Origin of the sequence: Luteimonas deserti (assembly GCF_013425765.1) — a bacterium.
Taxonomy (GTDB): domain Bacteria; phylum Pseudomonadota; class Gammaproteobacteria; order Xanthomonadales; family Xanthomonadaceae; genus Luteimonas; species Luteimonas deserti.
Map to the genome: position 1 here is coordinate 57672 of NZ_JACCJZ010000001.1, position 56020 is coordinate 113691.

A 56020-nucleotide genomic window follows, 5' to 3' on the forward strand; every position below is an offset into this window, starting at 1 on the left:
CGATGCCGCTGGCGTACTTCTGCTGCGGGCTGATGTTCACGCCGACACCGGCCGAGGAGAACGAACGTCCGCCGCCCCGACCGACGCCGCCGCCCACGCTCACCCCGCCGCCGCTGCGTTCCGCATCCGCGGTGCCCTGGAACAGCACTCCGTTCGCGCCGAGGCTCGCAGCCTCGCGACGCAATTTGTCCAGCACGGAATTGACCTTGTTCTGCTCGCCATAGGTCAGCGCGCCACTGCTGGTGTTGAGGATGGCGATCTCCTCGTACTGACCCGGTGGCGGGCCGTGATAGATCCGCACCTGTGCGGGATCGATCGGTGCACGCGGGGTGCCGGTCAACACGTGGGAGCTGGCACAACCGGCCGTCATCACGACGGCCAGCAGGATCGGAAGAAGACGGTAGGCGCGCATGGCGATGTCCTCGAAAGACGGATGCCCGGACGGGCATGCGGCCGATCATCGCGCCGGGGACCTGAAGCCGGTGTGGACGACGCATCGCCCCCCGGCCGATCCTGCATGGCTGCCAGGCCGGTGGGGACTCGGCCGTGCCGCCCGATCCCGCCTCGCCCACCTGAGGACGCCGCTACCGGCCGATGTGCCCGACGTTCGAGATCAAACGGGACAGCCGCTGGCCCGGTCGCCGCCCTGCCCTGCTGGACGCCGTTGAAGACCGAGGACCGCACCAGGTCCTCCGGACAGGGCGCCGCGCATGCCCAGGGCCCGGGCGGGCCCCGGTGCACCGGTGACGCTCCGGACCGTATCGACGATCCCGACCTTCAGTACGCGAGCGTGCTTGTCGGGCAGCGACACCGGCCTTGGCGGCCCTCGCAGCTCCCGCGGCGGGTCCGTGCTGGCGCGGCCGCGATGTCGCAATGCGCGGACAGCCGGATGTCGATGCCTTGCGGTCGAGCATCGGCACACGCGACTACACCGCAGGCGCGGCGGCTCGCAGCGCAGATCGGCGCCTGCACGACGCGGCGCCCGCGGGCACCGCGTGGGGGGCGTCAGCCCATCCCGCCGTTGATGCCGATGACCTGGCCATTGATGTAGCCGGCAGCGTCGGAGCACAGGAAACCCACCAGCGCCGCGACCTCGTCCGGCGTGCCGGCACGCTGGGCGGGCACGATCTGCCGGATCACCTCCTCCGGAAACGCCGCGTCCGCCATGCTGCCGGCGATGACCCCGGGCGCGACCACGTTCACGGCGATTCCGCGGCTCGCCATCTCGCGTGCGAGCGATTTCGATGCGCCATGCAGGCCCGCCTTCGCGGCCGCGTAGTTCGTCTGACCACGATTGCCGGTGACCGCGGCCACCGAAGACACGCTGACGATGCGGCCCCAGCGCTTGCGCGCCATCGGCAGCAACAGCGGCTGCGTGACGTGGAAGAAGCCGTGCAACGAGACATCGACCACCCGCTTCCACTGCGCGTCGGTCATGCCCGCCATCGGCGCGTCGTCGTGGATGCCGGCGTTGTTGACGATCACCTGGATGGGCCCGTCGCCCAGCAGACCCTCCAGCGCATGACGCGTGGTCTCGCCGTCGGCGACATCAAAGGCCACCGCCTCGGCGCTGCCGCCGGCGGCAACGATCTCGGACACCACCGATTGGGCGCGCGCGAGATTGCCGTTGGCATGGACGATCACGTGCAGGCCGTCTGCGGCCAGGCGGCGGCAGATCGCGCCACCGATGTCTCCACTGCCACCGGTCACGAGGGCGCGCCGCATCGTGGTATTCGTCGCTGATGTCGTCATGCGCCGATTGTAACGGCCGGCCCCAGCGCAGCGGCGTCGGCCGGGCCGCGCGGGCGCAGCACGCGCCGCTGAGCAGCGCGCGACGAACGGCTAGTCCGGTTCGCGCGCAGGCCCCAGCATCACCGCCGCGCGACCTTCGGCGAGCAGCACGCCGGCGCACGCGATGCGGAACGCGTACTGCTGGCTGTCGCCGGCTTCGACCAGAACCTCGGCCGTGCATTCGAGATCCGCCGCGAGATCATCGATGCGCGCGACATGGAGCTGGACGCCGCGCAACGCGACCAGCATGCCCGGACGCACCGCTGCGCCGCTGCCGCGTGCGCGCAGCCCGCCGTGCACCGCCATGGCCTGGGCACCGTATTCGCACAGATGCAGTGCGCGCAGATGCCCGTCGCTGCGCAGCGGATTGTGCGGATCGCGGTGGCTGGCGCTGCGCAGGCCGATCCGGGCCTCGTCCCATGCCGTGACCGCGTCCCACAGGCACATCGCGCCCTGGTGCGGGATCATCGCCAGGATCGCGTCACGGTCGACCACGCTCATGCCAGCGGCTCCGCTTCGGCGCGCGCCGCTTCGATCGCCGCCCGATGGCGGGCGACCAGCAGCGACAGCACGAAGTTGCACACCACGCCCAGGGCCACCGTGCTGCCGATCGCACGCAGCACCGGGATCGACGACAGCGCGAGCAGGCTGAACACCAGCAGCGTCATCAGGCTGCACACCAGGACCGCGTGCAGCGTCCGGATCTGGTCGGCGCGATCGTCCCCGGCGTGTTCGAAGAACAGCGCGTAGTCGAGCCCGAGGCCCGCCGCGAGGATCAGTGCGACCAGATGGAACAGCGTGAGCTCGACCCCGGCCAGGCGCAGCACGGCGACGATCACCAGCAAGGTCAGCAGGGTCGGCAGCAGCACGCGCCAGACACGACGCGGCTTGCGCAGCGCGATCCACACCGTGGCCACCAGCAGCAGCAGCGCGACCGACATCGCGGCCAGCACCCGGCCGCGGTATTCGATGACCAGCGATTCGGATGCATCCTTCATGTCGAGCAGGCGCAGCGAGACGTCCGCGCCCGACGCCGCGGACGCGACCGTCGCCAGATCAGCCGGATTATCGAGCCCGCTGAGCGAGACCAGGGCCGTCGCGCGCTCCGGATGCACCAGCAGCAGCCCCGACACCGCGCTCGCCAGCGGCGAGCCCTGCAGGTCGCGCACGGTCAGCAGCGGAGCCGTGCGCGCGCGCTCGACGTCGGCCACGAAGGGGTCGAAGGCGTCGGCGCGGAACGGCGAGTCGGCGAGCACCGACGCGAGCATCGCGCGCAAGGCCGGTGCATCGGGCAGCGCCGACTGGCGCGCACGTTGCACGTCGGCGGACGGCAGATAGCGCGCCGCCATGTCGTAGCCGTCGAGACGACCGTCGGCCACGCGCGCGTCGAGGGCGGGGCGCAGCGCCGCCGTGGCGGCGAGCACCGCATCGGCGTCGATGCCCTGCGCGGCGAGGACATAGCGCACGTCGGGCGCACCCAGTTCCGCGCGCAATTCGGTGTCGAGGGCCATCGCCTCGGGGTCGACCGGCGTGAGCTTGGACAGATCGTTCTGCCAGGTCGGTCCCGGCGCGAAGACGATCGAAGCGAGGCTCGCCAACGCGAGCACCGCCAGCGACCACTTCGGCCGCGGCAGCGCCTCGATCCGGTGCCACAGACGCTGCAGGCGCGGCGAATCGGCGATGTCCGGCGGCGCCGGATCGACCAGACCGGGCAGCAGATACCGGGTGACCAGCGCGGCCACCGCGAGCGCGGCGACGGTGAAAACCGCCAGTTGGCGCAGGCCGTCGACACCGGAGAACAGGAACGTCGCGTAGGCGATGCAGGTGGCGATCACGCCGGTCGACAGCGCCGGCCACAGCCCGCGCACGTTCTTCCACGGCGACAGGCCGGCACGCTGGTGACTGAAGAAGTGGATCGGGTAGTCCTGCACGACGCCGATCAGGGTGAAGCCGAACGCGATGGTGATGCCGTGCACACCCGCGGGAAACAGCAGCGCGACCGCGCCCAGGCCGGCGATGCCGGCGCTGGCCAGCGGCAGTGCGCCGAGCAGCGGCATCTTCCAGCTGCGGTAGGCCAGCAGCAGGAGAAGCACCAGACCGATCGTGTCCGCCATGCCGATGCGCTGGGCCTCGCGCTGGGTGCGGCCACCGATGTCGACCGAGAACGCGCCCGGTCCGGTCATCTGCAGCGCCGCCGGGCTGTCGCCGCGGACCGTGTCGAAGCGGGCGCGGATGGTCTCCACCGCGTCGAGCTGGCCGGTCGGATCGAAGCCGGCCGCGTGCGTCTCCACCAGCAGCAGCGCGCGCGCACCGGCGCGGTCGAACCACACATCGAAGATCGGCTCGGGCGCGGCGGCCGGTGCCCAGGCCTCGGCCAGCACGAGGGTCTCGAGCGTCGGGTCGGAGGGCAACAGGGGCTCGACCAGGCCCGCGGCCGGAGAGCCGAGATCCTGCAGTCGCGCATCGAAGGCATCACGCAGGGCGTCGGCGTCGAGCGGCGTGTCGTCGAAGCTCGTCGTCAAGAGATAGCGGTAGGGCAGCAGGTCGGCGGGAAACGCCGACAGGTCACCGGCGGCGCCGTTGGCGACGAGGCTGAAGCGCGGATCCGGCGCCAGCGCCGCCTGCAACGCCTGCGACTGGGCGGCCAGCACCTCGGGCGCGTCACCCGACAGTGCCAGCAGCAGCAGACGCGAGCCCGGACCTTCGCCCAGTTCGTCGATCAGCAGGCGTTGTTCGGGCGTGCGCGCATCGGGCAGGAAACGGCGCAGGTCGCCACTGAACTCCAGCCGCGCCGCGACCAGCCAACCTGCCAGCAGCAGCACGGCCAGCCACGCGAGCGCCAGTGCCAGGCGCAGGTCCGGGCGGCGCAGCAGGAGGTCGCGGATCAACGCGCCGCGTCGCGACACTGCTGCAGCGCCTGGTCCAGCGACGCCAGCTCGCCCGCACCGGCGGCCGCGCTGCCGAGCAAGGTGGGCTGCGGCTCGCCCTGCGCCGGACGCGTCTCGATGCAGCGCAGCTCGTCGTCCCGACCGCGCAGCACCACCGCGGCGATCCGTCCTGCGGTGCGTACGTCACGCGGGGTCAGGGTCAGGGTCCAGTCCGCCGGCACGCCGTCGGCCTCGATCGCGTAGTGCGTCTCGAGCAGGGTTCGGTCGCCGGCGAGCAGCGCGCCGAAGCTGGCCTGCAGCGCCGCCAGCTCCGGCACCCGCGACAGCGACGCGGTCCGCGGCGTCCGGCCTGCGCGCGCGACCACCGCGTCCCCGCCGCGGATCGTGGTCGTCTCCGCATACGGCACCCGCACCTCGCGCACCAGGGTCGCGGCGTCGGGACGGCGGTACTCCCCGGCCACCACCAGCGGACGGCGCAGGGTGGCCGACAGGCGCAGCTCGACGAACGGCGTCGCCTGCGGCGGCGGCCGGGTCATGCGCTGCAGGATCCAGTCGGCATCCACCTGGCGACCGCGACTGGCCACCGGCGGCACCCGGTCGCGCGACTGGTCCGCGCGCACCGGCGCCGGGCGCGCCTGGGATTCACTGGCCTGCGGTGCGGCCGAGGCCGGCCACGTCAGCAGCATCGCCAGCAGCAGGTAGACGCGCGGCGTCGGGCGGCAGGGCATCGTCGCGTTTCCAGAAGTCATAGAAGTTGAACCAGTTGTAGGGGGCATTGCGCACGTGATGTTCGAGGCGCTCCGCATAACGCCGGATAAGTGCGCTGACACCGGCCTCGCGCTCGCGCCGGGCCAGATTGACGCCTTCGCTGAACGGCTCGAACACCAGGTCGTAGCGACGGCCCCCACGGTACAGGCCGAACGCCAGCATCACCGGCACCTTGAGCACGGCGGCGAGCAGCCAGGGGGCGACCGGGAACTCCGCCGGCGCGCCCAGGAAGGGCACGGCTTGGGTCGGCCCGCCTTCCTGGGCCCTGTCCACCAGCAGCGCGACCATCGCGCCCTCGTCCAGGGCCGCACCGATCGCCAGGGCCACCGACGGGCCGTCCTGGCTCGCGTCGATCACGGTGGAGGCGATGTCCGCGTTCAACGTGTCCAGCAGCTCGGTCATCGCCTTGCCGTGGGCGCGGTCGAGCACCACCCGGATCTTGAACTCCGGCCGCTGCCGCGACAGCACGCGCAGCACCTCGAAGCTGCCCAGGTGCGATCCGAACAGCAGCACACCGCGTCCCGCATCGAGATGCCGGTGCAGGGTGTCGAGCCCGCTGGTATGGACGTCGAAGCGACGGGTGTTCTCGCTGAGCAGGAACAACCGGTCGAGGATGGTCGCCGCGAAGGTGTGGATGTGCCGTGCGACTTCGCCCAGCGTGGCCGGGCGGCCGAACACGCGGGACAGATACCCCCGCGAGTCGCGCCGCTCGGCGCCGCGCCGGAGCAGGAAGTAGCCGGTCACCGGCAGCAGCAGCAGGCGTGCCGGCGCGCGGCCGCAGCGCGCGGCGAATCCGCGGAACGCGGCCAGCGCTAGACGTCCGCCGCCTTCGCGACGCGCTTTCCAGTGCGCGCTCATCGCGGCGCGTCGGCGGCGACGAGTTCGCCGCTCGCCAGCAGGATGCCGGCACGCTCGACGCGGAAGCGCCAGCGCCGGCCTTCGGTCGCTGTGGCCGGCTCGAATGCGATCTCGGCCTCCTCGTCCGGCAGCAGCGGCTGCACGAACTTCGTCTGCGGCAGGCGCAGCGCTCCCAGGGGCCCGTGCTCGGCCTCGATCGCCGCGACGACCCGGTCGAGGATCACCACCCCGGGCACCAGCGGGTGGCCGGGGAAATGCCCGGGCAGGCAGGGATGGGTACCCGGCACCCGCAGTGCGGCGCGGCTCATGGACGCGGGTGACGGCCCAGCATCGCGGCCACGGCGTCGTGGGCCTCGCGCGCCAGGGCCTGCCGGCCGGCAGCGCCGGAGCGCCCGGCGGACGCGATGGGCGCGCCGATCGTGGCGCGCATCGGACCGCGGCGCACGCGGAAGAACCCCTGCACCGGCAGGACCGCACCGGTGCCGTGCAGGGCCACCGGCAAGACGTCGACGCCGGCGTCGATCGCGGCCTGGAACGACCCCGACTTGAACTCGCCCAGCCGCCCGTCGCGCGAACGCGTTCCTTCGGGAAACAGGCACAGGGCCTTGCCGTCGCCGAGCACCTCGGCGACCTGGCGCCGCAACTGCGGTCCCGCGCGCCGATCGTCGCGGCTGATGAACAGCATGCCGGTGGCGCAGGCGTACCCGGCGACAAAGGGCACCCGACGCATCTCCTGCTTGAGCAGGAACCGCAGCGGTACCGGCACGGCCATGAACAGCACGCAGATGTCGAGCAGCGACTCGTGATTGGCGACGACCAGATAGGGGCGCGACCAGTCGACCGCCTCTCCCCCCTCGACCGTCAGACCGCCGGCGGGCCCGACCAGCCCGGGCGCCCAGCGCGTACGGGCCATGTCCAGCGCCAGATCCCGGCGCCCGCCCAGTGCCTGGAGCAGCAGCGACACGCTGATCCAGCCCGCGGTCCACAGCAGGGTGAAGGCGAACTCGAATGCGTTGAGGACGCGCCGCGACAGCTCGGTGAGCGCGGGTGCGAGCGCCGGGGCGCGGGTCTGTCGGTATTCCATGAGGCGCATAGGATACTGTGTGCCGCACGTGACGAACCGCGCCACGCACGCGGTCAGCGCAGCAGGTCGCGCCAGAAGACCGGGCCGAGTCCGGCCAGTTTGCGCACGAAGCCTGCGAAGCTCGCATAGCGCCCCGGGAAGCGGCGCTTGCGGACCGCGAACTCGACCAGGAAAAACCCGCCGATCACGCCGTAATTGAGCAGGTTGGCGCACCAGGACCACTGCTCCCAGGTGATGGGCCAGGGCGAGGCCAGCCCCACGCTTTCCAGCAGGCCCGCCGGGCTGGCCAGCATGGCCAGCAGCAGGTTCGCAGCCGCCATGCCCAGCAGGGCGAGCGCCCAGGCCAGGGTCAGCGTGCGTGTGTAGCGCAGCAGTTCGGGCGCGACCGTCTCCACCGAGCCGCCTTCGATGCCGACCATGATCCGGGTGATCAGTGGCTGGCTGCCCGGTCGCAGCGTCCGTGCGAACACCCAGGCGATGGCCAGCACGAAGACCACCGGCACCAGCAGCAGCGGCAGCGCCGCATGCCCCGCGCGGTACAGGGCCCAGGCGCCGGCGGCGGCCAGCGGCAGTGCGACCCAGGCCCAGGCCCGGCGGGCGAGCAGCGGCTCGACCAGCACCATGGCGATCAACACACCGAGCGCCGCCAACGCGCAGGCGTCGCTCTGCCACAGGCTCGCCAGATGGGCCAGGGCCGCGTAGGCCAGGGCCAGCAGCAGCTGCAGCAGCAGGATCAAGTGGTCTTGTGCTCCTCGACATGGGCCGACAGCGCCCGCAGCGAGGCGAAGATCCGGCGGTTGTCGTCGTTGTCGGAGCGCAGCTGGAAGCCGTAACGCTTGCTGATCGCCAGGGCGAGCTCGAGGGCGTCGATCGAATCGAGGCCCAGACCGGCGTTGAACAGCGGCGCCTCGGGATCGATGTCGCCCGGCTGGACGTCTTCCAGGTTCAGGCTTTCGACCAGCAGTTCGGCGAGCGCGCGCTCGGCATCGGTTTGGGCGGACATTGCGGACTTCCGTGGACGTGACAGGGGTGCAACCTTCCGGCATCGGCTCCGCCCGCGCAAGCGCGCCACGCGCGGTGGGCCGCCCGGGGCTTCCGCTATGATGCGCGCCTGCACGCCACCGCCCCCTCCGGATGACCCCCGCTCCGACCGCTCCCGACCCCGCCACCGCGCCCTGCGAGACGTCCATCCGCGATGTGGACGTGGTGGTCATCGGCGGCGGACCGGCGGGGAGCACCGCGGCCACCCTGCTGGCCCGTGCCGGTCGGTCGGTGGTGCTGCTGGAGAAGGACGCGCACCCCCGGTTCCACATCGGTGAATCGCTGCTGCCGATGAACATGCCGATCCTCGACGAGCTGGGCGTGCTCGACCAGGTGCGTGCGATCGGTGTGCACAAGGCCGGCGCGGATTTCCCGGTGCCCGGCGTCGCGGGCGGCAGCCATGTGTTCCGCTTCACCCGCCAGCTCGACCCGCGCCACGATTTCGCCGTGCACGTGCGCCGCGACCAGTTCGACGCGCTGCTGTTCGACCATGCGGCCGCGTCCGGGGTGCAGACGCACACCCGCACGCGGGTGACCGGCGTGCACTTCGCGGCCGACGGGCGGCCGGCGCGCGTCGACGCCGTCGCGGCCGACGGCACGTCGCTGGCACTGCGTCCGCGCTACGTGGTCGATGCGAGCGGGCGCGATACGTTTCTCTCCAGCCGGCTCAAGCTCAAGCGGCGCAATCCGGCGCACCAGTCCGCGGCGCTGTTCAGCCACTTCCGCGGCGTCGCGCGCCACCCCGGCGAAGATGCCGGCAACATCACCATCGCCCGCTTCGACCAGGGCTGGTTCTGGCTGATTCCGTTGCCGGACGACGTGATGAGCGTCGGCGCGGTGTGTTCTCCCGACTACCTCAAGCAGCGCAGCGCCGGAGGCGGCCGCATCGACAACGAAGCGCTGCTGATGCGTACCCTGCAGGCGAATCCGGCGGTGTGGGCGCGCATGCAGGGGGCCGAGCGCGTCGCGCCGGTGCATGCCACAGGCAACTACGCTTACGGCTCGCGGCGCATGGCCGGCCCCGGCTGGGTGCTGGTGGGCGATGCCTACGCGTTCGTCGATCCCATCTTCTCCTCGGGCGTGTACCTGGCGATGGACGGCGCCCGCGAGGCCGCGGCGCTGGTGCATGCCGCCCTGGACGCGCCGGCCCGGGAGACCGCGCTGCAGCGCGCGATGCAGGCGCGGCTCGAACGCGGCCTGCGCCACTTCACCTGGTTCATCTACCGCTTCAACACGCCGGTGATGCGGCGCCTGTTCGCGGCGCCGCGCAACGACCTGCAGATCGAACAGGCGGTGATCTCGATGCTGGCGGGCGACGTGTTCGACAATGCCGCCGTGCGCTGGCGGCTGTACATGTTCAGGCTGATCTATGCGATCAACGCGATCGCGATCGCGCCACAGGCGCTCCGCGGCTGGCGCGCCAGGCGTCGGCAGGCGCGCGCGGGCTTTCGCGGCGACACCCTGCACGAGGGCAATCCGTGAGCCGCCCCGCGCCGCTCCCGCCGGAGTCGCCGCCGCGGCTGCGTGTCGAGTACGTCCTCGACCGGACGCCGCAGTCCGTGCTCGCACGGCCCGACGTGCTGGCCGTGTTCGGCTTCGGCCGGGATGCGCCGCAGGTCGACGATCCGCGCTTCCTGCGCGTGCCGCTGCAGCCCCATGGCGCGGCACCGCTCGAGGTCTGGCATGCGCAGGCGCCGGTCGAGCACGGTCGCGACGGCGACGTCGCCTGGGCGCGCGACGGCCAGCTGCTGTTCGGCGCGATCGAAGTGGACGAACCAGCCGGCCATACCGGTGCCGGTGACCACAGCGGCATCCTGCTCGCCGCCGAGCATGCCTACCGCATGCTCACGCGCTTCATCGAAGCGGGCGATTACCCGCATCTGCTGCGGATCTGGAACTATCTCGACGCCATCACCCAGGGTGACGGCGATACCGAACGCTATCGCCAGTTCTGCGTCGGCCGTGCCCGTGGACTGGGCGCGTTCGACCCGACCAGCCTGCCTGCGGCGACGGCGATCGGCCGCTGCGACGACGCGCGCCGGATCCAGGTGTACTGGCTCGCGGCGCGCATGCCCGGCACTCCGGTGGAGAACCCGCGCCAGGTCAGCGCCTACCGCTATCCACGCCAGTACGGTCCCCAGGCGCCGAGCTTCGCCCGCGCGATGCTGCCGCCCGCGGGGGCGCCGATGCCGCTGATGCTTTCCGGCACCGCCAGCGTCGTCGGCCACGCCTCGATCCACGAGGGCGAACTGCTCGCCCAGCTCGACGAGACCTTCACCAACTTCGATGCCCTGATCGACTCCGCGCGGCAGTCCCGGCCGGCGCTGCCGGCGGTCTTCGGGCCGGGCTCGCGACTGAAGATCTATGTGCGCGATGCCGAGGACCTGCCGGTCGTCGCCGACGCGCTCGATGCGCGCTTCGGTGCCACCGTGCCGCGCGTGCTCCTGCACGCGGCGATCTGCCGGCGCGAACTGGCGCTGGAGATCGACGGCGTGCACGACGCCGCCTGAGCCGCGACAGCCGGGCGCGGTCGCCCGCGGCGCGCTTACAGGCATCGGGAGAGGGCCGGCGCATCCGTCGAGCCGCTTCGCTGCGCATGGACACCGCGCGGTCGGCGGGAGCGCCGCGCGCCCGGCACCGGGCACTGCCGTGTCCGCCGACCCGACGCGCCTGCCGGCCATGCCGGACGCGCTGCGCGCAGCGCGGGACCGCGTGGGTCGCAAGCATCGGCCACAACGTATCGTTCTCGCCGGCACGTGCCTTGCCGCGCGTGCCAGACCGACCGGATCACGGCGAGGACGGCGCGCGAGGGCGCGCGTCCGCATCGCATGTGCGCGCTGGCGCGGTCGACCGCGAGCCGGGCGATGCGCCGGCGTAGAATCCTGTCCATGACCCGACTCGACACCCGCATGCGGCGGATGCGCCGCGACGATTTCTCGCGCCGGCTGATGCGCGAATCCACGCTCGGCGTCGACGATCTGATCTATCCGGTCTTCGTCCACGACCGTGAGGGCCGCGCGGACGTGCCCTCGATGCCGGGCGTGGCGCGCCTGTCGATCGACGAGCTGCTGCGCGTCGCCGACATCGCCAGCGAACTGCGCATTCCCGCGCTCGCGCTGTTCCCGGTCACCGCGCCCGAGGCGAAATCGCTCGACGCCGCGGCCGCCTGGGACGACGACGGCCTGTGCCAGCGCGCGATCCGCGCGCTGAAAGCGCGCTTCCCGCAGCTCGGCGTCATCACCGACGTCGCGCTCGATCCCTACACCACGCACGGCCAGGACGGTCTCGTCGACGACGCCGGCTACGTGCTCAACGACGTCACCGTCGAGGCGCTGGTGCGCCAGGCGCTGAGCCACGCGCGCGCCGGGGCCGACATCGTCGCGCCGAGCGACATGATGGACGGCCGCATCGGCGCGGTGCGCGCGGCGCTGGAGGCGGACGGCCACGTGCACGTACGCATCCTCGCCTATGCCGCCAAGTACGCCAGCGCGTTCTACGGCCCGTTCCGCGATGCGGTCGGCTCGGCGACGGCGCTCGGCAAGGCCGACAAGGCCACCTACCAGATGGACCCCGGCAACTCCGACGAGGCGATGCGCGAGATCGCACAGGACCTCGACGAAGGCGCCGACATGGTCATGGTCAAGCCGGGCATGCCCTATCTCGACATCGTGCGCCGGGCCAAGGACGAGTTCGGCGTGCCGGTGTTCGCCTACCAGGTCAGCGGCGAATACGCGATGCTCAAGGCTGCCGCCGCGAACGGCTGGCTGGACGAGCGCGCGTGTGCGCTCGAAGCCCTGCTCGGATTCAAGCGTGCCGGCGCCGATGGCGTGCTGAGCTATTTCGCGCTCGATGCGGCGCGCTGGTTGCGCGCTGGCTGACCATCGCGCGGGGCGCCCGACGTCCTGCGCGCTGCCCACGCCGGAGACAAAAAAACGCCCGGGCGAGCCCGGGCGTTCTCGTGCGGCCTGATCCGACTCAGTTGACCGTCAGCACCACCGGCGCGGCGGCCTTCGGCATCACCGGGTCGTTGCTGGCCACGCACAGGTAGCCCACACGACGCCCGGGTGTCAGACCGGCCGCACTGAGGCGTACGCGGAAGTCCTGGCCGGCGCCCGGCTGCACCGTGCCCGCGGCCGGTGTCGCCGCCCCGATCCAGGGGGCCCCGCACGGCACCAGACCGCGCACGGTCATGCCCAGGCCCGGGAAGGCGGTGTTGGCGGTCCACGCGCCACTGCCGTTGGCGGCCACGGTCAGCGAAGCGAAGCCGCCGGTGCCGGCATTGGAGCCGTACCACGCCCAGCGGTTGGCGAACGTGCCTCGGGTCGACACCACCAGCCAGTAGCGGCCGGGCGGCAGCGTCACGGTCTGTCCGGCCGCCGGCAGGTTCAGCGAGATCACCGCATTGGCGACATCGACACCCGGGGCCGTCGGCGCGGTCGTGTAACTCCAGACCGCGGCCGCGGCGGCCGAAGTCGGGTTGCCCGCGGGCAGGCCGTTCGCGTCGGGGTAGATCGCGAAGGTCAGGGCCGTGGCAGCGGTCGGCAAGGCGGTCCCGCTGACCACGAACCCCGGCGCGGACAGCGCGGTGAGCTGCAGCGGCTGTTCGACGACGAAGTCGTCCGCCGAATACTGGGCCAATGCGCCCGCCGCGGCAGGGTCGCTGTAGTGGGTGCCGCGGAAACCGCTGGTGACGCCGTCGCTGGAGCGCGCAACCGCGGTCAGGCCGCCGTTGCCCGTGTTGTCCACCGAATACAGCAACGGCGAGCCGCCGTCGTTGCCGACCGCGCCCACCGCCGTGCCACTGCGGCCGACAGCCAGGGCCAGCGAGATCGCATCGGGCAGGCGCACCACGGGCGCCTGCACGGCGACCGCCACCGGAAGCGTGAGCGGTGCACGCTGCACGCCGAGCACCGGCCCGCTGGACTCGAGCACCATCTCGCCGAAGGTCCAGCGGCCGTCGGCCGCGACGCCGCGGGTGTTGACGGTGATCCGAACGGACGCGGTGCCGCCGGCGGGCACCTTCAGCGTGGACGGCACCGCCGTCGCGTTGACCCCCGTGAAACGGATGCGCCAGCTCGATGCACTGCCGTGCGGGTTGCGGAAGGTGCGCACGAAACTGCAGCTGCTGTAGCAGTTGCGGTTGGCCAGGCTCGGCTGGTTCAGCGTGGCCGCGTCGCCGCCGGTTGCCGGGTTGGCCGCCTGGTAGTTCGCGGTGGTCTCGTGCATCACCAGACCGGCGTTGATCGCACGATCCACCTGGACCCGGCCGCTGCCCTTGTCGAAGGGCGTGCCCGGGGTCACCGAATCCTCCTTGAACACCTCGGTCTTGGCGGTCAGCGCCAGGGCCGACTTGATCTCCGGCACCGACCAGCCGGGACGCGCCTGGCGGATCAGGCCCGCGGCGCCCGCCTGGTGCGGCGATGCCATCGAGGTGCCGTTGTAGAGATCGATCGCGTTCTCGAAACCGGTGATCGTGGTCCCGGCGACGACGGCGAGAATGCTCACGCCGGGCGCGGTGATGTCGGGCTTGACCAGATTGAACGTGCCCGCCGGTCCGCGCGAGCTGAAAGCGCCCAGCGCATCGGCCGTGTTGGGCAGCACCAGCGGCGGGAACTGCACCCCGGCCGTGGCGGTGGCCGGATGCGCGCGACCGAAGTCACGCAGGGCCTCGCCTTCCGCCTGGGTGACGCCGAACGCCGGAATCGTGGTGCCGGGCACCGAGGGAATCAGGCCGGCCGGCGCATTGTTGGCGATCACCACGGCCACGGCACCCGCGTTGCGCGCGTTGTCGGTCTTGATGGTGAACGAACACGTGCCACGCCGGACCACCGCGATCGCACCTGCGAAGGTGTCCGCCGGATACGCCGCGCACCCGTCCTCGGCGCCGTCGAACCCGGCGCTGATGCGCAGCGGCGTGCTGCCGGGGATCGTCGCGTTGAACGCCACGCCTCCGGTGCCCTCGTTGACCAGCACTGGCGCGAGCGGCTCGGGCACGGGCGCCGGACCGGTCACGTTGAGCGCGAGCGCGAACGCACCGCGGCCATGCTGCGCGGCGGCGGTCGACGAGACCCACGGCTCAAGATGACCCATGGTGTTCGGACCCGGACCGCTGTTGCCGGCCGAGGCGGCGATGAAGATGCCGGCCTCGGTCGCGCCGAGGAAGGCCTGCGACACGGCTTCGGTCCACGGCTGCGCGCCGCCGCCGATGGAATAGTTGATGACGTCGACGATGCCGTCGGCCACGGCCTGGTTGACCGCCGCGACCGCCGAGACGTTCGGGCACAGGCCCTGTCCGGTGGCGATGTTGGTGTAGCAGATGTCGAAGGCGACGATGTTGCCGCGCGGCGCGACACCGGAGATCCGGCGCGGGTTGCCGCGGAACACCACGTCGCGGCGGTTGCCGGCCACGGTGGACGCGACATGGCTGCCGTGGCCGTTGGTGTCGCCGAAGCCCGGCTCCTCGCGGAAGCCCGGGTTGGCGCAGGTGTTGCCCGGCGCCTCGCAGACGAAGTCGTAGCCGCCGATCAGCTTGTCGTTGCAGCGCCCCGCATCGACGCCGCCGGGCGCGCACGAGCCGAGATAGGTGCCGCTGCCCAGCGGGTTGACGTGCTGGTAGCCGTCGACCGGATCGACCGCGGCGAAGGACGGTGCGCCGAAGTTGATACCCGAGTCGAGAATGCCGAACACCACGCCCTCACCCTGGAAGCGGCCCGTGGCACCCGGCCACTCCGCGTTCCACACCGCCTCGGCGCCGATCAGGCGCGGACCGGTATCGGTATCGAGCGCGTACTCGCGATAGGGCTCGACGAAGCGGACGTCGGCCATCTGCTCGACGCCTGCGGCTTCGGCCGGCGTGAGTTCCATCACCACGGCGTTGATCGCGTGCTGCATGCGCCGCTCCACCGCCAGCGGCCGGCCCACCCGCAGCGCGATCGCGCCTTCGAGATCGGCCTGGCGACGTTGCAGGTAGCCGACATAACCGCGTGCGCTGGCGCTCTTGACGTCGAGGCGGGGCTTGCCCCGCGCGTCGGTCCGGCGCGCCGGCGCCGCGAGTCCCGCGACATCGCCGCTGTAGGCGGTCAACGCAGGCTCTTCGAACACGACGATGACCCGCTCGGGCGCGTCGCGATCGACGGCGACGGCCGGAGTCGCGGCGCCGCCGCCCGTATTGACGGGCGCGGCGGCGGTCTGCGCCGGTGCGCCGCCCAGCGCCGCGGCGACGCCGGCACGGGCCGATTGCAGGACCGGCCCCACGACCGGCACGGAAGAAGGAAGCGTTGTCGCCGCCAGTGCGGCAACGGCGAGGCCGAGCAACGCGGACGCGGCGCCGACCCTACGAGTAGTGGACATGGAGAAACCCCGACGTGATGGATCGACCGGACTGCACATCGATTGGATCGGACATCCGATCCATCGACACCCTTGCTGCAGAGCGCCCGCCCCTTTTGGGCGCTATGTGACGTTTTTATACAAGGTTTTGCCCCTCCGGGCACGCCGCGCCGCCGGTTTTTTGGCGCGCCCGCATTCATCCGTCGCCGCCGCCGCTAGACTGCGGCCAGGGCGCACCGCACGCGCCGTCTGGAGCCGCCATGCCCCGTCCCGTCCGCTACGCCGTGTTCGGTCATCCCGTCGCCCATTCGCTGTCGCCGGACATCCATGCGGCGTTCGCCCGGCAGGCGGGACGCACCGTGGACTACACGGCCATCGACGCGACCCCCGAGGGCTTCACCGATGCGCTGGCGTTCTTCGCCGACACCGGCGGCGCGGGTGCCAACGTGACCCTGCCCCTGAAGGAGGCCGCGTACGCACTGGCCGCCACCTGCAGCGAGCGCGCGCAGCGGGCCGGCGCGGTCAACACGCTGGTGCGCAGCGGCGACGGCTGGCATGGCGAGAACACCGACGGCGAAGGCCTGGTGCGCGATCTCACCGGGCGCCACGGACTCGACCTGCGCGGGCGTCGCACGCTACTGATCGGTGCCGGTGGCGCGGCGCGCGGTGTCGCGCCCGCGTTGCTCGATGCGGGCATCGACAGCCTCACCGTGGTCAATCGCACGCCCGCACGCACCGACGCACTGGCCGACGCGCTCGGCGAGCCGGGCCGGGTGCATCCGCGGTATCTGCACCAGCTCGGCGAGTCGGGCGAGTTCGACCTGATCGTCAATGCCACGTCCGCAGGCCTTGCCGGGGCGGTGCCGGACCTTCCGAGGTCGCTGGTCGGCATGCGCACGGTGGCGGTGGACCTGAGTTACGGCGAAGCGGCGGTGCCGTTCCTGGCCTGGGCGCGTGCGCAGGGCGTGCGCCAGACCGTGGACGGTCTTGGCATGCTGGTCGAACAGGCGGCAGAGAGCTTCGCGCTGTGGCATGGCGTGCGCCCGGAAACCGATGCCGTGTTCGCGACGCTCCAGGCGCGTGCAGCCGTCCTCGTCACTGCCGACTGACCGGGGAGCGTTGCCATGCCCGACGCCGATCTGCTCACCCTGCTGCTGCGCCAGCTCCCGGGGCTGCTGCCCACCCTGGTCGGGCTCGGCATCGGCCTGGCGCTCGCAGCCCGGCACCGCGCCAGGCTGGGTGCGGCGGGCCGGATCGCCCTGCTCGGCTTCGGTCTCCTGACACTGACCACTCTGGCCTCGAGCCTGTTCTTCGTGGCCATGCAGATGCTGGCCATGCGCCAGGCGATCGATCTCCAGCTGCTGCGCTGGATCTATCCGGCAGCCAGTGCCGGCTTCGCGATCCTCACCGGTGCCGGCTTCGTGCTGCTCGGGCTGGCCCTGGCCCGCGGCGCGACTCCGCGCTGACCCGATGGAGTGCCGCGTCGCCTGCGCCGCCTGCTGCATCGCGCCGTCGATCAGCTCGCCGATCCCCGGCATGCCACACGGCAAGCCCGCGGGCGTGCCCTGCGTGCAGCTCGATGCGGACCTGCGCTGCCGGCTGTTCGGACGGCCGGAACGTCCGGCCGTGTGCGGCTCGCTGCGCCCGTCGGCGGACATGTGCGGCGTGTCGCGTGCCGCCGCGATGCGCACACTGGACCGCCTGGAAGCGCTGACCGCGCCCACCGCCTGACGGCGCGGGCCGGCGCGTGCTTGCCGACCCGCGCGCTCCGCTGCCCGTTCCACCCGACGCCCGCACCCCCGACGCCCGTGCAGGCGATCGATGCCCGCGGCGCGGAGGCGACGCGGCGGCGCCGGACGTTGACGCGTGCCCGCCTAGAATCGGCGCCTCCCGTTCCGGCTAGCGACGTCCGATGACCAATCCTCTTCTCGACCAGGCCGGCCTGCCGCGCTTCGATGCGATCACCCCTGCGCATGTCCAGCCTGCGATCGACGCGCTGATCGCGGAGGCGGAAGCCGCCGTCGCGGTCGCGGGCGGGACCCAGCCCGTGGGCTGGGAGCGCGTGATCGAACCGCTCGAGGATGCGACCGAACGGCTTGCCCGCGCCTGGAATCAGGTCACGCACCTCAATGCGTTGGTCAACACGCCCGAACTGCGCGCGGCCTACAACGCCGCGCTGCCTCGGGTGACCGCGTTCTTCAGCGCGCTCGGCCAGGATCCCGCCCTGTACGCCCAGTACCAGCGGCTCGCCGACGGCGCCGACGCGCTCGGACTGTCGCCGGTGCGCCGACGGGTCGTCGACCAGGCATTGCGCGACTTCCGCCTGGGCGGCGCCGCGCTCGATGACGCGGACAAGGCGCGGTTCGCCGCCGTCCGCCAGGAGCTGGCCGCGCTGGGCGCGACGTTCTCCGAACACGTGCTCGATGCCACCGACGCGTTCTCGCTGCACGTCGACGAACTCGAGCGCCTGGCCGGCCTGCCCCGGGACGTGATCGCCGATGCCCGCGCCGCCGCGGAGACGCGGGGGCGGAGCGGCTGGACCCTCACCCTGCAGATGCCGTGCTATCTGCCGGTGCAGACCTACGCCGAGGATCGCGCGCTGCGCGAGGCGCTGTACCGCGCCTACGGCCTGCGCGCCTCCGATGCCGGACCACCGGAACTCGACAACGGCCCCCTGGTCGCGCGCATCCTGGCGCTGCGCGCCGAGCAGGCTGCGCTGCTCGGTTACGGGAGCTACGCCGAACTCTCGCTCGCCACCAAGATGGCGACCTCGGCGAACGAGGTGCGCGGCTTCCTGCGCGATCTCGCCGCCCGGGCACGTCCCCAGGCCGAACGCGACCGCGCCGAACTGGAGGCGTTCGCGCGCGACACCCTGGGCCTGGACGCGTTGCAGCCCTGGGACGTCGCATTCGCCGCCGATCGCCTGCGCAAGGCGCGCTTCGACTACTCCGCGCAGGAGGTCAAGCCCTATTTCACCGAGGATCGTGTGCTGGCCGGACTGTTCGCCGTGATCGGCGATCTCTACGGCCTGCGCGTCGAAGCCGATACCGCGCCGCTGTGGCACGCGGACGCGCGCTTCTACCGGCTGCTTGACGGTGACGGTGCGCTGGTGGGCCAGTTCTATCTCGACCTCTACGCCCGGCCCGGCAAGCGCGGTGGCGCGTGGATGGACGACTGCCGCAACCGTCGCACGCGGGCCGAGGCGGTACAGACGCCGGTGGTCTACCTGGTCTGCAACTTCGGCCGAGGCCAGGACGGGCGCCCGGCGACCTTCAGCCATGACGAGGTCACGACCCTGTTCCACGAGATGGGTCACGGCCTGCACCAGCTGCTGACGCAGGTGGGCGAACTGCCGCTGGCCGGCATCAACGGTGTCGAATGGGACGCCGTCGAGCTGCCCAGCCAGTTCATGGAGAACTTCTGTTGGGAATGGGACCGCGTGCAGGCGATGACCGCGCACGTGGACACCGGTGAGCCGCTGCCGCGCGCGCTGTTCGACCGCATGCTCGCCGCGCGCAACTTCCACAGCGGCCTGCAGACACTGCGCCAGATCGAGTTCGCATTGTTCGACATACAGCTGCACGCCGGTTTCGACGCTGCCCGCGACGACGTGCTGGCGCTGCTCGAGCAGGTGCGCGACGAGGTCGCGGTGAACCGCACACCGGCGTGGCACCGGTTCCCGTACCAGTTCTCGCACATCTTCGCCGGGGGCTACGCGGCCGGGTACTACAGCTACAAGTGGGCCGAAGTGCTCAGCGCGGATGCCTATGCCGCATTCGAAGAGGCGGGCCCGGACGGTACGGCCGCAACCGGCGCGCGCTTCCGCGACGAGATCCTCGCCCGCGGCGGCAGCCGCGATGCGATCGAGAATTTCCGCGCGTTCCGCGGCCGCGACCCGGATATCGCCGCGCTGTTGCGGCATGCCGGAATAACCGCCTGAGGCACCGACGCACGGCCCGGGCCGCGCTCCTGCCCCGGGCCGGCCACCGCGATGCCGTGCGACGGTGTCCTCACGGGCGCGATGCCAGCATCCGCGCCAGCCCGCCGGAGATGTCCCATGCGCCTGCTCGTTCTGATGTGCGCGATCGCCATGCCGCTGGTGGGCTGGTTGTCGCAGACCGGCGCGTTCGGTCCCGACCAGGGCACGATCTCCAACCGCCACCCCACCCTGCTGGTGGCGGCGGGTTATGCGTTCTCGGTGTGGGGTCTGATCTTCCTGCTCGACGTGGCGTATGCGGCCTGGCAGGCCACGGGTCGCCGGCGGGCCGATCCCGTCCTCGGCCGCGTGGCGCCGGCTGCCGCGCTCGGCTTCGCGCTCAGCACGGTGTGGATGCCGCTGTTCTCGGCGCAGCTGTTCGGGCTCTGCGTGGTGGTGATCTTCGGCGCACTCGCGGCGCTCGCCTGGGCTGCGGTGATCCTGTCGGCAGCGCCCGGCCGGGGCCGCCTGCTGGCGTGGCTGGCGCTGTCGCTGCATGCGGGCTGGCTGTCGCTGGCCGCTTTCCTCAACCTGGCGCAGACGATCGTCGCCTACGAGCTGCTGTCGACGTCGCGGATGCTCGGCTGGAGCCTGGCGCTCTGGGCCGCGGGCGCCGCCGTGCTGCTCGCACTCAACTGGCGCATGCGCGGGAACGTCGCCTATGTGGCGGTGGCGGTGTGGGGTCTGTTCGCGGTGTGGATCAAGCAGACCGGCTGGCCGCTGGCCGGGGCGACGACGTCGGCCTGGGTGGCGCTGGCGATCGCCGCAGCCCTGGTCCTGCAGACCGTGGCGCTCCGGCTGCGCATGCGTCACCGCTGACGCTCCGCGTTCACGTCCGGTGCGGCGGACAGGCGGCATCGTACCGGCCCCACCCTCGCCGAACCGTAGCCGCCATGCGCCTGTTCCGTCGCCTGATCCTGTCCTCACTCCTGTGCGCCGGCGCCTGTGCCGCGACCGCGGCTGCGCAGGTCAGCACGAGTGCGCTGGCCGGCCAGGACGAACCGCCCGCGCTGTCCTCGCAGTCGGGCCGGCAGACGGGTGTCGCCACCTACGAGCACGACGGACGCCAGGTGATCATCCGCTCCTACGAGCCGCGCACGGTGAGCGACGGTCGTTACCGCGTGGATTTCGCCGCACTGGATGCCGACGGCGACGGCTATGTGAGCCGGGCCGAGGCGCGGGCCCATCCTGCGCTGGATGCCGAATTCAGGGCCATCGACGTCAACCGCGATAGCCGCTTGAGCCGCGAGGAACTCGCCGGCTGGTTGCGCTGAGCATGGTCGGGAAACGCCACTGGGGCAGAAGCCGATGACCGGCCTGCCGCCGCGCCGCCCGCGCGGACCGTTGCTGATCGGTGCGGTCTTCGTGCTGCTCGGCGGTATCTTCATCGGCGCCCTGGTCACCACCGTGATGCTGCGCACCACGATCGGCTCGGCCGGCGACCTGAAGGCGCGCGACGCGCTCCGGCTGCAGACGCTGCTCGATGCCGGCGATGGCCGCGGTGCATCCGACCGGGTGACCGAGCGCGTCACCGCGGAGTTCGCCTACCGGTTCATCATCGCGTCCGGCGCGCTCGATGCGGTGACCGAAGCGGACACCCGCGACGAGCTGGCCGCGACTGCGCGCTGGATACGCGAGACGGGCGCGCTTGCAGGCCGCGACGACGCGGTCTCGCGCTGGGCGGTCATCGCCGCCGCCTGCGTCGACGCGCACGCGGCCGAGCCGCGCACCGCGGCGACCTGCGTCCGCGACCGCATGCCGCACGACGTGCCGGCGCCAGAACGGCTCGATCGCTGACGGGCGCCCCGGGTGGCGCCATGAAAAACGCCCGGCATCGCCGGGCGTGTCTCGCGGGATGCCGCGCGCGGATCAGTCGCGCGACTGGCTGATGATGCGGCCGTCCTGCGGATCGAGCTTGAGGTCCATGCGCTGGCCCTGCGCGTCGTCGGCCTCCGCCTCCCACAGACCGTCGTCGAACTTGACGTCGTCGATGCGGGTGAAGCCCTCGGCCGTCAGACGGGCGCGGATGTCGGCCTCGCCGAGACTGGTCGCGCCGGCATTCTCCGGATAGATGCGGCCGGTGGCGGGATCGAAGCGCACGTCGATCTTGTTGCCGGTCGCGTCCTTGACGTCCGCCTTCCACAGGCCGTCCTTGAACTCGATGTCACGCACTTCGGTGTAGCCGCCGTCGGTGAGGGCGCTCCGCACCTGGGCGCTGGTCATCGCGTCCTGGGCCAGGGCCGCACCGGCCGCCAGGCTCACGGCGAGGACCAGCGCGCGCACGGTCAGGGTCTGGTTCATGGGCATTTCCTCGAATTGGGTGCGCGGAGTCTCGGCAGCAGGCCGCGAAGCAGCGGTGAACCCGCTGCGCGTGCGCATCGGCAGATTCACCGATGTGACGGCACCGTGCCCGCGTCCTCGGCCAGACGGCGCAGATCGTCGACGAAACCGCGATACGCGACGGCCTGCGCATCGGCATCGCCTTGGCGCAGGACCCACGAGGGATGCACGGTGGCGAAGGCGCGCACGCCATCCTCCCGGGTGCGCCAGATGCCGCGCTCCTCGCTCAGCCGCACGCCCGGACCGAATACCGCGCGGGCGGCACTGGCGCCGAGACAGACGATGCGTTCGGGTCGGACCTGCGCGATCTCGGCCCGCAGCCACCCGTTGCAGGCATTGATGTGGGCGACATCGGGCCGCCGGTGCAGGCGCCGCTTGCCCCGTGGCTCGAAGCGGAAGTGCTTGACGGCATTGGTCAGGTACAGCGTGCTGCGGTCGATTCCGAGCTCCTCGAGCGCGCGCGCGAACAGGCGGCCTGCCGGCCCCACGAACGGCCGGCCGGACAGGTCCTCCTCGTCGCCCGGCTGCTCGCCGACGATCAACGTGCGCGCATCGTCCGGCCCCTCGCCGAACACCGCCTGCGTGGCCGGCTGCCACAGCGGGCAGCGACGGCAGTCGCGGGCGGCGACGCGCAGCGCGGCGAGCGTATCGGCCTGCACCGGCTCGGCCGCGGGTGCGGCGGGGATACGGCGCCTGGGCGCCTGGTGTTCGCGCTCGGCCATCTCGCGCACGCGCACGCCGGCCTCGCGCACCAGGCCGGGCAACAGGGCCGCCTCGGGCAGATGCTTCCAGTACTTCTGCGGCATCTCCGAACGCATCATCGTGGTGTTGAGGCGGGCCGGATTGAAGATGTTGGCGTAGTAGGTGCGCCACAAATCCTCATGCGCATCCTCGGCCGGCGCATCGGCGCGCGTGCCGCCGCCGGCGAAGGCCAGTGCCTGCCCGTCCCACAGCGCACTGCGGTACGGGGTGACGATGGCCCAGCGCATGCCCGCGAAGCGGCGCGCGAAGAACGGTGCGACCCGGTCCACGATCCAGTGCTCGGGTTCGAACCAGGCGACGTATTCCTCGTCCGCACCGGGCACCGCGCGGAAACGCACGAAGGCCTTCATCTTGTGGCTGTCGCGGCGCACCGCCTGGGCCAGCGTGCGGGCGCGGTGCACGTCGGGATCCGCGGCACGCTGCAGTAGTGAGGGCTCGTCGCCCGCCATGCGCCAGAGCATTCGGTAGAGCAGGCCATGGCGGTCCGGGGCGCGATGGCACAGCGCCGCGTCGGCGACGGCCAGGAACTCGGACGGCACGCGCGGCGTGTCACGGATCGCCGGCAGCAGTGCGAGATCGGTGCCGCCGAGCAGAGATCCCTGCGCACCGCCACTCCAGTCGATGCGTTCGGGCGGCACCTGCGCGCGCAGGGCGGCGCGCGCCGCAGCGCGCCACGTGGCGGTGTCCCAGGGCGGCTCGATGCGCGCGATCACATGCGATGCGTGGCCCGCCCCGGACCCGCGCGTCATACCGGCGCCCCGGGACGCACGCGGGCACCGTGATGTGCGGCCCGTCGGGCGGAACCCGCGTCACGGGCCAGGCCGCACGGACCGGTGGGCGCCCGGGTCCACCCCGATTTCGCCTGCATCAGAACAGGCTCGCCTGCCGCGGTTGCGGTGCGAGTTCCGCGCGCAGCCGCGCCGTGTCGTCCAGCCGCTGGCGCGGATGATGGCCCGGGGCGATGACGAACGGCATGATCTTCTTCAGCGGCACGCGCAGCCGCGCCAGGTCGTCGAGTCGCAGCGCGCCGTGCGGTCTTGCCGCGATGATGCGCTCGACGTTGCGCGCGCCGAGTCCGGGCACGCGCAGCAGCAGTTCCCGCGGCGCGCGGTTGATGTCCACCGGAAACCGCGTCGGATTGCGCAGTGCCCAGGCGAGCTTGGGATCCACCTCGAGATCGAGCATGCCGGCGCCCGCGTCCTGCGCATCGCCGACGCCCGACACGGGCTCGGGCGCGATCTCGTCGACGTCGAACCCGTAGAAGCGCAGCAGCCAGTCGGCCTGGTACAGGCGGTGCTCGCGCAGCAGCGGCGGCGCCTGCAACGGCAGCGACTTCGAGGCGTCGGGAATCGGGCTGAAGGCCGAGTAGTAGACGCGGCGCATCCGGTAGGTGCCGTACATGCGGTTGCTGGACTCGAGGATGCGACGGTCGCTGGCGCCGTCGGCGCCGACGATCATCTGCGTGCTCTGCCCGGCGGGGGCGAACCGTGGCGCCTTGGCCCGGCGCACGCCGACGGCCTGACGCTTCACCCGCCGCGCGTCCTTGTCCTCGTCGATGCGCCACTTGAGCTCGCCCATGGCGCCGTGGATGCCGGCGTGGGTCTTCTCCGGAGCGAGCGCCGACATGCCGGCCTCGGTCGGCAGCTCGATGTTGATGCTCAGACGATCGGCATAACGCCCGGCCGCGGCCAGCAGCTCGGGGGCGGCATCGGGGATCGTCTTAAGATGGATGTAACCGGCGAAGCGATGATCCTCGCGCAGGCTGCGCGCGACCTCGACCAGCTGCTCCATCGTGTAGTCGCCGTTGCGGATGATGCCGCTGGAGAGGAACAGGCCCTCGATGTAGTTGCGCTTGTAGAAATCCAGGGTCAGATCGACGACTTCCTGCGGCGTGAACCGTGCCCGGCGCACGTTGCTCGACACGCGGTTGACGCAATACGCGCAGTCGAACACGCAGAAGTTGGTCAGGAGGATTTTCAGCAACGAAACACAACGCCCGTCCGGCGTGTACGAATGGCAGATGCCCATGCCCTCGGTGCTGCCGATGCCGCCGGTCTTCGACGAGTCGCGCTTGTTCGCGCCGCTCGACGCGCACGAGGCGTCATATTTGGCGGCGTCGGCGAGGATCGCGAGCTTGTCGGTGAGGTTCACGCGCGCACAATGCCCCATCGAGGTCTCAGACCGTGAGATTGCCCGAATGGCCACCGTGCACGGATGCCGGTTCGTCGCGACGCATTCACATTCCCTGGCCGTCACGGCCGGTAGCGTGCCTGCTGGCCCGTCGCCCGACGGGCCGTGGGCGCGACAGCTGGGGCGGCACGATCGACATCATTTCGACACGACACACCGGACGCGCCTGCGCCGTAGCCGCGGCCATCACGGCCGCCCTCGCCAGCGGCTGTGGCGGACCGCAATCCATGCTCGCGCCGGCGGGTCCGGCCGCGGCCGAGATCGCGCGTGGCACGTGGCTGATGACCGGAGTGTTCACCGTGGTCTGGCTGGGCGTGCTGCTGTTGCTGTGGCGGGCGCTGCGACGTCGCACGGCCGCCGAGACGCCGCATCGACCGGAACGCATGATCGTCTGGGGCGGCGTGGTCCTGCCGGTGGTGGTGGTCGCGGCGCTGCTGGTCTACGGCACGCTGAGCAGCGCGCGCGTGACCGGCGTGGGCGAAACCGCGGACGCGGTCGTCGAGGTGACCGCGCGCCAGTGGCAATGGCACTTCCGCTATCGCGACGCCGACGACCGGGTGATCGGCGAGAGCATCGACGAGCTGGTGATGCCGCGGGGCCGGATGGTCGAGTTCCGCATCACCAGCGAGGATGTGATCCACAGTTTCTGGGTGCCGCGGCTCGGCGGCAAGATCGATGCGATTCCCGGGCGCGTCAATACCTTGCGCCTGCGCGCTGACCGCGACACACCGATGCGCGGCCAGTGCGCCGAGTTCTGCGGGCTCGACCACGCCCGCATGGTGTTCCCAGTGCGCGTGGTCGAGCCGGCGGATCTGGCCGGATGGCTGGAGTCGCGTGCGCCCCGCCCCGCGGACGAGCCGCCGTCGGCCGATGCGCCCGCCGGGCGCGCACCGCCGCGCCACGGCGCCTCGGAGGATGTGCTGTGAGCCGCCTGACGCCAGACCACACCATTCCCACCCCCGGCGACCACCTGCGCCACGCCGAGCGCCTCGCCCGGCTCGAGCGCGTGTGGGCGAATGCGCCGGGCCTCGTCGGCCAGCTCACCGCGGTCAACCATTCGACGGTCGCGATGCGCTTCATCGTCACCGGCTTCGCCTTCCTGCTGGTCGGCGGTCTGCTGTCGATGTTCATGCGCCTGCAGCTCGCGTGGCCGGGGCTCGAAGTGCTCGACCCGCAGCGCTACGCGCAGTTCGTGACCATGCACGGCACGACGATGATGTTCCTGTTCGCGGTGCCGATCATGGGCGGTTTCGGCATGTACCTGGTGCCGAAGATGATCGGCGCACGCGACCTGCCGTTCCCCCGGCTGTCGGCGTTCGGCTACTGGTGCTACCTGTTCGGCGGGCTGTTCCTGTATTCGAGCTTCATCTTCGGCAGCGTGCCCGACACCGGCTGGTTCATGTACACGCCGCTGAGCGACTCGACCTATTCGCCGGGCAAGGGCGCGGACTTCTGGTTGATCGGCGTGACCTTCGCCGAGATCGCCGCGGTCGTCGCCTCGGTGGAGATGATCACCGCGGTGCTGATCCTGCGCGCGCCGGGCATGGACCTGCGGCGGATGCCGCTGTTCGTCTGGGCGATGCTGGTCACCGCCTTCATGATCGCGTTCGGCTTTCCGCCGCTGATCCTGGCCAGCATCCTGCTGGAGATCCAGCGCGCGTTCGATTTCGCATTCTTCGAAGTGGCGCGCGGCGGCGATCCGCTGCTGTGGCAACACCTGTTCTGGCTGTTCGGCCATCCCGAGGTCTACATCATCTTCCTGCCCGCGGCGGGCGTGGTGTCGATGGTCGTGCAGACCTTCGCGCGGCGGCCGATCGTGGGCTACACCTGGATCGTGCTGGCGCTGGTGGCGACGGGCTTCCTGAGCTTCGGCCTGTGGGTGCACCACATGTTCGCGGTCGGCATTCCGCTGCTCGCGCTCGCCTTCTTCAGCGCGGCCAGCATGATGGTGGCGATCCCGACCGGCATCCAGATCTTCGCGTGGCTGGCCACGCTGTGGGCCGGCAAGCCGTGGCTGCGCGTGCCGATGCTCTACATCATCGGCTTCTTCGTGGTGTTCGTCTGTGGCGGCCTGACCGGCGTGATGCTGGCCTTCGTGCCGTTCAACTGGCAGGTCCACGACACCCATTTCGTCGTCGCCCACCTGCACTACGTGCTGATCGGCGGACTGATGTTCCCGCTGTTCGCCGGCCTCTACTACTGGCTGCCGCTGGCGAGCGGCCGCATGCCCAGCGAATCGCTGAGCCGCAGCGGCTTCTGGCTTGTGTTCATCGGCTTCAACCTAGCGTTCCTGCCGATGCACGTGACCGGCATGGTCGGCATGCCGCGGCGCGTGGACACGTACGCGATGGAACTCGGCGTGCACTGGCTCAACCTCCTGTCGACCGCCGCAGGCTTCGTCATGGCGGTGGGCGTGATCGCGATCCTGATCGACGTGGCGTTGTGCTTCGTGCTCGGCCGCCGCGGCGTCGAGAATCCGTGGCAGGCGGGCACCCTGGAATGGGCGGTGCCGACGCCGGTGCCGACCTACAACTTCGCCTCGGTGCCGCAGATCGAAAGCCGGTATCCGCTGTGGGACACGCCGGAGGTGGTCGAGGCCACCCGGCGCACCGACGGCCTGCTCGGCGATGCGCATGACGATCGGCGCGAATTGATCGGCACCGGCATCCAGTCGGCGCGCGCGGAACAGGTGATCCGCATTTCCGGCTCGACCTGGTTGCCGATCCTCGCCGCGTTCACCATCGCGGTGCTGCTGGCGGGGTTCATCAGCTCCCAGTACTGGCTGTCGATCCTGATGCTGGTACCGCTGATCGGCCTGTTCCTGCGCTGGGCCTGGACCACCGGCGACCGGTATGCGCCGGCCGAGATCGAGGTCGCGCCCGGCCTGCGCCTGCCCACCCAGGCCTATGCGCGCAACGCGCCGGGCTGGTGGGCGCTGGTCGGCACGCTGCTGATCGACGGCTCGCTGTTCGCATCCCTGGTGTTCGCCTACTTCTACCTGTGGCTCAACGCTCCGGCGTGGCCGGCAGGCGGCGCGACGGTGATGGCCTGGACGCCGGCACTGGTCGCGCTCGCGTTGCTCGCGCTGCCGCTGCTCGCCGCCTGGCGCGGGTCGGCGTCGCTCGCGGCCGGGCACACACGTGCGGCGATGCTCTGGCAGGTGGCGGCGATCCTCGGCGGCGCGGTATTCCTCGCGGTGCATCTGCCGGCGCTGTGGGCCGCGGTCGGCGCGCCGCAGGTGCATGCCTACGGCTCGGTGGTGTGGACCCTGGCCGGCTTTCACGCGGTCCACGTCGTGGTCGCGATGCTGATCGGCGGTTTCACCGCGCTGCGCATCCATCACGGCTTCGTCGAGCGCGCGCGCGCGCTCGAGTCGCGGATCGCGGCAGGCTTCTGGCGTTACACCGTTGGCATCGGCGTCGTGACCTGGGCCGTCATCCATCTGTTCCCGAGGTGGCTGTGAACAGCCCGCCACGCATGACCCTCACCCGCATGTCGGCACCGTTCGCGCTGTGGGCGCTGCACTTCGTCGCGCTCTACAGCCTGCAGGGTCTGGCCTGCGCGCAGCAGCTGTGGCGCTCGCGGATCGGCGGCCTCGAGCTCATGACCTGGGTGCTCGCCGCGGTGACCCTGGCCATCCTCGCCGCGATCGGCTGGGAAGCCCTGCGTGCGTGGCGGATCCACCGCGCACTCCTCGGCCGGGACGACAGCGGACGGGCCGAACAGTCGAGGCGACGCTTCATGGTCGTGCTGAGCCTGCTCGGCGCGGCCATCTCGGCGCTCGGCGTCACCTTCACCGCGGCGCCGCTGGCCCTGCTCCAGACCTGCGCCTGAGGCGCCGAAGACCCCATGCGCAACGATCTCAAGCAACCCGTCCCCGACACCAAGAGCCACACCGTGGAAAGCGTGCTGGCGATCGCCAAGCATCCGATCCATCCGATGCTGGTGACGTTTCCGATCGCGTTCCTGTCGATGGTGGTGGTGGCCGACGGCCTCTACCTGTGGCTGCGCGCGGAGTTCTGGGCCGAGCTCGCGCTGTGGCTCAATGTCGGTGGCCTGGGGTTCGGCGTGCTGGCGGGTGTCGTCGGCACGTTCGACATGATGTCGATCCGCGTGGTCCGCCGGCACGTGTCGGCGTGGAACCATTTCATCGTCGCGGTGATGGTGCTGGCGATGGCCGCGCTGGGGGTCTGGCTCCGCCTGCCCGACCCCGTGTCGGCGGTGTGGCCGTGGGGGCTGCTGTCCTCGTCGGTGATGGCACTGCTGGTCGGCGTGGCCGGCTGGCTGGGCGGCACGCTGAGTTTCCGCCATGGGATCGGCGTCTACGGCGACGAGGAAGCGGATGCGGCCGACGGCCCCGACCCGGACCGCAAGCCGCCTGCGGAATAGACGCGGGCCGTCGAGGTCCACCGCGTCCGGGCGTCGCAGCGGGGCCGTGCGAGGGACTGCCGGTGTCCGGCTGGCGATGAGATGCCGGCCCACGCTGGGACCCGCCGGCGTACCGGCGTCGGGCGCGCTTACGACTCGGGCAGTTCGAGCGGTGGAACGCCATCCTCGAGTCCCGGGACCAGTTCCTCGGCGTCGACCGGGCCGCTCGGCGGCGGCGGCAGGTCGCCCAGGGTCGACGGCTTGGCACCGGTGAGTCCGGCGATCAGCAGCAGCATCACCAGCGGGACCCAGCCGATGACGCGGTAGAACGTGGGGCCGTGATGGTCGCGGTCGTGCCCCAGCTCGTAGAGCAGCAGGCCGAAGTAGAGATGCAGCAACACCGCCCCGGCGACGACGACCAGCTTGAGCACGAGCCAGGCGCCGGCCGGGTTCCAGGCGATCAGGATGCCGCCGAGCGTGATCGTCACCAGCGCGGCCGGGGTCATGATGCGGAAGAACAGCATGTTGGTGACCGGGCTCCAGTACGTCGGATCCGCGTCGATCTCCTTGCCGTGGCGCGCGACGAACAGCCGCGGCAGGAAGAACAGGCCGGCGAACCAGATCGTCATCGCGAGGATGTGGAAAATCTTGAGCCAGAAATACACCGCGCCACCTGCGTCCGGACGAAGCGGCAGCGTACGCGCGCCGGCATCAAGCCGGCGTGGCCATGGACATGCGTCCGCGCCCGGGCGCCCGGCTGTTCCGCCAGCGCGGGTGCACGGCGTGCGGGCAGCCCGCTCCGCCGTCACCGGCACGCTGCTCCTCCTACTTCTGAGTCTCGCCGCGGTGCCCGCCTGGGCGGCCCTCCCGGAGGGACCGCCCCCGACGCCGGCCACGGCCTGGACGCCCGCCACGTGGTCGCTGGCACCTCTGGCGCTGGCGCTGCTGGCATACGCCGGCGGCTGGCGCAGGCAGGCATGTGCGCGCCGGCGTGACGCGGTGGCGTTCGCCGGCGGCGCGGTTGCGATCGCGCTGGCCCTGGTCTGGCCGCTGGAAGCCTTCGGCGCGTACTCGCTCGGCGCGCACGTGGCCCAGCACCTGCTCCTGCTCGCGGTGGCGCCGGCGCTGCTGGTGGCGGGACGGCCCGGAGCGACGATGCGGCGCGCCCTGCCACGCGGCGCGCGTCTGCGGCGCCTGTCGATCGCCGGGCGATCGCGCCCTGTCCTGCTGGCCCTGGCACCGGCCACTGCCGCGCACATCGCGGCGATGCTCGTGTGGCACCTGCCGGCCGCGACCTCCGCCTCGCTGGTGAGCGTTCCGGTGCACCGCGTGATGGTGGCCAGTGTGCTGCTCGCCGGACTGTGGTTCTGGACGGCGCTCTGGCACCGGCTGCGCGCACGAGACGCAGGCGCCGGCGGCGGGCTGGTGGCCCTGGTGACGGTGATGATGGCGATGGGATTCCTGGGCGCGCTGCTCACGTTCTCGCCGCGCGTGCTCTATCCCGCCTACAGCGATCGCGCCCTGCTGCTCGGCCTCGACCCGCTGTTCGACCAGCAGCTCGCCGGCCTGTTGATGTGGGTGCCGGCCGCCACGCCCTATCTGGCGGCCGGACTGGTGCTGGTGATCGCGCTGCTGCGCCGGAAGGCCACCACGGTGCCGCCACGCGCCACGCGCTGACCGCGCGGTTCCACATCGCGTGGACCGGGCCCCGTGCAGCCTTGGGGCCCCCCTCTTCGACCGGAGCCGCGCATGACCCGCGACTGGAACACGCTGGCGGCCTTCTGGCCGGTGGCGATCGCCCTGCTGCTCGGCGTGCTGGTGCACTGGATCATGCGGGTGATCGCGCGGACGGCGCGACGCCATGCCCGCGAGCACCTGCGCGCGCGTATCGCCCAGGTGGTGGCCGCGCCGGCGGCGATCGCGCTGCCCCTGCTGTTCCTGGCGATCGCCATCAATGCCACGCCGCTGGACCCGGACCTCGTGCGCCTGCTGCGCCACTGGCTCGGCATCGGCGGGATGCTGTGCATGACCTGGCTGGTGACGCGGATGGTGGGCGCGGTCGAAGCCCGCATCCTGCGCGAGCATCCGGTCGACGTGGAGGACAATCTCGCGGCCCGCCGCGTGCAGACCCAGACCCGGGTGATCAGTCGCGTGCTGCAGGGCGCGGTGGTGCTGGTCGGCGTGGCGCTGGCACTGATGACCTTTCCCCAGGTGCGCCAGGTGGGCACTGCGCTGCTGGCCTCGGCCGGCATCATCGGCCTGGTGGCCGGCGTGGCCGCGCAACCGGTGTTCGGCAATCTGATCGCCGGGCTGCAGATCGCGCTGGCCCAGCCGATCCGGCTCGACGACGTGGTCATCGTCGAAGGCGAATGGGGGCGTATCGAGGAGATCACCTCGACCTACGTGGTGGTGCGCATCTGGGACGAGCGGCGGATGGTGGTGCCGTTGCAGTGGTTCATTTCCAACCCCTTCCAGAACTGGACGCGCAACAGCGCGCAGCTGCTCGGCACGGCGTTCCTGTGGCTGGACCACCGCGCGCCGATCGCGGCGATCCGCTCGGAACTGCAGCGTCTGTGCGAGGCCGATCCGCGCTGGGACCGGCGGGTCTGCGTGACCCAGGTCACCGAGACCGACCGCCATACCATCGAAGTGCGCCTGCTGGTGAGCGCACGCAATTCCGGCGATCTCTTCGACCTGCGCTGTGCGGCGCGCGAAGGCATGCTGGCCTTCCTGCACACCCACCACCCCGAGGCCCTGCCGCGCGTGCGCAACGAGGTCAGCGAGGACCGGCAGGCGCCGGGGTGGCGCGCGCGTCCGCCGCGTCACGAGGACACGCATTCGCCCGGCGCCGAGACCGTGAGCGAGGCGGACGTCCACGCCGGCTTGCCCGGTCCGCCCGCACAGTGAGGTCCCCTGCGTTCCATGGAGTGATGAGATGAAGACCCGCACCCTCGGCCTCGGTGGCCCCAGCGTCTCGGCGATCGGCCTGGGCTGCATGGGCATGAGCGCGTTCTACGGCGCGCGCGGCAGCGAGGCCGACGCGATCGCGGTGGTCCACCACGCGCTTGACCAGGGCATCACCCTGCTCGACACCGCCGACATGTACGGCCCGCACACCAACGAGACACTCGTCGGGCGCGCGATCGCCGGGCGCCGGGACGATGTCTTCCTCGCCACCAAGTTCGGCATCCGCCTCGATCCCGCCGATCCGCGGACCCGCCGCATCGACGGACGTCCGGAGTACGTGACCGCCGCCTGCGAGGCCAGCCTGGCCCGCCTGGGTGTGGAGACCATCGACCTGTACTACCAGCACCGGGTGGACCCGGCCGTGCCGATCGAGGACACCGTGGGCGCGATGGCGCGCCTGGTCGAGCAGGGAAAGGTGCGCCACCTCGGCCTCTCCGAGGCCTCAGCCGACACCCTGCGCCGGGCCTGCGCGGTGCATCCGATCACCGCGCTGCAGAGCGAGTACTCGCTGTGGTCGCGCGACCCCGAAACCACCGGCACGCTGGCCGCCTGCCGCGAACTGGGCATGGGCTTCGTGGCGTATTCGCCGCTGGGCCGCGGCTTCCTGACCGGCACGATCCGCACGCCGGACGATTTCGATGCCGACGACGTGCGCCGCCAGGCGCCGCGCTTCCAGGGCGAGAACTTCGACCGCAACTTGGCGCTCGTGGAACAGGTCCAGGCGATCGCCCAGGATTACGGCGTCACCCCGGCCCAGCTGGCCCTGGCCTGGGTGCTCGCCCGGGGCGAGGACGTGGTGCCGATTCCCGGCACCCGACGGCTCGGCTTCCTTGACGAAAACATCGCCGCGCTGGCGATCCATCTCACCGACGACGACCTCGCACGCATCGATGCGATCTTCCCGCCCGATGCGGCTGCAGGCACGCGCTATCCCGCGGGCGGCATGGCGGCACTGAACCGGTGAGCACGGCTTCCGCCGGCGCCCCCACGCCGCGCATCGCCTGTGTGATTCCCGCGTGGAACGAGGCGGACTATCTGCCGGCCACCCTCGCCGCATGGCACGCCGCCGTGGACGCGCTGGCGCTCGACTGCGAACTGCTGGTAGCCGACGACGCCTCCACCGATGCCACTGCCGCGATCGCACAGGCCGCCGGGGCACGTGTGCTGCATGTCGCGCACCGGCAGATCGGCGCGACCCGCAACGCCGGCGCCGCCGCGACCACGGCGCCCTGGCTCCTGTTCCTCGACGCCGATACGCAGGTGGACGCGCGCCTGCTGCGCGCGGCGCTGGACGCGCTGGCGGCAGGCGCGGTCGGCGGCGGTTGCACGGTGCGGCTGGACGGTCCACACCCCTCGCACGTGCGACTCGGCGTGTGGGCGGCGGGTATCGGCTTCCGTTACACCGGCGTCGCGCCGGGCTGTTTCCTCTTCTGCTCGCGCGCCGCCTTCGACGCCGTCGGCGGTTTCGACCCGGCGTGGTATGCGGGCGAGGACATCGCGATGAGCCGTGCGCTGGCCCGGCAGGGACGGTTCGTGATCCTGCGCGAAACCGTACGCACCTCCGGACGCAAGCTCGCGCACGCATCGGCATGGCGACAGCTCGGCCTGCTGTTGCGTTTCGCGCGCCGCGGCACCGGCATGTTGCGCGACCGCGATGCGCTGGACCTGTGGTACGGCGGTCGTGACGGTCGCCCGCCGCGATGAGGCCAGTGCATGCCGCCGCTGCGTCGCGGCGGGCAGTCGGGGGGCGACGGCCGCAACGCCATCCCGGCGACATACCGCGTTGACGCAGGCACAACGCTGCCGCGCGCAGCGTGGCCGTTCGCCTGCGCCGTCGCGCGGGCCACATCCGGTGCGCGGCGCGCACCCACGACATCAGGAGCCTCCCATGCGTAACCGTCGCGACGACCCCACCGGCACCTCCGAGATGAAGGCCTTCGGCGAGGAACTGCTCGCCACGGGTGCCCGCTACATCGACCTCGGCCGGCGCTGGCTGGCCGAGCGACGCGACGCGGTGGTCGACGCCGCTCACGGGGCGTCCACCGCGCCACGTCGCGATGCGCATACCGGCGCCGCCCAGGGCGAGGGCCGCGGGCGCAACCGCGACGGCGATCTGCGCCGCGACTGGGGGTTCGACGACGGCGATGGCTACAACGCTGTCGACCATCTCGGCGGCGAGCCCGATTTCAACCACTTCGGCGCCTACGACCGCGAAGGCCGGGTCGGCCGCATCCAGCCGCGGCGGCCCGGCTCCGCGGGCGGCTGGCGCGGCGTCGGCCCCAAGGGCTACACCCGCGCCGACGCGCGCATCACCGAGGATCTCTGCGAGCAGTTGCTGCACGACGATGCGATCGATCCGCGCGAGATCTCGGTGCAGGTGCGCGACGGCGTCGTGCTCCTCGAGGGCCTGGTCGACCAGCGCTGGGTGAAGCACCGGGTGGAAGACCTCGCCGAACGCTGCGCCGGCGTGCGCGACATCGACAACCGCCTGCGCGTGCGCGGCATGGGAGACGCGCCGGGATCGCGCACGGATGCGGCGACGGAGGCACGCGGCACGGAACGCGGCGCCGGCACCCCGTCATCCGGGACGGGCGCGACAGCGGACAGGACGCCCGGCGGGCCGGATGCGGCATCGTCCGGCAGCCCGCGAGCAGCCTCGGGGCCGGTGATCGCCGATCCGGCGCGGCAGGACATCGGCGGCGCCTGACGCCGACGGCGGACGCACCCGCATTCACGTGGTCGCAGCGCCCGCTCGGGAATAGTGCCGGCTTTCCCGCTTCGGCGCCCCCATGTCGACCCCCGCCTTCGCGATCGCCACCGCCGTGCTCGTCGTGGCGACCCTGTTGCCGGTGATACGCAGTGGACGCTGGTGGATCCGGGGCTTCGATTTCCCGCGGCTGCAGCTGGCCGTGGGGTCCGCCGGCCTGCTGATGGCGCAACTGGCGTTCAGTCCCATGGACGGACCGTGGACGGTCGCGATCGTCGCGGCCAACGCTGCCTGCGTGCTGTGGCAGGCCTGGTGGATCCTGCCCTATACGCGCCTGATGCCACGCGAGGTGGAGGATGCACCCGCCGATGCCGGCTCACGGATCCGGTTGATGGCCAGCAACGTGCTGATGCCCAACCGCGATGCCGACCGTCTGCTCGCGCTGGTGCGCGAACACCGGCCGGACGTGCTGATCGCGGTGGAAACCGATGCCTGGTGGGAGACGCGTCTGGACACGTTGCTCGATGTCCTGCCGCACGCGATCCGGTGCCCGCTCGACAACCTCTACGGCATGCACCTCTATTCGCGCCTGCCGCTGCACGAGGCCGAAGTGCGTTATCTGGTCGAGGACGACATCCCGTCGATGCACGCCACGCTCGACATCGACGGCCGGCGCCTGGCCCTGCATGCCTTGCATCCGCGCCCGCCCAGTCCGACCGAGGCCGAGAGCTCGCAGGAGCGCGATGCCGAGCTGGTGGTCGTGGGCCGCGCGGCGAAGCGCTCGCCGATTCCGGTGATCGTGGCCGGCGACCTCAACGACGTGGCCTGGTCGCGCACGACACGACTGTTCCGCAAGATCAGCGGCCTGCTCGACCCGCGGATCGGGCGTGGCATGTACAACACCTTCCACGCCCGCCTGCCGGGCCTGCGCTGGCCGCTCGACCACCTGTTCCACAGCCGCCATTTCACCCTGGTGTCGCTGCGGCGCCTGCCCGATGTGGGCTCCGACCATTTTCCGATCCTGGTGGAACTGGCGCTCGCCCCGGGCGAAAACGACGCCGATGCCGGGCTCGACGACGATGCGACCGCCGAGCACGATGCCCGCGAGGCGCTCGACGGGGTGCAGGCCGACGAGGCGCCGGTCCCGGGATGATCCCGCGGAGGATCGGACGCGCTAGAGCCCTGCGTCTGTGGCCCCGGTCAGGTCGCACGCGCCGGACGGGCACTCGACGCAAGAGCCGGGTCCTGCCGGATGCGCCACGCGGCGCGCCCGAATCACGCCCGCCGGCAGCGTCCGGTACGCCGCCTTCGCGGCGATGCCAACAGTGCACTGGTGCGTGCCTGACGTTCTGCATGCCGTGCGAGCCGCACACGCATCGATGCGTCGCAACACCGGTGCGTGCACGATGCACATCACGCGCGCCCGCCTCCGCTCGCAACCCGGAGCGTGCCGGGCCGGCGTCCGGGCGAGCGGTCGCGGCTCAGCGGTCGAGGCGCGCGCGCAGATCGCGCAGGTCGCGCCGGGCGACCTCGCGCAGCGTTGCCTCCCGCCATGCGTCCGCATCCTCGCCCTCGGCGGCGCGGCGCTCGTATTCGGGCTGGATCTGGGCGCGCCGAAGCTCGCGGATCCGGCGGTATTCGCTCTTCAACGACGACATGCGCCGGATCGGGTAGTCGCCCGCCACCGGTTGCAGCCAGGGGGCGTCGTCGACGTCCTGGGCCTGCGCCGCGACGACGCGGTCTGCGGCGGAGGCGCCACCGGCCCAGGCCTGCCCGCCCGTGCATGCCGCCAGGAGGAGCAGCACGAGCGCCGGACACGGGCGTCGGATCACCGGAATCGCGTACATCGCATCCTCCCATGCGCTGACCGATGCCCCGAACTTAGCAGCGCCGGGTCAAGGCGCCGTGTGTGCCCCGCAGTCAGCCGGCGCCGGGGCGCAGGTCCAGGCCGAGGGCGTGACCCACGACGCGCACGCCCTCGTCGTCGTCGCGGGCGGCGATGACGCCGGACACCGTGGCGTCGCCGTCGTCCCAGGTCCACAGGCTGTAGTCCGCGATACGCAGCTGGTCGTGGGCAGCGTCGATCAACGCACCGGGCGCACGCCCCGCGAGCTGGGCGGGATCGGTGGGGTCCTCGATGCCCCAGTCCACGTCCACCCGGTACCGCGCGGCCAGCGTGCCGATCGCGTCGACCAGGGTCACCCGGTCGTCCTCATGCACGCGGAAACTCGAACGCCAGTCGCTGACGTCGAGCAGCACCGCCAGCGCACGCTGCGGGTCGTCGTCACCGCCCAGCGCCTCCTGCCATTCGAGGAACTGCTGCTGCGCCGCCTCCGCATCGCCAGGATTGACCAGCAGCAGCCACTGCCAGACCAGGGCCTCGATGTCGGCATCGCCGTCGGGCGTCTCGTCGTCGAGGCGCTCGGCGGCGAAGTTGTCGTCGGGATCGAACTCGTCGGCGGGCATGTGCATGGCGGCGTCCAGGCGGGCGGGCCAGTGTGCCGCCTGGACGCGCCTTGCGGAATGGCGGCGCAGGAGAGGCGCCGCCGCCGTCACGCGACCGCGGGACCCCGGCCGTGACGCCGGGCGTCGCAGCGCGCCCAGGCATAGAGCGCCAGGCCGGCGGCAGCGGTGGCAGCACCGACGTAACCGGTCGCGGTCCAGCCGAACCCGGCGCCGATCGCCAGGCCGCCGAGCCAGGGGCCGAGGGCGTTGGCCGCATTGAACGCGGCGTGGTTGGACGCCGCGGCGAGGGTCTGTGCCTCGCCGGCGACGTCCATCAGACGCGCCTGCAGCACCGGCGCCAATGCGCCCATCGTGCCCAGTGCGCCCACGGCGGGCAGCAGCGACCAGGGCGAGTGCGCCGCCAGCGGGAACAGCAGCAGCACCGGCAGCGACCAGCCGAGGATCCATGCGACCGCACGGAACTGCAGCCGGTCGAACAGCCAGCCGCCCGCGAGATTGCCGGCGATCGCACCGACGCCGAAGGCGGCCAACGCCAGGGGGATCCAGGCTTCCGCCATGCCGGTCACCTCGACCACGGTGGGCGCCAGATAACTGAAGACGCAGAACATGCCGGCGAATCCGACCGCCGCGATCGCCAGGGCCAGCCACACCTGCGGGCGGTTGAACGCGCGCAATTCGCGCAGCGGCGACTGGCCGGACGCAGCCGGCGTGGCGGGGACCAGGCGCCAGACGCAGGCGGTCGTGCACAGTGCCAGCAGCGCGACCAGGGCGAACGTCCAGCGCCAGCTCGAGAGCTGACCCAGCCACGTCGCCAGCGGATTGCCCACGAGGATCGCGACCGACAGTCCCAGCAGCACACGACTGACCGCCGCGCCGCGCTGCGCCGGCGGACTGATCGAAGCCGCGACCAGCATCGCCACGCCGAAGTAGGCGCCGTGCGGCAGGCCGGCCACGAAGCGCGCGGCGAGCATGGTGCCGTAACCCGGCGCGAGCGCCGTTGCCAGATTGCCCAGCGCATAGAACGCCATTAGTGCCATCAGCAGCGCGCGCCGGCTCCACGACGCACCGAGCACTGCAAGCACGGGCGCGCCGATCACGACCCCCAATGCGTAGGCGCTGATCATGTGGCCTACCTGCGGCTCGGCGACAGCGAAGCTCCGCACGAGGTTCGGCATCAGGCCCATCATCGCGAACTCGCTGGTGCCGATGGCGAACCCGCCGAGCGCGAGCACGAACAGGATCCACCCGACCCGGGCCGGCGGGCGGTCCTCGGTCGGTGGTGGGGGCGGGGATCCGGACATGGATGTATTGTGCACCGCAGCATGCGTCGCGATCCTCACGTAGAGGCCATCCCCCCCGCGGCGCAGAGGCCCCGACCCCAAGACGACGGCACGTGGACATCCTGGAGCGAACAGTGGCGACTTTCCGCAACAGGAGTCCGCCGATGTCGCTGGTCGCCTTCGGTCTCAACTGCACGCTCAAGCGGGGCGATGCGCCCTCCTCCACCCAGGCCATGCTGGATGCGGTCCTGCAGGCACTCGCCGGACACGGCGTGCAGACGGGCAGCGCGCGCGTGGTGGACTTCGACGTGAGGCCCGGCGTCACCCGCGACGAGGGCGACGGCGACCAATGGCCGCAGCTGCGCCAGCGGATCATGGACGCACAGATCTTCGTGCTGGCCACGCCCATCTGGCTGGGACATCCCTCGAGCGTGGCCCAGCGCGTGCTCGAGCGGCTGGATGCGGTCCTGGGCGAGGTCGACGAGGCCGGCTGCTATCCCACCTTCGGCAAGATCGCGGTGCCGGCGGTCGTGGGCAACGAGGACGGCGCTCACCATGTCCATGCGCAGCTGATGCAGGGGCTGGTGGACGTGGGCTTCACCGTGCCCGCCGCCTCGCCGCCCTACTGGGTGGGCGAGGCGATGGGCGGCACCGACTTCAAGGATCTTGACGGCACTCCCGACAAGGTGGCCTCGTCGATCCGAACCATCGCCAGCAATGCCGTGCATCTGGCAGGCCTGTTGCAGACGCACCCCTATCCTGCAACCGGGCGCTGAGCGACGCCGGCAGTGTCCCGCTCTGATCCCCCCGGACCACGTGGTGGCGATCTCCGGATCGGCTGCGCGGGATGGTCGATCCCGACACGCGACGCGGCGCTGTTCGGCGACGGCGACAGCGCGCTGGCCCGCTATGCCACGCGGTTCGACTGCGTCGAGATCAACTCCTCGTTCTACCGGCCGCACCGGCCGTCGACCTACGCGCGCTGGCGGGCGAGCGTGCCGGCGGACTTCCGGTTCTCGGTCAAGCTGCCGCGCACGATCACCCACGACGCCGCGCTGCACGGCACCGCGCCGCTGGTGGACGCGTTCCTCGAGGGCGCCACCTGTCTGGGCGACACACTCGGCTGCCTGCTCGTCCAGCTGCCACCGGCGCTGGCCTACGACGGCCGGGTGGCGGGTGCGTTTTTCGGTGTACTGCGTCGGCGCTGGGACGGGGACATCGCCTGCGAGCCGCGGCATGCGAGCTGGCTCACGCCGCGGGCCGAGGCGCTGCTGCGTCGCCACCGCATCGCGCGCGTCGCGGCCGACCCACCCCGCCACGTCGATGATGCACGACCCGGCGGCGTGCCGGAGCCTGTGTACTGGCGCTGGCACGGCAGCCCGCGCATCTACTACGACGCCTACGGCCGGACCGGCCTCACGCGGATCGAGGCGCAGCTGCGTGCGCATCCCGGCGTGCGGCAGTGGGTGATCTTTGACAACACCGCGGCAGGTCATGCCGTCCCCGATGCAGCCGCGCTGCAGTCGGCGCTGCGGTGATCATCCTGCGCGCACGCGGCCGTGTGGCAGGATGCCGCTCCCGCCGATCGCCCACCGTGCTTTGAACGTCCCCGCCACTGCCGAGAGCCTCCGGTTCCTGCCCGCCCATGGCGAGCTCGCGGGACGGATCGCGGCGTTCGACTGGAGCACCACCCCGCTCGGCCCGATCGCGGACTGGCCGCAGTCGCTGCGCACGACGCTCGGCCTGATGCTCGAATCGCGTTTCGCGATGTGCCTGTGCTGGGGGCCGGAGCTCACGCTGTTCTACAACGACGCCTATGCGCCGTTTCTGGGCGCGAAAGAGCCGCGGGCCCTGGGCCGGCCGCTGCAGGCGGTGTGGTCCGAGGTCTGGGACGACATCCAGCCACTGGTGGCCAGCGCGATGCGCGGGACGGCGACCTGGCACGAGGACATGCCGCTGACGATGGAGCGGCACGGTTATCCGGAAGAGACGTACTGGACGTTCTCCTACACCCCGGTGCGCTGCGAACGGGACCAGGTCGCGGGCTTCCTCAACATCGCCACCGACGCCACCCGCAAGGTGCAGAACGACCGCCGCCTGCGCGCGGACGTGGAGCAGCTGGGTCGCATGTTCGACCAGGCGCCGGGCTTCATGGCCATGCTCAAGAGTCCCGAGCACGTGTTCCAGTACGTCAATCCGAACTACCAGCGCCTGGTCGGCGAGCGTGAACTCCTCGGCCGGCGGGTCGCGGACGCAATGCCCGATGCCGTGGCCCAGGGGTACCTGGCGCTGCTCGACGAGGCCTACCGCACGGGTCTCGCCTTCACCGCCGAGGGCGCGCGCTATATCGTCCAGGCGACCCCGGGCACCGCCTCGGTCGAACGCTATCTGGACTTCGTGTTCCAGCCGATCAGCGACGAGACCGGCGTGATCGGCATCTTCGTCCAGGGCTTCGACGTCACCGCGCGTCGCCTGGCCGACCTGGCGTTGCGCGCGCGCGAGACCGAGCTGCGTGCGATCAACAGCGACCTCGAACAGCAGGTGGTGGCGCGGGCACGCGACCGCTCCCTGACCTGGCAGGTCACGCCCGACCTGCTGGCGGTGATCGATCCCGACGGCTCGATCGAGTCGGTCAACCCGGCGTGGACGCCGCTGCTGGGGCTGGACAGCGGCGACCTCGTCGGCCGCTGCTGGTGGGACCACGTGCTCGAGGACGACCAGGCGGTCACCCGCGATGTCCTCGCATCGCTGCGCGAGGGCCGTCCGGTGCGCAGTTTCGAGAACCGCTGGCGGACCCGCGCCGGCAACCTGCGCACGCTGTCCTGGGTGGCGACACCGGAAGGCGGGCGCTTCTACTGCAGCGCGCGCGACGTCACCGACATCAAGGCGGCCGCGGAGGCGCTGGCCCGCTCGCAGGCGCAGCTGCGGGTGCTGTTCGAGACCAGCTACCAGCTGCAGGCGATGTGCACCCTGGACGGCACGCTCACCGACGCCAACCGGACCGTGCTCGATGCGCTCGGCGCGGAGTTCGAGGACGTGGTCGGTCGACCCTTGTGGTCCACGCCGTGGTTCAGCGATACCCCCGGCATGTCGGGCCACGTCCGCACCCTGTTCCTGCGCGCTGTCGAAGGCGAGACCGTACGCGACGAGCTGACCGTGAACCTGCCGACCGGCCGACGCATCTACGACTTCTCGCTGCGTCCGATCCACGACGCCGCCGGGCAGATCATCTCCGTGGTGCCGGAGGCCATCGACACCACCGAACGCCGCAATGCCGAGGCGGCGCTGCGCCAGTCGCAGAAGCTCGAGGCGATGGGCCAGCTCACCGGCGGCGTCGCCCACGACTTCAACAACCTGCTCACCCCCATCGTGACCGCCCTCGACCTCGCCTCCGATCCGGATGCCCGGGCCGAGCGGCGCACACGGATGCTCGACGTGGCACGGCGCGCGGCCGACCGCGCCGCGACCCTCGTCCAGCGCCTGCTCGCGTTCGCGCGTCGGCAGCCCTTGCAGCCGGTCGAGGTCGACGTCGGACAGCTGGTGACCGGGATGGCCGACCTGATCGAGAGTTCCAAGGGCCCGCGCATCCAGATGGTGCTCGACATCGCGTCGCCGCTGGCGCCGGCGATCGCCGATCCCAACCAGCTCGAGATGGCCATTCTCAATCTGAGCGTGAACGCCTGCGACGCGATGCGCGGCCAGGGTGGCGTGCTCACGCTGGCCGTGCGCAACGCCCACGCCGAAGCCGATGCGGCGAGCGGGCTGGCTGCCGGCGACTATGTCGTGGTCACGGTGGCCGACACCGGCCACGGCATGGACGAGGCCACCCGCCAGCGCGCGATCGAGCCGTTCTTCTCCACCAAGGGTGTCGGTCAGGGCACCGGGCTGGGCCTGTCGATGGCCCACGGCGTCGCGTCCCAGCTCGGCGGTCGCCTGTGCATCGACAGCGATCCCGGGGCAGGCACCACCATCGAATTCTGGCTGCCGGTCGCGCAAGCGCGGGCGGCCGCTGATGCAGACGTCAACGAGGACACTACCGTGAGCAACCCGACAGAATCCCGCGGCACCGCCCTCGTCGTCGATGACGACGACGCCGTCCGCATGTGCACCGCCGATGCGCTCGACGACATGGGCTACCGCGTCGTGGAGGCAGGTTCGGCCGAGGAGGCGCTGGTCGCCCTCGATGGTGGTCTCGCCCCCGTTCTCATGGTCACCGACCATCTGATGCCGGGCATGTCCGGCGCCGAACTCGCCCGTGCGGTGCGCCTGCGCCTGCCGGCGACGGCCGTGGTCATCGTCTCCGGCTATACCGGCATGACCGATTTCGACCCCGGGCTCACGATCCTCGGCAAGCCGTTCCGGCAGCACGAACTGATGGCCAGCGTCGAGGCGGCGATGGCCGCCGGATCCGCGGCGGCCTGAGCACGGCCCGCCTGCCGTCCGGTGCGAACGGCGGGCGGCCTCCGCTCCGCATGCCAGCCGGCGAGCGGTTTCCCGTCGCGGGACGCCGTCGCCGGATGCAGCGACTGCATTTCGGGACTGCGGCGGCCGCGATCGTGCGACACCGTCTCGACTCCGCACTGGCCAGGCTGGCGGCATGCGTTTTCCCGGTCTCCAACCCTATGCCAACCGCCACGGCGGAAGCGGCGTGACCGCGTGGGTACGCCATGGCGATCTGCTGGTCGTGGAGTTCGGCCATGGACCGGTCTACGTCTACGCCGCGCGCGCCGTGGGTCGACCGCTGTTCACCGCGCTGTGCGATGCGGCGCTGGCCGGACACGGACTGTCCACGCTGATCAGCCGTGAGGTCGGTGACCGTTACGCCGCGCGCTTCGACGACCGCGAGGACTGGAGTCGTACGCTCGCCGGTCGGCGCTCGCGCGCGGCGCATTGACCGCACCGCACACGCGATCGTCCGGCCGGCCCATCAATCGGCCTGGCTCGCGATGATCCGGCCCATCAGGGCATGCAGGCGCCCGAGGTGGCCCGACCCTGCGGTACCGGTGCGCTCGTCCGAGGTCATCACCACCGTGAGACCGAGCGTCGGCACGACGTAGAGCATCTGCCCGCCGTGCCCCCATCCGAAGCGCACCTCGTGTCCACCGATGGACCGGGTGAACCAGCCGTAGCCGTAGCCATCGCCGGTGTAGACCGACCGCGTCCGCGGCCGCCAGGAGTGCGCGATCCAGGTCGCGGGCAGGAGTTGCGCACCGGAGCTCGCCCGACCCTGGTTGCGGTACAGCTCGCCGAAGGCGAGCAGGGATCGTGGCGTCATCGCCATCTGGTTGCCGCCGAGGTGGATCCCTTGCGGATCACGCTCCCAGGCGGTGACGGCGAAGCCCGGCTGCGGGCCCAGCCACTCGCGCGCGAGCTGCAGGGTCGAGCGCCCGCTGACCTCGACGAGGATCGCCGAAAGCAGATGCGTGGAGCCGGTCGAATACAGCATCGCGCCACCCGGCGCGTCGACGAACGGCTGCGCCAGTGCAGCGCGCACCCAGTCGCGCTGCGCGACCCATCGACCGTAGTGGCGGCCCGAGGTCGGCTGCAGGCCGGCCTGCATCGACAGCAGGTGACCGAGGGTCAGGTCCGCCATGCGCGGATCGGGCGAGGCCGGCATCCGGTCGGCGAGCAAGGGTGCGACCTTCTGGTCCACGCCTTCGAGCAGGCCGCGTTCGATGGCGATGCCGACGAGTGCGGAGACGACCGATTTCGAAGCCGACTTGATGTTGGTCGGGCGCGCGGGCGAGCCGCCGTGGTAGCCGCGCTCGGCCAGCACCACACCCTCGCGCGCGACGAGCACCGTACGCAGCGGTGTCAGTGCGGCCGCGTCGTCGAGTACGGCATCGAGTGCGGACTCCGAGGCCGCGACCGGGGTTGCGCAGAGGACCAGCATCCACAGGCAGAGCAGGCGCTTCATCGCGCGAGTATCGATGCGCGCGCGGAAACTCGCGGTGAACCGCCGGGCATGCCGCCGTCGGTCACGCGGCGCGGAAGCCGGCCGATGCGGCCTCGGCGACCAGCGACTGGTGTGCGCCGACACCCGCCAGCACCCCGGCGGCGATCGCCGTGGTCGCGCTGTGCATGGGGCTCGCCGCGTCGCCGGCGGCGTACACGCCCGGCACCGTCGTCTGCTTCATCGCGTCGACGCGGACATGGGCGCAGAGCGGGCCGTCGTCGAAGGCGCAGCCCAGATCCGCCGCGAACGGACTGGCCTGGGTGCTCGCCGGCACCGTGAACAGCGCATCGACGGCCAGGATCCGACCGTCCGCGAGACGGACGCCGTCGAGCGCCGGTGCCTTGCCCACCAGCCCGACGACCGGACTGTGTTCGACGACCACGCCGCGCGCGGCCAGTTTCGCCGCGGTGTCGGCGTCGGGCGGGTAGCGGCCCTGGGTGAAATACGTCGTCGGTCCCCAGTCCGGCAGCAGCAGCGCCTGGTGGGCCGCTCCCGGATGATTCGCCAGCACGCCGAGCGCACGGTCGGCGACTTCGAAGCCATGGCAGTACGGACAATGCAGGACGGTCGTGCCCCAGCGGGTGGCGAGCCCGGGCACGTCGGGCAGGGAGTCCCGCAGCCCCGTCGCCAGGACCAGCCGGCGTGCGCTGCGCGTACTCCCGTCGTCGAGCGTGACCACGAGCTCACCCGCGAGGGCGGCGACACCCGAGGCCTGCGCCGCGCGCACCTCGACGGTGGGATAGCGCGCGAGCTCCGCGCGCCCGTGTGCGAACAACCGGGCCGGAGGCGTTCCGTCGTGCCCGAAGATGTTGTGCGCGGCGGCCGCGAAGCGGTTGCGGGGCTGCCCACCGTCGATCACGAGGACCGAGCGCCGCGCGCGTCCGAGGGCCTGGGCCGCCGACAGCCCCGCGAAACTGCCGCCCACCACGATCACGTCGTATCCCATGCGTCCTCCATGCGGCCCGTCGCAGCATGCGACGGATCACGTCACTTATGAAGTGTCATGATGCGCCGTGTCGGATCGTCTTGCAACTCGGTTTGTGTCGTGATGTCGCCGCTGGTATACCGGACACCCCCCGAGTGGCCATCCCCATGCGCAACGACAGTCGCCTGAGCCGCATGCTGCACGTGCTGATCCACCTCGCCGGACGCGCGGCGCCCGCGACGTCGGACGACATCGCCGCGATGCTCGACACCAATCCCGTGGTGGTGAGGCGGACCATGGGGGGCCTGCGCGACACCGGCTACGTCAGCTCGGTGAAGGGGCACGGTGGCGGCTGGTCCCTGGCGCGGCCGCTGGACGACATCACTCTGCTCGACATCCACGAGGCGCTGGGCGCCCCGAGTCCGTTCGCCTTCGGGGTGGCCAACGACACCCCGTCGTGCCTCGTGGAACAGGCGGCCAATGCCCACCTCATCGACGCGATGAGCGCCGCCGAGGCGCTGCTGCGCACGCGACTGGGGGCAGTGACGCTGGCCGACGTCGCCCGCGATTTCGAGACGCGGCTCGCGGCGCTTCCGGATGCGCATCGAGGGCGCGCCTAGGACGGCGCCCGCTTCGCCCGCCGATCGGCTCAGGGCCGCGCGGTGGCTCCGGCCGGCAGGTCGCGCTCGAGCGTGCGGTCGAAGCAGGTCTCGCCCACACCGTGCTGCCACTCCTGCTGGATCCATGGCTCGGCCTGCCGCAGCGCGTCGCGGCTGTCGGTCGCGAAGCGCGCGCACAGGCGGAACCGGCGCGCGTCGATGACCGTGTAGCCGTAGGTCGCACCGCTGGCCGGATCGACGATGCGGCCGCCCGGGTCGAGCGCGGACAGCGACGCCGGCAATGCGTGCTCGCGCTGTGCATGCGCATTGACCCGCCGTTCGATCGCGACGAGATCGCGGACGCGGGCCGCGTCGAGGCGCGCCTCGCGCTGCGACGCCGGCGAGCCGATCAGGACCAGCGCAGCGCCTACGGCGAGCAGCGACACCAGGCCGCCGGCGATCAGCAGGCCGCGGCCGTATCCCGACACCGTCACGGCTCGACCTCCTCGCGGCGCAGATCGAGCAGGTAGAACGAGAAGATCGCGCCTGCAAGGGTGCCGGCGACCAGCACCTTGAGCAGGAACCGCATGCTCAACTCTCCACCCAGCAGGTTGTAGACCAGCGCGATCAGGTCGCACAGCAGCACGGTCGCGGCCAGGAACAGCGTCATGTAGGTCAGCCACCGCCGCACCGCCGACAGCCGCTTGAGCGGATTGCGCGCGATCTCACGCGAGAGCTTGCGGGCGACGAACGCGAACACCGGGAACGCGATGACGACGGAGGCCGCCGCCAGACGCATCGACTGGCCGGCGTGCGCGAGCCGGGAAGCAGGATCGGCGGGATCGGGAAAGGCGTGGTTGATGAGGTTGAACAGCAGGCTGCCGAGCTGCCAGGCCCAGACATACAGCGTGGCGAACAGCACCAGGTGCAGGAAGGCTTCGCGCGCCGAGAGGTAGGGCCGGGGACGGGGCACCGGCACCGCGAACGGAATGTCGGCATACGTGCCCAGCGCGCTTTGCACCTGTTCGGGCGGCCAGCCGGCCCGGCCCAGCACATCGGCGACATCGGCGCGACTGGCGCCCGAGGCCAGGGCCTCGCGGACGAACCCGTCCAGATTCTGTGTGGCCGCGGCCATCGGCATGCCTCCCTGACGAAGCGGCGAATCTAGCAGCCGCCGTGCCGTAGGGTCACCGTGTTCAGAAATCAGTCCCGGCGCGGCCGTCCGCGCGTGGGAAAATGCGCGCATGGGCGAACCCGAACTCCAGCCACCGGCTGCCACTGCAGCCGACGCACCCGCGCGCGCGTTGACCGACGCGCTCAAGGCCGACATCCGCGCCGCCTACGCCAGCCTGCAGGCCAATACCCCGGGCTTCAGTACGCGCCGCTCGCAGAGCGCGATGATCGGCCTGGTCTCGCGTGCGCTCGCGACCTCGGGCGGAATCGGCGTGGCCGAGGCGCCGACCGGTGTCGGCAAGAGCCTGGCGTATCTGACGGCGGGCGTACCGATCGCGCTGGCGACGAAGAAGAAGCTGGTGATCAGCACCGGCACGGTGGCCCTGCAGTCGCAGCTGGTCGAGCGCGACATTCCGGCCTTCCTGGCCGCGACCGGCCTGCAGGCGACCGTCGCGCTGGCCAAGGGGCGCACGCGCTACCTGTGCACGCGCAATGCGGCCGAACTGCATGCCGAACACAGCCAGGGCACGATGCTGCTCGACGGTCAGGGCCCCGACGAGGGCGGCGACTACGCCCGCCAGCTCGACGACCGGCCGCTCGCGCCGCACGAGGTGGACGCGGCACGCCGCCTGCTCGAGGCGCATGCCGAACGTCTCTGGGACGGTGATCTGGACGCGGCGCCCGAACCGGTCTCGCCTGCCTTGCGCATGCGGGTCACCACTCCGGCGTCGGGATGCTCGGGTCGCCGTTGCGGCTTCGCGCAGCAGTGCCCGGTGCTCAAGGCGCGCACCCACGTGCGCGACGCGCAGGTCGTGGTGACCAACCATGCCCTGCTGCTCTCCTCGTTGGCGATGGGCGATATCGAGAACGGGCAACCGCTGCTGGCGCCGCCCGCCGAGATGCTGCTGGTGCTCGACGAAGGCCACCACGTCGCCAATGTCGCCATCGACCAGGGCGCCGCTCGACTGCCGCTGGCCGACATGGCCAGGCGCACCGGCCGTATGCAGATCCTCATCGCCGGCAGCTACCGCCTCGTCGACAAGGAGAAGATCGGCGGCCTGCTGCCCAACGAGGCGATCGATCTCGCGATGCGCGTGTCGAAGGCGCTCAAGGCCTTCCAGCTGGAGGTCGACCGGATGTGGCAGCCCGAACCGGGCGACCGCGACCCGATGTGGCGCGCGCCGCTCGGTCGACTGCCCGAGGCCTGGGCGCCTGCGATCGAGGGGCTGGCCGACGATACGCGTGCGCTTCTCAACTGGGTGCACGCCGCGCAGCAGGCGGTGGCCCGCGTGAAGCAGGACGAGCCGGCGCGCGAGAAGCTGCAGCGGGCCCTGGGTCTCGCGCTGGAAACGGTGGAGCAGCAGCACGACCTGTGGGTCGGCTGGCGTCGCGAGGATCGCGAGGGTGCGCCGCCCATGGCCCGTTGGGTCACGGCCACCCGCGACGGCGATCTCGCCTGTCACTGCTCGCCGGTGTCGGCGGCCCATGTGCTGCGTTCACTGCTGTGGAAAGAGGTCGATTCGGTGGTGATGACCTCGGCCACGCTGACCGGCGGTGGCGACTTCCAGGCCTTCGCCATCGACACCGGCCTGCCCGACCATGCCGAGACGGTCTCGCTGCCGTCGCCCTTCGACCTGCCGCGACAGGCCCAGCTCGTGGTTCCGCGCTTTCCGGTGGCCCCCGACGACCGCGAAGGTCATCCCAGGGCCGTCGCCGAGTGGCTCGCACGCGAGCTCGACTGGACCCGAGGCAGCATGGTCCTGTTCACCTCGCGCTGGAAGATGGAGAAGGTGGCCGAGCTGATGCCGGCGTCGCGCCGCGCGGCGATCCAGCTGCAGAGCAGCGGCAACAAGTCGCAGGTGGTGGCGGCGCACTTGGAGCGTGTCGCCGCCGGCAAGGGCTCGGTGCTGTTCGGACTCAACTCGTTCGGCGAAGGACTCGATCTGCCCGGCGAGGCCTGCACGACGGTCGTGATCACCCAGGTGCCGTTCGCGGTTCCGACCGATCCGCAGACCGCCACGCTCGGCGAATGGCTCGAGGCACGCGGGCACAACCCGTTCAACCTGATCGCGGTCCCGCATGCGCTGCGCACGTTGACCCAGTTCGCCGGCCGTCTGATCCGCACGTCCACCGATACCGGACGGGTCGTGATCCTCGACTCGCGGCTGCTGAGCCGGCAGTACGGCAAGCGCATCCTCGATGCCCTGCCCCCGTTCGAGCGCGTCATCGGCTGAGCGTGGTCGGCCGGGCACGCGCAGGCCTCGCCAGCTCCGGCGCGCCCGCCAGCGGCGACCGCGCCCCGATACGAAAACAGGCGGCCGAAGCCGCCTGTCCTGGTGTCCGATCTGCTCGACTCAGCGGTCCTTGCGGACCTCGTCGGCGGCCTTGCCGACCTCGTTCTGGGCCTTGCCGACATTCTTCTGCACCTTGCCCTCGACTTCCTGGGCGGTGTCGCCGGTCACCTTGCCCGCGACTTCCTTCGCGGTGCCCTTGACCTGGTTCTTCATGCCTTCGCTGCGGTTGTTGTCCATGGTGTGTGCTCCGCCTGCCGGATTGCAGGATGGGTCCTTTGTAGACGGCAGCCGTGAAGCCGAGGGTGAAATCGTCATGGCCGCGATGGGCACGATGCAGCAAGGTGGAAGCGGCGTGCAGATCGCCCGTTCATCGGCGCCGCCGTCTCAGAGGATCGGCATGCCGCCCGTGACCGCATAGCGGCCGCCGGTCATGTAACTGCCTTCGTCCGACGCCAGCAGCACGTAGATCGGCGCGCACTCGGCGGGCTGTCCGGGACGCTTCATGGGGGTCTGGTTGCCGAACTCCTTGACCGATTCGGGCGGCAGCGTCGCCGGGATCAGCGGCGTCCAGATCGGACCGGGCGCCACCGAGTTCACCCGGATGCCCTTCTCGGCCAGCATCTGCGCGAGGCCCGCGCTGAAGTTGGCGATCGCGCCCTTGGTCGTCGCGTAGGGCAGCAGGCTGGGGTTGGGCTTGTCGGAGTTGATCGAGCTGGTGTTGATGATCGAGGCACCGGGCTTCATGTGCGGCACCGCGGCCTTGCACAGGTGGAACATCGCGGTGATGTTGACCTGGAAGGTGTAGTCCCACTTCTCGTCGGGAATCTCGTCCAGCGAGTCGTAGCTCATCTGGTAGGCGGCGTTGTTGACGAGGATGTCGAGCCTGCCGAAGGCGTCCATCGTCTTCTGGACCAGTGCGCGGCAGTGCGCGGGGTCGGCGATGTCGCCCGGCACCAGCTCGCAGCGGCGGCCGGCCTCTTCCACCAGACGCCTGGTCTCGCGCGCATCGTCATCCTCGTTGAGGTAGCTCACCAGGACGTCGGCGCCCTCGCGTGCATACGCCAGCGCGACCGCGCGGCCGATGCCACTGTCGCCTCCGGTGATCAACGCGACCCGATCGGTGAGTTTGCCGCTGCCGCGATAGCTCGATTCGCCGTGGTCGGCCTGCGGGTCGAGCTTGGCTTCGACGCCGGGGACGTCCTGTTGCTGGGCGGGCTGGTTCATGAAGGGACTCCGGATGGGGGGCGCATCACCCTAGGGGCGCCGGCGTTGTGCAGCCGTGACCGGTCGCATCGGCCCGGACCGGGCGTGTGCACCGGCTGCACACGCCCTCGTCTACGCTCGCGCCCCCAGACAGGACATGCCGATGCGACTACAGGCCGGTTGCGAGATCGTGGTGGAAGCCGAGGCGGATTGCGCCGTGGTGGCGATGCTGCGCCCGCGCAGCAATGCGGCGCAGTGGCTGGTGAGCGAGACCTGGCGGTTCACCCCGCAGGTGCGGCCTTCGGAATACATCGACGGCTTCGGCAACGTCTGCCAGCGCTTCATCGTGCCCCGGGGGCGCATGACCATCCGCGCCGAGCTGGAAGTGGAGACCGACGCCGACATCGCGACCCCGGGGACCGCGCCCGCGACCGCGCCTGCGCTGCTGCCGCCGGACACGCTGCAGTACCTGCTGCCGAGCCGGTACTGTCCCTCCGACCGCCTGTTCGACGACGTGCTGGACATCGTCGGCGATGCGTCGCCCGGCGCGGGCCAGGTGGAGGCCATCTGCGGCTGGATCCGCCGCCACGTGGTCTACCGCTATGGCGAGAGCAATGCCAGCACCGACGCCATCGAAACGATGCGGCACGGCGCCGGCGTGTGCCGCGACTATGCCCATGTCGGGATCGCCCTGTGCCGTGCGCTGCGCCTGCCTGCGCGCATGGTGGTCGGCTACCTGTACGGCCTCGAGCCGATGGACCTGCATGCCTGGTTCGAGGTCTGGCTCGATGGGCGCTGGTACACCTGCGACGCGACCCAGGCGGACCCGCGCGGTGGGCGCATCGTGGTGGCGATCGGTCGCGATGCCGCCGATGTGGCCTTCCTCACCAACCACGGGGGGCTGAGTACGGTCGACATGCAGGTGTGGGTGGGCCTGACGCCGGCCGGTTGAGCCGGAACGTCGCAACGCCTAACGGGCCCGAGAACCGGAACGCGGACTGAGCCGGGCTCGGGAGGTGTCCCGGGTCGCGTGCCGCTGTTGCAGTCGCGGCTCGACGCGCCGGCAGCATGTTCACGCCGGACCGATGCCGCCGTGCACAGACTCGCCTCGCACCGCAACGGAGAGGCCAGCCGCATGAACAGCTATACCCTCGAATACGACATGACGCAGAGCCTGTGGGTCCTTCGCGACAACGCGGACGGCCGTGTCCTGCGTGCGTTCCTGAGCCGGCGGGAGGCGACCGAAGGCGGCCTGCTGCGCGCCCTCGTGGGTCCGGAGGCGTGTCTGCGGATCCGTAACGCGGATGGCAGCTTCGAGCGCGACCTGGCACGCGTGCTCGGCGTGGAGGGTCCGATGACCCGGCACCCGGGAGTCGCGGCCAATCACGAACTGCCGGACTCGCGCGCTGCGGCCTGAAGCGCACTCACGGCGACCGGCGTGCCTCATGCACGCGATGGTCGCCGGCGCGCATGGCGTTTCGCCTCGGGATGAGATCGGCCGGCTGATCACGACGTGGTCCGCCGGCTGACACGATGGGCCCACACGGCGCTCGATGCCGTCAACCTCCGTTGCTGTCGTTGCGGACCGCCCATGCGTACGTGTCGTCGCGACGAGGCCTTCGTCACGCCAGCGGACGGTTGCGCTGCGATCGCCTCGATATCGCGTGTCCATGCGCACTCCGCACATCCTCGTCCCGCCGACGGCACGATACCCGCACACGACACGGGCGCCCGAAGGCGCCCGTGTCTGATGTTGCAACGAGGGAGCGTCCCTCTCGCGTCCGTTGCTCAGAACGCGTATTCGGCGGTCAGGCCGAGCAGCGCCGTCGAGCGCTTGGGGCCTTCGAACGTCACGCCCGATGCGGGATCGCGGACATCGCCGGACTTCGCCCGGTAGTAGTCGTAATGCACGCCGACGCTGAAGTTGTCGGTCGCGTTCCAGCCGGTGCCGATGCCGGCGTACCAGCTGTTGCGACCGTCGCGGCGGCCGCTGTCGAGGCCGAGGTTCTGGCCCACGGAATTGTAGTACTCGACGTTGTTGTCGGACGCGCGGAAATAGCCGCCGCGTGCGCCGAGATACCACTCGGGAGTCACGTTGAGGCGCGCGTTTCCGCCGACCTGCCAGCCACGCAGCGCATTGGTGTCCTGGCGCTGGTTGACGTCGTCGTCGCGGAACGCGTTGCGCACGACGAGATTGCCGAGATCGGTGTAGCCGCCTTCGACGCCGAGGCCGAAGTTCTGGGCGACCTTCCAGCGGTAACCACCGACCAGGCCGTAGCCGGTCTTGCGGCCGTCGCGGCTCTCGAACACGTTGAAGTCGCCCGTACCGAAGCGCCCCGCGGTGCCGCCGTCGGTCCGACCGACGCTGCCGGCGACGAAGCCGTTGCCCTCGCCGACCTGCAGATCGGGGCGGTAGGTGTCGCCTGCGCTCTGAGCGAACGCGGTGGGGGCGCACAGGGCCGCAACGATCGCGGCCGGAAGAATGAACTTGTTCATGGGTCTTGTCCTCTTGTTGGTCTTGTGGCTGCGCAACGCGTCGGGGCTTGGCGCGTTCGGGGGATCGCATGCCGGTGCAGCGGCGTGGCGGAGGATCCGCCGGCGCGGACGCAGTAGAGACGTTCCAAGCTGAAGCGCGTACAAACCTTCACGCCAGCGGGACCGTGCGCTAACGGTCCTGTTCAAGTCGGGTTTACATCGATGAGGAACGTGTGCGGAGCGCGATGGTCGCGCCGATCCTCCTTGCACACGGTCGGACCGGCTCGGATACGATGCCGCGCTGTCCGCAGGGGAGTTTCCACCGTGCATCCGACCAAGGGCCCGCTGCTGACCCGCGACATCGCCGACGCCATGCGCGCCGCCCGCGATACCGGCGAGGCGTATTGGACGGGGTCGCTGGACCTGGGGCGCACCACCGACACGGCGGTCCTGCAGGCAGCGCAATGGTCCTGGCGAGGCGTCGCCTATCCGTGGCCGGACCGGCTCAAGGACCGCACGCTCTACCGGTTCGCCGACGACGAGTGGCGCGCGGTGTCGCGTTACGCGGGCTCGCTGATCAAGCTGGTGCCCACGCCCTGGGGCGCGCCGACGTTCGAGATCGACGGCATCAAGATGCTGCCGACCGCACGGGTATCCCCGTTCGAGGACGCGCGCCGCAAAGTGGCGCTGGTGGAACCGCGTGGTCGCCACGTGCTGGACACCTGCGGTGGCCTCGGCTATTTCGCCGCGTGTTGCCTCGAGGCCGGTGTTTCGCGGATCGATTCGTTCGAGAAGAACGCCGATGTGCTGTGGCTGCGCACGCTCAATCCCTGGTCGCCGGACCCCGAGGCGACGGACGGGCGGCTCCGGCTGGTGCATGCCGACGTCGCGGACGCGATCCGCACGCTGCCCGACGCGGGGTTCGACGCCGTGCTGCACGATCCGCCGCGCTTCGGTATCGCCGGCGAGCTGTATTCGCAGACGTTCTACGACCAGCTGGCGCGGGTGATCCGTCGCGGCGGACGATTGTTCCATTACACGGGTGCGCCCAACCGGCTGACCAGCGGCCGCGACGTGCCGAACGAGGTCGCGCGGCGGCTGGCCAAGGCCGGATTCCGTACGGGCCTGGCACTCGACGGCGTGCTCGCGACGCGACGCTGAGCGCGATCATCCCGCGCGGCGCAGTGCGAGCACACCGCTCCGCACGCGCGGCCACCCGTCATTAACGACTGCGCTGCCACGCTCGGCCCTCGCTTCGACTGGAGACACCGATGCAGCCTGCCCGTGCACTCGACGAACCGGCGCGCCAGCGCGCACTCGACCGTTACCACGTCCTCGACACCCTGCCCGAGGCCGCCTACGACGACATCGTGCATCTCGCCGCCTCGCTGTGTGGCACGCCCACGGCGCTGATCAGTTTCATCGACCGCGACCGGCAGTGGTTCAAGGCCCGCACCGGCATCGACACGCGCCAGACCGGGCGCGATGTCGCGATCTGCGACCACGCGATCCGGGCGCCCGACCGGCTGTTCGAGGTGCCCGACCTGCGCCGCGACGCCCGGTTCGCCGGCAATCCCTACGTCGACGGATCCGAAGGCGACAAACGCTTCTACGCCGGGATGCCGCTGGTCACGCCGGACGGTGCCGCGATCGGCACCGTGTGCGTGCTCGACGACGCCCCGCGCGAACTCGATGACGGCCAGCGCGCGTCGCTGCAGTCGCTGGCACGGTTGACCGTGACCCTGCTCGACAGCCGCGTGCGCGAACGCACCCTCGAGCACACCGCCTTCGTGGCGCAGGCGGCGCCGGCAGCCGCCGCGCCGGACGACGAGGCGGCCGCGTATATGCTCGCCCTGATCGAGCTACAGGACTACGCCGGCACCGTGGAGCGGCTCGGAGAGCGCAGCACGGAGAAGCTCCTGCTGCAGCTCGATGCGGCGATCGACCAGACACTCGCCGGTGGCCGTGATGCGGTGACCCGCAGCAGCGGAAGCGGCGAATACGTCGCCGTCCTCCATGGGCTCGATGCGCTCGACACCCTGTGGCGGCTCAACGCGGTGATCGAACGCGAGGCCGGGGGACTCGGATTGCGCTTCGCCTACGGCATGAGCATGGGCATGCCCGGCGAGCCGACCGCCACCGTGTTCATGCGGGCGGACGAGGATCTGCTCGACCGCAAGCGCGCCCTGGTGTCCTGAGCGACGCGGCCGAAGCAGGCGCCGCCACCCCGGCCGTACAGGCGCAACCCGACGCCTGCGCTCGAAGCCCCTTTGACGCCCGCGCGAACTCACCCGCGACGGATGCTCAGCGCTGGAACACCACCCGCTGCGGCCGATGCAGGGCGAACCCCTGCGCGTAGTCCACGCCGAGCTCGGCGAGGATCTCGAGCACCCGCGCGTTGTCGACCCACTCGGCGACCACCTTGAGGCCGCGCTGGTGGCCGATCTGCACGATCGCGCTGACGATCGTCCGGCTCATCGGGTCCTCGTCCAGCTCGCGGATGAAGCTGCCGTCGATCTTGATAAGGTCCACCGGCAGATTCTTGAGATAGCCGAAGGACGACATGCCCGCGCCGAAATC

The 56020-nt window shown here is 71.2% G+C and carries 56 protein-coding genes (2 of these 56 only partly in view); 30 read left to right on the plus strand and 26 right to left on the minus strand.

All coding sequences use genetic code 11. From position 1 onward, the window contains the following. From H0E82_RS00210 to H0E82_RS00255, 10 genes are all read right to left on the minus strand, one after another. Positions 1-412: the 5' portion of a hypothetical protein gene (locus H0E82_RS00210; protein ID WP_180542956.1), read on the minus strand. 62 nt of this gene lie to the left of the window's left edge; 412 of the gene's 474 nt are visible here — the first part of the coding sequence; the start codon lies at positions 410-412; its stop codon lies off the left edge, out of view. Between the two features lie 593 nt (positions 413-1005). Further along, entirely contained in the window at positions 1006-1752 is a 747-nt protein-coding gene (gene fabG / locus H0E82_RS00215; RefSeq protein ID WP_180542957.1) for a 3-oxoacyl-ACP reductase FabG, read from the minus strand. Positions 1753-1842: 90 nt separating this feature from the next. Further along, on the minus strand, positions 1843-2286 hold the full coding sequence (locus H0E82_RS00220; RefSeq protein WP_180543012.1) for a hotdog family protein: 444 nt from the start codon (positions 2284-2286) through the stop codon (positions 1843-1845). 2 nt (positions 2287-2288) lie between these two features. Then, the gene (locus tag H0E82_RS00225; protein WP_235974102.1) at positions 2289-4679 is read right to left on the minus strand and encodes an MMPL family transporter; all 2391 of its coding nucleotides are present in this window, start codon (positions 4677-4679) and stop codon (positions 2289-2291) included. Beyond that, positions 4676-5407, minus strand: a complete 732-nt coding sequence (locus tag H0E82_RS00230) for a LolA-related protein (protein WP_235974104.1) — start codon at positions 5405-5407, stop codon at positions 4676-4678. The genes H0E82_RS00225 and H0E82_RS00230 overlap by 4 nt, the downstream gene beginning before the upstream one ends. Beyond that, positions 5322-6305 (minus strand): lysophospholipid acyltransferase family protein, encoded by a 984-nt coding sequence (locus tag H0E82_RS00235; RefSeq protein ID WP_180542958.1) that lies wholly within the window; start codon positions 6303-6305, stop codon positions 5322-5324. Before H0E82_RS00235 ends, H0E82_RS00230 begins: the two co-directional genes overlap by 86 nt. Further along, on the minus strand, positions 6302-6613 hold the full coding sequence (locus H0E82_RS00240; protein ID WP_180542959.1) for an ApeI family dehydratase: 312 nt from the start codon (positions 6611-6613) through the stop codon (positions 6302-6304). The genes H0E82_RS00235 and H0E82_RS00240 overlap by 4 nt, the downstream gene beginning before the upstream one ends. Further along, complete coding sequence (locus H0E82_RS00245) at positions 6610-7389, minus strand: lysophospholipid acyltransferase family protein (protein ID WP_425600298.1); 780 nt, start codon at positions 7387-7389, stop codon at positions 6610-6612. The genes H0E82_RS00240 and H0E82_RS00245 overlap by 4 nt, the downstream gene beginning before the upstream one ends. Before the next feature lie 53 nt (positions 7390-7442). Continuing rightward, a complete protein-coding gene (locus tag H0E82_RS00250; RefSeq protein ID WP_219338336.1) occupies positions 7443-8126 on the minus strand; it encodes a COG4648 family protein in 684 nt (227 codons plus the stop codon). Beyond that, positions 8123-8392: a phosphopantetheine-binding protein gene (locus H0E82_RS00255; RefSeq protein ID WP_180542961.1), complete on the minus strand. Its 270-nt coding sequence runs from the start codon at positions 8390-8392 to the stop codon at positions 8123-8125. Before H0E82_RS00255 ends, H0E82_RS00250 begins: the two co-directional genes overlap by 4 nt. 131 nt (positions 8393-8523) lie before the next feature. Here H0E82_RS00255 and H0E82_RS00260 point away from each other — a divergent pair, with 131 nt between their 5' ends. From H0E82_RS00260 to hemB, 3 genes are all read left to right on the plus strand, one after another. Further along, positions 8524-9912 carry an NAD(P)/FAD-dependent oxidoreductase gene (locus H0E82_RS00260; RefSeq protein ID WP_180542962.1) on the plus strand — a complete coding sequence of 463 codons (1389 nt, stop codon included), beginning with the start codon at positions 8524-8526 and terminating at the stop codon, positions 9910-9912. Next, positions 9909-10940, plus strand: a complete 1032-nt coding sequence (locus H0E82_RS00265) for a chorismate transformation FkbO/Hyg5 family protein (protein ID WP_180542963.1) — start codon at positions 9909-9911, stop codon at positions 10938-10940. Before H0E82_RS00260 ends, H0E82_RS00265 begins: the two co-directional genes overlap by 4 nt. A gap of 378 nt (positions 10941-11318) precedes the next feature. Continuing rightward, positions 11319-12308: a porphobilinogen synthase gene (gene hemB / locus H0E82_RS00270; RefSeq protein WP_180542964.1), complete on the plus strand. Its 990-nt coding sequence runs from the start codon at positions 11319-11321 to the stop codon at positions 12306-12308. Positions 12309-12405: 97 nt separating this feature from the next. Here the strand turns inward: hemB and H0E82_RS00275 are convergent, their stop codons facing one another. Further along, positions 12406-15780, minus strand: coding sequence for a S8 family serine peptidase (locus H0E82_RS00275; RefSeq protein ID WP_180542965.1), 3375 nt, complete (start codon positions 15778-15780; stop codon positions 12406-12408). A 239-nt stretch (positions 15781-16019) separates the two neighbouring features. On the opposite strand from H0E82_RS00275, the gene aroE reads away from it, so the two are divergent. The 7 genes from aroE to H0E82_RS00310 all read left to right on the plus strand — a co-directional run bounded on the left by aroE (position 16020) and on the right by H0E82_RS00310 (position 21532). After that, on the plus strand, positions 16020-16868 hold the full coding sequence (aroE, locus tag H0E82_RS00280; protein WP_180542966.1) for a shikimate dehydrogenase: 849 nt from the start codon (positions 16020-16022) through the stop codon (positions 16866-16868). Positions 16869-16883: 15 nt separating this feature from the next. Then, positions 16884-17225 (plus strand): hypothetical protein, encoded by a 342-nt coding sequence (locus H0E82_RS00285; protein WP_180542967.1) that lies wholly within the window; start codon positions 16884-16886, stop codon positions 17223-17225. A 4-nt stretch (positions 17226-17229) separates the two neighbouring features. Continuing rightward, positions 17230-17490 carry a YkgJ family cysteine cluster protein gene (locus tag H0E82_RS00290; protein WP_180542968.1) on the plus strand — a complete coding sequence of 87 codons (261 nt, stop codon included), beginning with the start codon at positions 17230-17232 and terminating at the stop codon, positions 17488-17490. Between the two features lie 181 nt (positions 17491-17671). Beyond that, positions 17672-19699, plus strand: a complete 2028-nt coding sequence (locus tag H0E82_RS00295) for a M3 family metallopeptidase (protein ID WP_180542969.1) — start codon at positions 17672-17674, stop codon at positions 19697-19699. Positions 19700-19816: 117 nt separating this feature from the next. Then, entirely contained in the window at positions 19817-20554 is a 738-nt protein-coding gene (locus H0E82_RS00300) for a hypothetical protein (RefSeq protein ID WP_180542970.1), read from the plus strand. A gap of 74 nt (positions 20555-20628) precedes the next feature. Further along, on the plus strand, positions 20629-21009 hold the full coding sequence (locus tag H0E82_RS00305) for an EF-hand domain-containing protein (protein ID WP_180542971.1): 381 nt from the start codon (positions 20629-20631) through the stop codon (positions 21007-21009). A gap of 34 nt (positions 21010-21043) precedes the next feature. Beyond that, positions 21044-21532, plus strand: a complete 489-nt coding sequence (locus H0E82_RS00310; protein WP_180542972.1) for a hypothetical protein — start codon at positions 21044-21046, stop codon at positions 21530-21532. Positions 21533-21604: 72 nt separating this feature from the next. Here H0E82_RS00310 and H0E82_RS00315 read toward each other — a convergent pair whose 3' ends face one another. The 3 genes from H0E82_RS00315 to H0E82_RS00325 form a co-directional block, all read right to left on the minus strand. Continuing rightward, positions 21605-22036, minus strand: a complete 432-nt coding sequence (locus H0E82_RS00315; protein ID WP_235974105.1) for a PepSY domain-containing protein — start codon at positions 22034-22036, stop codon at positions 21605-21607. 86 nt (positions 22037-22122) lie between these two features. Next, the gene (locus tag H0E82_RS00320) at positions 22123-23586 is read right to left on the minus strand and encodes a UdgX family uracil-DNA binding protein (protein ID WP_180542973.1); all 1464 of its coding nucleotides are present in this window, start codon (positions 23584-23586) and stop codon (positions 22123-22125) included. Positions 23587-23704: 118 nt separating this feature from the next. Next, positions 23705-24988 carry a putative DNA modification/repair radical SAM protein gene (locus H0E82_RS00325; RefSeq protein WP_180543017.1) on the minus strand — a complete coding sequence of 428 codons (1284 nt, stop codon included), beginning with the start codon at positions 24986-24988 and terminating at the stop codon, positions 23705-23707. 266 nt (positions 24989-25254) lie between these two features. On the opposite strand from H0E82_RS00325, the gene coxB reads away from it, so the two are divergent. From coxB to H0E82_RS00345, 4 genes are read left to right on the plus strand one after another with little or no spacing between them, the layout of a single operon-like run. Beyond that, the gene (gene coxB / locus H0E82_RS00330; protein ID WP_180542974.1) at positions 25255-25953 is read left to right on the plus strand and encodes a cytochrome c oxidase subunit II; all 699 of its coding nucleotides are present in this window, start codon (positions 25255-25257) and stop codon (positions 25951-25953) included. Beyond that, positions 25950-28490 (plus strand): cytochrome c oxidase subunit I, encoded by a 2541-nt coding sequence (ctaD, locus tag H0E82_RS00335; protein ID WP_328796916.1) that lies wholly within the window; start codon positions 25950-25952, stop codon positions 28488-28490. The genes coxB and ctaD overlap by 4 nt, the downstream gene beginning before the upstream one ends. Before the next feature lie 14 nt (positions 28491-28504). Next, on the plus strand, positions 28505-28861 hold the full coding sequence (locus H0E82_RS00340) for a hypothetical protein (RefSeq protein WP_180542976.1): 357 nt from the start codon (positions 28505-28507) through the stop codon (positions 28859-28861). A 15-nt stretch (positions 28862-28876) separates the two neighbouring features. After that, entirely contained in the window at positions 28877-29416 is a 540-nt protein-coding gene (locus tag H0E82_RS00345) for a DUF2231 domain-containing protein (protein ID WP_180542977.1), read from the plus strand. A 128-nt stretch (positions 29417-29544) separates the two neighbouring features. Here the strand turns inward: H0E82_RS00345 and H0E82_RS00350 are convergent, their stop codons facing one another. Continuing rightward, complete coding sequence (locus tag H0E82_RS00350) at positions 29545-30060, minus strand: HemJ family protein (RefSeq protein ID WP_180542978.1); 516 nt, start codon at positions 30058-30060, stop codon at positions 29545-29547. A gap of 181 nt (positions 30061-30241) precedes the next feature. Here H0E82_RS00350 and H0E82_RS00355 point away from each other — a divergent pair, with 181 nt between their 5' ends. From H0E82_RS00355 to H0E82_RS00380, 6 genes are all read left to right on the plus strand, one after another. Continuing rightward, a complete protein-coding gene (locus tag H0E82_RS00355) occupies positions 30242-31072 on the plus strand; it encodes a cytochrome c oxidase assembly protein (RefSeq protein WP_180542979.1) in 831 nt (276 codons plus the stop codon). A 72-nt stretch (positions 31073-31144) separates the two neighbouring features. Continuing rightward, positions 31145-32302, plus strand: a complete 1158-nt coding sequence (locus tag H0E82_RS00360) for a mechanosensitive ion channel family protein (protein WP_180542980.1) — start codon at positions 31145-31147, stop codon at positions 32300-32302. 28 nt (positions 32303-32330) lie between these two features. Beyond that, positions 32331-33326 carry an aldo/keto reductase gene (locus tag H0E82_RS00365; RefSeq protein WP_180542981.1) on the plus strand — a complete coding sequence of 332 codons (996 nt, stop codon included), beginning with the start codon at positions 32331-32333 and terminating at the stop codon, positions 33324-33326. Further along, positions 33323-34066, plus strand: a complete 744-nt coding sequence (locus H0E82_RS00370) for a glycosyltransferase (protein ID WP_328796917.1) — start codon at positions 33323-33325, stop codon at positions 34064-34066. The genes H0E82_RS00365 and H0E82_RS00370 overlap by 4 nt, the downstream gene beginning before the upstream one ends. A gap of 184 nt (positions 34067-34250) precedes the next feature. Beyond that, positions 34251-35069, plus strand: coding sequence for a BON domain-containing protein (locus tag H0E82_RS00375; RefSeq protein WP_180542982.1), 819 nt, complete (start codon positions 34251-34253; stop codon positions 35067-35069). A gap of 82 nt (positions 35070-35151) precedes the next feature. Further along, positions 35152-36222 carry an endonuclease/exonuclease/phosphatase family protein gene (locus H0E82_RS00380; protein WP_180542983.1) on the plus strand — a complete coding sequence of 357 codons (1071 nt, stop codon included), beginning with the start codon at positions 35152-35154 and terminating at the stop codon, positions 36220-36222. A gap of 328 nt (positions 36223-36550) precedes the next feature. On the opposite strand, the gene H0E82_RS00385 is transcribed toward H0E82_RS00380, so the two are convergent. From H0E82_RS00385 to H0E82_RS00395, 3 genes are all read right to left on the minus strand, one after another. After that, positions 36551-36901, minus strand: a complete 351-nt coding sequence (locus H0E82_RS00385) for a hypothetical protein (protein WP_219338339.1) — start codon at positions 36899-36901, stop codon at positions 36551-36553. Between the two features lie 88 nt (positions 36902-36989). Next, positions 36990-37541, minus strand: coding sequence for a DUF6630 family protein (locus H0E82_RS00390; RefSeq protein WP_180542985.1), 552 nt, complete (start codon positions 37539-37541; stop codon positions 36990-36992). Positions 37542-37621: 80 nt separating this feature from the next. After that, the gene (locus tag H0E82_RS00395) at positions 37622-38836 is read right to left on the minus strand and encodes an MFS transporter (RefSeq protein ID WP_180542986.1); all 1215 of its coding nucleotides are present in this window, start codon (positions 38834-38836) and stop codon (positions 37622-37624) included. 143 nt (positions 38837-38979) lie between these two features. Here H0E82_RS00395 and H0E82_RS00400 point away from each other — a divergent pair, with 143 nt between their 5' ends. The 4 genes from H0E82_RS00400 (at position 38980) to H0E82_RS00415 (ending at position 43709) form a co-directional block, all read left to right on the plus strand. After that, on the plus strand, positions 38980-39591 hold the full coding sequence (locus H0E82_RS00400; RefSeq protein ID WP_180542987.1) for a flavodoxin family protein: 612 nt from the start codon (positions 38980-38982) through the stop codon (positions 39589-39591). A 12-nt stretch (positions 39592-39603) separates the two neighbouring features. Continuing rightward, a complete protein-coding gene (locus H0E82_RS00405) occupies positions 39604-40353 on the plus strand; it encodes a DUF72 domain-containing protein (RefSeq protein ID WP_180542988.1) in 750 nt (249 codons plus the stop codon). Positions 40354-40414: 61 nt separating this feature from the next. Further along, positions 40415-43237 (plus strand): PAS domain-containing protein, encoded by a 2823-nt coding sequence (locus H0E82_RS00410; RefSeq protein WP_180542989.1) that lies wholly within the window; start codon positions 40415-40417, stop codon positions 43235-43237. Positions 43238-43412: 175 nt separating this feature from the next. After that, positions 43413-43709, plus strand: a complete 297-nt coding sequence (locus H0E82_RS00415) for a hypothetical protein (RefSeq protein ID WP_180542990.1) — start codon at positions 43413-43415, stop codon at positions 43707-43709. A 33-nt stretch (positions 43710-43742) separates the two neighbouring features. Here the strand turns inward: H0E82_RS00415 and H0E82_RS00420 are convergent, their stop codons facing one another. After that, positions 43743-44732, minus strand: coding sequence for a serine hydrolase domain-containing protein (locus tag H0E82_RS00420; protein WP_180542991.1), 990 nt, complete (start codon positions 44730-44732; stop codon positions 43743-43745). Positions 44733-44793: 61 nt separating this feature from the next. Next, a complete protein-coding gene (locus H0E82_RS00425) occupies positions 44794-45717 on the minus strand; it encodes an NAD(P)/FAD-dependent oxidoreductase (RefSeq protein ID WP_180542992.1) in 924 nt (307 codons plus the stop codon). Positions 45718-45863: 146 nt separating this feature from the next. Here H0E82_RS00425 and H0E82_RS00430 point away from each other — a divergent pair, with 146 nt between their 5' ends. Continuing rightward, positions 45864-46316: an Rrf2 family transcriptional regulator gene (locus H0E82_RS00430; RefSeq protein ID WP_180542993.1), complete on the plus strand. Its 453-nt coding sequence runs from the start codon at positions 45864-45866 to the stop codon at positions 46314-46316. Between the two features lie 29 nt (positions 46317-46345). On the opposite strand, the gene H0E82_RS00435 is transcribed toward H0E82_RS00430, so the two are convergent. Beyond that, on the minus strand, positions 46346-46789 hold the full coding sequence (locus tag H0E82_RS00435) for a hypothetical protein (RefSeq protein ID WP_180542994.1): 444 nt from the start codon (positions 46787-46789) through the stop codon (positions 46346-46348). Beyond that, positions 46786-47430, minus strand: coding sequence for a DUF5671 domain-containing protein (locus H0E82_RS00440; protein WP_180542995.1), 645 nt, complete (start codon positions 47428-47430; stop codon positions 46786-46788). Before H0E82_RS00440 ends, H0E82_RS00435 begins: the two co-directional genes overlap by 4 nt. A 109-nt stretch (positions 47431-47539) precedes the next feature. Between H0E82_RS00440 and dinG the strand changes: the two genes are divergently transcribed. Next, entirely contained in the window at positions 47540-49702 is a 2163-nt protein-coding gene (gene dinG, locus H0E82_RS00445) for an ATP-dependent DNA helicase DinG (protein WP_180542996.1), read from the plus strand. Positions 49703-49822: 120 nt separating this feature from the next. On the opposite strand, the gene H0E82_RS00450 is transcribed toward dinG, so the two are convergent. Both H0E82_RS00450 and H0E82_RS00455 read right to left on the minus strand, forming a co-directional pair. Further along, positions 49823-49999, minus strand: coding sequence for a CsbD family protein (locus H0E82_RS00450; protein WP_180542997.1), 177 nt, complete (start codon positions 49997-49999; stop codon positions 49823-49825). A 147-nt stretch (positions 50000-50146) separates the two neighbouring features. Next, positions 50147-50986 carry an SDR family oxidoreductase gene (locus H0E82_RS00455; RefSeq protein WP_180542998.1) on the minus strand — a complete coding sequence of 280 codons (840 nt, stop codon included), beginning with the start codon at positions 50984-50986 and terminating at the stop codon, positions 50147-50149. A gap of 142 nt (positions 50987-51128) precedes the next feature. Here H0E82_RS00455 and H0E82_RS00460 point away from each other — a divergent pair, with 142 nt between their 5' ends. Beyond that, a complete protein-coding gene (locus H0E82_RS00460; RefSeq protein WP_180542999.1) occupies positions 51129-51917 on the plus strand; it encodes a transglutaminase domain-containing protein in 789 nt (262 codons plus the stop codon). 183 nt (positions 51918-52100) lie between these two features. Further along, on the plus strand, positions 52101-52382 hold the full coding sequence (locus H0E82_RS00465) for a hypothetical protein (RefSeq protein ID WP_180543000.1): 282 nt from the start codon (positions 52101-52103) through the stop codon (positions 52380-52382). Positions 52383-52753: 371 nt separating this feature from the next. Here H0E82_RS00465 and H0E82_RS00470 read toward each other — a convergent pair whose 3' ends face one another. After that, positions 52754-53461 carry an outer membrane protein gene (locus tag H0E82_RS00470; RefSeq protein ID WP_180543001.1) on the minus strand — a complete coding sequence of 236 codons (708 nt, stop codon included), beginning with the start codon at positions 53459-53461 and terminating at the stop codon, positions 52754-52756. 351 nt (positions 53462-53812) lie between these two features. On the opposite strand from H0E82_RS00470, the gene H0E82_RS00475 reads away from it, so the two are divergent. After that, entirely contained in the window at positions 53813-54601 is a 789-nt protein-coding gene (locus tag H0E82_RS00475; protein WP_235974111.1) for a class I SAM-dependent methyltransferase, read from the plus strand. Positions 54602-54711: 110 nt separating this feature from the next. After that, positions 54712-55638 carry a GAF domain-containing protein gene (locus tag H0E82_RS00480; protein WP_180543003.1) on the plus strand — a complete coding sequence of 309 codons (927 nt, stop codon included), beginning with the start codon at positions 54712-54714 and terminating at the stop codon, positions 55636-55638. Between the two features lie 106 nt (positions 55639-55744). On the opposite strand, the gene H0E82_RS00485 is transcribed toward H0E82_RS00480, so the two are convergent. Further along, positions 55745-56020 carry the final stretch of a bifunctional diguanylate cyclase/phosphodiesterase gene (locus H0E82_RS00485; protein WP_180543004.1) on the minus strand. Its footprint extends 2358 nt past the window's final position, so 276 of the gene's 2634 nt are visible here — the last part of the coding sequence; its start codon lies beyond the right edge, outside the window; it ends in the stop codon at positions 55745-55747.

Excerpts from the sequence above, each read along its gene's own strand:
- H0E82_RS00475 (WP_235974111.1), top strand. The coding sequence starts at position 53,813 with ATGCGCGCCGCCCGCGATACCGGCGAGGCGTATTGGACGGGGTCGCTG.
- H0E82_RS00375 (WP_180542982.1), top strand. The coding sequence starts at position 34,251 with ATGCGTAACCGTCGCGACGACCCCACCGGCACCTCCGAGATGAAGGCC.
- H0E82_RS00415 (WP_180542990.1), top strand. The coding sequence starts at position 43,413 with ATGCGTTTTCCCGGTCTCCAACCCTATGCCAACCGCCACGGCGGAAGC.
- aroE (WP_180542966.1), top strand. The coding sequence starts at position 16,020 with ATGCCCCGTCCCGTCCGCTACGCCGTGTTCGGTCATCCCGTCGCCCAT.
- H0E82_RS00300 (WP_180542970.1), top strand. The coding sequence starts at position 19,817 with ATGCGCCTGCTCGTTCTGATGTGCGCGATCGCCATGCCGCTGGTGGGC.
- H0E82_RS00320 (WP_180542973.1), bottom strand. The coding sequence starts at position 23,586 with ATGACGCGCGGGTCCGGGGCGGGCCACGCATCGCATGTGATCGCGCGC.
- H0E82_RS00400 (WP_180542987.1), top strand. The coding sequence starts at position 38,980 with ATGTCGCTGGTCGCCTTCGGTCTCAACTGCACGCTCAAGCGGGGCGAT.
- coxB (WP_180542974.1), top strand. The coding sequence starts at position 25,255 with ATGCTCGCGCCGGCGGGTCCGGCCGCGGCCGAGATCGCGCGTGGCACG.
- H0E82_RS00480 (WP_180543003.1), top strand. The coding sequence starts at position 54,712 with ATGCAGCCTGCCCGTGCACTCGACGAACCGGCGCGCCAGCGCGCACTC.
- H0E82_RS00425 (WP_180542992.1), bottom strand. The coding sequence starts at position 45,717 with ATGGGATACGACGTGATCGTGGTGGGCGGCAGTTTCGCGGGGCTGTCG.
- H0E82_RS00295 (WP_180542969.1), top strand. The coding sequence starts at position 17,672 with ATGACCAATCCTCTTCTCGACCAGGCCGGCCTGCCGCGCTTCGATGCG.
- H0E82_RS00470 (WP_180543001.1), bottom strand. The coding sequence starts at position 53,461 with ATGAACAAGTTCATTCTTCCGGCCGCGATCGTTGCGGCCCTGTGCGCC.
- H0E82_RS00390 (WP_180542985.1), bottom strand. The coding sequence starts at position 37,541 with ATGCACATGCCCGCCGACGAGTTCGATCCCGACGACAACTTCGCCGCC.
- H0E82_RS00260 (WP_180542962.1), top strand. The coding sequence starts at position 8,524 with ATGACCCCCGCTCCGACCGCTCCCGACCCCGCCACCGCGCCCTGCGAG.
- H0E82_RS00290 (WP_180542968.1), top strand. The coding sequence starts at position 17,230 with ATGGAGTGCCGCGTCGCCTGCGCCGCCTGCTGCATCGCGCCGTCGATC.
- hemB (WP_180542964.1), top strand. The coding sequence starts at position 11,319 with ATGACCCGACTCGACACCCGCATGCGGCGGATGCGCCGCGACGATTTC.
- H0E82_RS00455 (WP_180542998.1), bottom strand. The coding sequence starts at position 50,986 with ATGAACCAGCCCGCCCAGCAACAGGACGTCCCCGGCGTCGAAGCCAAG.
- H0E82_RS00345 (WP_180542977.1), top strand. The coding sequence starts at position 28,877 with ATGCGCAACGATCTCAAGCAACCCGTCCCCGACACCAAGAGCCACACC.
- H0E82_RS00450 (WP_180542997.1), bottom strand. The coding sequence starts at position 49,999 with ATGGACAACAACCGCAGCGAAGGCATGAAGAACCAGGTCAAGGGCACC.
- H0E82_RS00420 (WP_180542991.1), bottom strand. The coding sequence starts at position 44,732 with ATGAAGCGCCTGCTCTGCCTGTGGATGCTGGTCCTCTGCGCAACCCCG.
- H0E82_RS00460 (WP_180542999.1), top strand. The coding sequence starts at position 51,129 with ATGCGACTACAGGCCGGTTGCGAGATCGTGGTGGAAGCCGAGGCGGAT.
- H0E82_RS00235 (WP_180542958.1), bottom strand. The coding sequence starts at position 6,305 with ATGAGCGCGCACTGGAAAGCGCGTCGCGAAGGCGGCGGACGTCTAGCG.
- fabG (WP_180542957.1), bottom strand. The coding sequence starts at position 1,752 with ATGACGACATCAGCGACGAATACCACGATGCGGCGCGCCCTCGTGACC.
- H0E82_RS00380 (WP_180542983.1), top strand. The coding sequence starts at position 35,152 with ATGTCGACCCCCGCCTTCGCGATCGCCACCGCCGTGCTCGTCGTGGCG.
- H0E82_RS00360 (WP_180542980.1), top strand. The coding sequence starts at position 31,145 with ATGACCCGCGACTGGAACACGCTGGCGGCCTTCTGGCCGGTGGCGATC.
- H0E82_RS00340 (WP_180542976.1), top strand. The coding sequence starts at position 28,505 with ATGACCCTCACCCGCATGTCGGCACCGTTCGCGCTGTGGGCGCTGCAC.
- H0E82_RS00245 (WP_425600298.1), bottom strand. The coding sequence starts at position 7,389 with ATGGAATACCGACAGACCCGCGCCCCGGCGCTCGCACCCGCGCTCACC.
- H0E82_RS00240 (WP_180542959.1), bottom strand. The coding sequence starts at position 6,613 with ATGAGCCGCGCCGCACTGCGGGTGCCGGGTACCCATCCCTGCCTGCCC.
- H0E82_RS00275 (WP_180542965.1), bottom strand. The coding sequence starts at position 15,780 with ATGTCCACTACTCGTAGGGTCGGCGCCGCGTCCGCGTTGCTCGGCCTC.
- H0E82_RS00230 (WP_235974104.1), bottom strand. The coding sequence starts at position 5,407 with ATGCCCTGCCGCCCGACGCCGCGCGTCTACCTGCTGCTGGCGATGCTG.
- H0E82_RS00440 (WP_180542995.1), bottom strand. The coding sequence starts at position 47,430 with ATGGCCGCGGCCACACAGAATCTGGACGGGTTCGTCCGCGAGGCCCTG.
- dinG (WP_180542996.1), top strand. The coding sequence starts at position 47,540 with ATGGGCGAACCCGAACTCCAGCCACCGGCTGCCACTGCAGCCGACGCA.
- H0E82_RS00395 (WP_180542986.1), bottom strand. The coding sequence starts at position 38,836 with ATGTCCGGATCCCCGCCCCCACCACCGACCGAGGACCGCCCGCCGGCC.
- H0E82_RS00310 (WP_180542972.1), top strand. The coding sequence starts at position 21,044 with ATGACCGGCCTGCCGCCGCGCCGCCCGCGCGGACCGTTGCTGATCGGT.
- H0E82_RS00465 (WP_180543000.1), top strand. The coding sequence starts at position 52,101 with ATGAACAGCTATACCCTCGAATACGACATGACGCAGAGCCTGTGGGTC.
- H0E82_RS00285 (WP_180542967.1), top strand. The coding sequence starts at position 16,884 with ATGCCCGACGCCGATCTGCTCACCCTGCTGCTGCGCCAGCTCCCGGGG.
- H0E82_RS00430 (WP_180542993.1), top strand. The coding sequence starts at position 45,864 with ATGCGCAACGACAGTCGCCTGAGCCGCATGCTGCACGTGCTGATCCAC.
- H0E82_RS00255 (WP_180542961.1), bottom strand. The coding sequence starts at position 8,392 with ATGTCCGCCCAAACCGATGCCGAGCGCGCGCTCGCCGAACTGCTGGTC.
- H0E82_RS00365 (WP_180542981.1), top strand. The coding sequence starts at position 32,331 with ATGAAGACCCGCACCCTCGGCCTCGGTGGCCCCAGCGTCTCGGCGATC.
- H0E82_RS00305 (WP_180542971.1), top strand. The coding sequence starts at position 20,629 with ATGCGCCTGTTCCGTCGCCTGATCCTGTCCTCACTCCTGTGCGCCGGC.
- H0E82_RS00315 (WP_235974105.1), bottom strand. The coding sequence starts at position 22,036 with ATGAACCAGACCCTGACCGTGCGCGCGCTGGTCCTCGCCGTGAGCCTG.